A 54,752-nucleotide genomic window follows, 5' to 3' on the forward strand; every position below is an offset into this window, starting at 1 on the left:
CTGTTTCATTTTTCCAATACCACCCATGCGTTCCGTTAAAGGGAGCCGTCAATGTGCCTTTGGCTGTATTGGCTGTGCTGGCGGTATAAGTCTGGAAATATCCTGTCGTGTCACCTTCGGGTTCACCATGAAAATCGTAATAAAGATTTACGTCATTGCTCATCCATTCATAGATGATGGCATCGCCTTTTTTAACATCCAATTTGTATTCAATGCCAGAGTTAGCCGGGACAATTACCTCGACCATAGCTTCTTGATATTCACGGGTACTTTCAGGTGTGGCTGCATTCGCTTTTTTCATGGGTGAAACAGGTTCATCAGCCAATTTTGTAAGACCGAGGTTTGCACCAATGCCTGTTGGGTCGATGTCATATTCGGCTGGCAGGATGACCGTAACTAACAACACAGCCGCAAGTGCCGTCGCCGCAAGAGAGGCTTTTACCAATGTTGCTGTCGATTGGACAACATGCAGCATTTCATGCTGGGATTTACCTGTATATTCGACTTTTTCCATTTTATTGTCCTACGATATAGCCTGTTAATTGATACCCGGTAAGCATGACCCCACCACTCATTAACAATGTATTTGTTACGGTAGAAAACCGCAGATAACTTTCGTGTCGTCGCCAGAAACCCAAAAGGATCAATACGAAGATCAAGGCAAGGAACTGACCAATTTCCACACCAACGTTGAATGATATAAGGTTCTCAAATAATCCATCTTTCGGGATTTGAAATTCTTGAATTTTGGTCGCCAAACCGAAACCATGAAACAGACCGAAGGTTAAAACCGCAATTTTTGTATTAGGCTGGAAACCAATGAGTTTCTTGAAGCCTCCAAGATTATCAAAGCCTTTATAAATGATGGAGAAGCCGATGATCGCATCAATCAAATACGGATTGACGGCGATCTCGTTTAAGACGCCTGTCATTAAAGTGAGGCTGTGACCAATCGTAAACAGGGTCACATAGACCAAAACATCTTTGGATCGGTACAAGAAGAAGATGACACCGACAAGGAACAGCAGATGGTCATATCCCGTTATCATGTGTTTTGCCCCGATGTACATATAGGGGATGATCGATACCCCCTCATTTGACAGCAGGAACTGTTTGGTACTGTCATCAACACCATGTGCCAGTGTGGCCATCGGCATCATAACGATGGTAAAAAATAACAGGGTCGATAGGGAAAACAAACGGGTCATTGAGAAAAACCTTATTGGATATCGTCAAATTCACCAGAGAAATTCACGCCTGCCAACTTGCCATTGCGGTTCAGGAATATGAAAATGTTCTTACCTATTTCTGGGTGCTTGATGGAAACAACAAAGTAACGGACATTCTTCTTATAGATATCCTTTTCTGTGGCTTTATTCCAAGACGCATCCAACACCTGACCATCAACTTTTTTACCATTGTCAATCATATCGCTCAGGTCAGTTGTTGCTTTCGCAATGACTTGCCCTTTGCTGACTTGCTGAGGACCATGGCCGCTGCTATGTGCCAAAACGGGAGAAATACTGATAACGCTGAGAGCCAGAACCAAGGCGAGTGATTTGAGGAACTTCATGGAACACCTATTGAAAGAGTTGATACGTTCGTTCTTTCTGATAGGTATAATTCAACAAAAACCGATAGGCAATCGGTTTTTACAAAATCAATGAAATTACATTACGGAATTGATTGAAACAGGCGTTCCAAAAAATTGTGATATGGCACGGCTGTTAAGACCGCAAACATCAGCACAAAAGCAAGAAAAGTCGTGATAGATTGTTTACTCAACTGCTGCTGAGTGTCGTCCCCTAACAAAGTTTCTACTCTTTGTTCAACAGCATTACCGAGAAACGAGACGACAAGATTTAAATCGTTGTTTGTGAAAGTTCTGGATGCCTTATGAACGTCCAGAATAGTTTGAGCGACATCAACATTCGATCTGTTTTTATCTTGTGTTTCCTGATCCGCTCGAAGCTCAAAACAAAGGCTGTGATGTTCGAGTAAAGCCTTGCGGGACCATGGCATATGTAAACACGCCACTACTCGACTGATCTGTTTCATCAGATTGTCTTTATGTCGGGTATGGGCTTGTTCATGTGCCAGAACAATATCGATCTGCTTTGCATTCAAAGTCTTCAACAAGCCCCGAGTGACTACCGTGATCGGTTTGAAATATCCAACCGAGAAGGCAAAAACATCTGATGTTTCGATGATCTGTGCCTTGTGGTTTGCACAAGGAGTGCTGTTGGCAAGGATGCTTCTGACCAACGCATCTGAACGACGTTTATGGAAAACTGTTTTGGTCAATGGCATGATAAAACAGGAAACGAGAACAAACAGCACCATCAATTCCACAGAAGTTGGGAAATGGTTTTGCTCCCCCCCGAAACAGCCAAACTCATTGTGGCAATGATCTATAGGCAAACCCGTGTCATGGAAAACAGAAGGAACGGTCGCCATCGCCGCCAATAAAACGCCACCGACAAGCGGCATGAAAATATAGCCACGTATGAAGATTAATCTTGAGGCTGGCGTGAATTTCTCTGTTAAGTGAAGAAAGGGATTATAGAAGAGGAACCCTATAATCGAAAAGATCAATGACCCAATCGCAATCAGGAATGCCAGATGAATAAACCAAGTGCTGTCAAACACCATTACTGACCACCTTGCAGGCTCTTCTTCTTGGACGTGATCAGTTTTTCCAAACGTTCCAAGTTTTCTTCGTCCAGTTCACTGGATACATCGACAAAGGCTTCAAGAACGGTATCGTTATTGTCCTTGGCAAATTCTGCCGTAATGTTGGAAATAAGGTTGCCCAGCAAAGTTTTACGATTTAGGGCTGGTGAGTAAACAAAAGCATGACCTTGCTTCTCTCGTTCCAGAAGCCCCTTCTTGAACAGTCGGTCCAAAGTGGACTGGATCGTATTCAAAGACCCTCCACGTTCTTTGGAAAAATGCTGATGGACCTGTTTGGCATTCGCTTCTCGCTCATCAAACAGATAATTCAACACCAGTGTTTCAAGTTCGCCTAACTGCATCTTCAAGCCTTTAGAAATGATTTATGTATCCATATCAGGTTTTACTAATCACAACAAGAAACTGTCACGCTTCACTCGTATCAATACCGATATAGTATTAATTGAAAACACAATGTCCGGTAAGTTTCCTCTCTTAATTTTGTGACAAGCGATGTCTAAAAAGATTTGGTAATCACTTGCTATAAATGAATAGAGCCACACACTAAACCGACAAACGTCCTTTACATATTTTAATAACAAACGGTAGAGCCATAATGCATCCGAGTACAAGTACTGAAATGACTATACGTTCTGCATTAAATGATGAGAATTCTTCTCCGAAATGAGCCAATAGAAAACTTGCTGGAATGATCCCAGCTAAAGTCGCAATGGCAAAGCGCCATGCTGAGATAGACGATAAACCAGCTGCGTAGCTTACAAGATCAAATGACACAAACGGAAGAAGCCTTGAGATAAAGACAATTCCCATAATAACATTTTGAGATCCCAAAAAACGTCTTGAGATAACCTCAGTATCTATCCATTTATTTAGGAACTTGTGTCCAAAATAACGAGCTAGACCGAACGCAATTATTGCACCCAACTCAGCACCAATAAGAATATAAATAGTTCCCCAAAGATGCCCATAAAGTGCACCTGCGATCAAAGCAATGGGTGCACTGGGCAAGGGAGCAAGCACAATAGCTGTTGTCATTAAAATAATAATCGCTATTGGCCCTAAAACCCCCAATTCTTGAACAGCATTTTTAAGCTCTTTTGTATCAAAGAAGGTTTCCAGAAGTCCAGTTGAGTCAAAATAAATATACAGTCCAAATAGTATCAATATACTGATTAAGAACAGTATGTTTTTCATTTTAAGTGTCCCTAGTAACGCGTTTCAAGAAAACGCTTACAGACTGGCTTAATTGATCACTTCTGCCCTGCAATTTCTCAGCAACACCTTGGACATGACCTGCTGCATCACCTGTCGATTTTGCTGATGACGCAACCTGTTCAATATTCTCTGAAACTTCACTTGATGTTTCAGAAGCTTGATTTGAATTTGAAGCGATACTAGCTGTCGCCTGTCCTTGGTCTTCAACATGGCCTTGAACTTCTGAGGCCAAAGTATAGATATTCTGTATCGTGTCCGATATCTGGTTGATCGCAGATACAGCACCTGCTGCTTCACCTTGAATACCGGAAATCTGAGTGACAATTTCTTCAGTTGCTCGTGCTGTTTGATTTGCCAAGTTTTTGACTTCGCTTGCAACAACAGCAAATCCTTTCCCAGCATTTCCAGCACGTGCTGCTTCAATCGTTGCATTCAGTGCTAATAAATTGGTTTGGGCTGCAATATCATTGATCAAGTTTACGACTGTTCCAATTTCATCAGCAGCAGCTTCCAATTGAGCAATTTTATTTGTAGCATTTTTGGCATCAGATACAGCTTGTTGGGAAATTGATGACGTATTGCCAATTTGCGTGCCTATTCCGCTGATTGTATCGACTAGGACTTCAGAATTTTCGGAAATTTCTTTCACATTGGCTTCCGCTTGAAGAGCTGCAGATGCGACAGAACTACTTAACCGGTTTGTTTCTTCTGCTGCTCCTGACATTGTCGAAGAGGATGTTTCCAATACATTGACGAGTTGAACAATATCTTTTGAAATCTCAGAAATATCATTTTCAAAGGTTTGAATAGCTTTTTCCATCTCCACACGTTCTTCTTCTTGTGCCCGTTGATGTTGTTCTTTTTCTTTTTGCAGAACGTTACGCTCTTTTAGTGTTCCCTTTAATTTATCAAGAGCAAATGCAATTGAGGCAAACTCATCATTACGATTTAATCCAGGCGTAATGAAGTCCGTTTCATTGTTTGTGAGTTTGGTTAAGGCGTCAGAAATGCTGAGCACGGGAGATGTTAAGCGTTTTGTAAAGTAATAGGTCGAAATCACAACCAAGCTCAAAATAACCACGCCAAAAATAATGGACAGAGTCATATTCTCAGACTGGATGGTTGCAGCACTCGATTTATCTAAGATGACACTGACAAATCCAATCGTCTTTCCATCTTTATCTTTTAATGGTGTACTCAGGCTTTCTGAGGGCTTTCCATTAACAGAAAGATTCAACCTGTTCTGTCCTGTTTTTGCTGAAACAATTAATGCTTCCCTCAATGACTTCTGGTCCGCTTCATCAATGGTCGCTGCAACTATCGAGCTGCTTGGAATATCGGTCCCTAACATCAACACGACATCGGCATCATATGCCTCTTTAAAGTGTTCAAGCATAGAGAAATTGATTGGTGCCGTTAATGTAACGCTGCCAATGGCACGACCTTCAATACTCACATTTCCACTGGCTTCTGATTGCAACTGCTCATTTTGAATTGAAAGACCATGCCCAGAAGCTGCGTTCTTGTGGGAAGACCCGTGATCTTCCTCTTTATCATTGGCTACGATAGCCTTGGAAAGATTAACAGCGTCAATATGATAAAATTGACTTAATTCCCCTGTTAGCTGATTTGATTTTTCAGCTAAGTCATTCTCTGCGCCACTTTCAAAAACCCGTTGGATATCAATACGTTCATTTAAGAGAGAGGCGACTGTTTTCAGTCCTTTCGCTTCATTCTCAAGAGATGTTTGAAAGCTTTTGCTTAAGGCATGCAGTTCATGTTCAGAAAGCATATTACTTAATTGGTCACTTCGATAATGATTGAAAACCATCAAGGAAAGCAAAACCAATAATGCCGGTAAAAAAACGTTCAGGGAAATCTTAGTTACAATTTTCATTTTGGCCCACATTGATTGTCGTTACATGCGAGCTATTTAACATCAGCATTGTTGCTTCAATATGTCTATTCCCTCCTATTTGGTGACAAACTTTTTCAATACCGGGACTGGTAAAAGATTGTCACAAGTTTGATGTGATTTCAGACAGGAGTGACAAACTTCTGAATACTTTTGCCTGTTTAATCGACCCACTGAAACACGCATTTTCATAAAGTTAAGGAGAAGAAACATGGTTGATAAAATTGGTGCTTCAGCCGCAACTGTGATCCAAACAGGAATGGTCGGCTCAGATACAAACAATGGACCTGGTTTTGCTGAAGAACTTGCAAAGCAACTTGATGAAGAACAACAGAATAGCTGTTGTGGTGGTAACAAAGAGGATGAAGAGGCTGTACCAAGCCTTACCCCAGCTACATCATCATGAAAAACTAAATCCCGGACATGCCATACTCGTACTGTCCGGGTTCAACATCCTGAAAATTAAGAACAACATTTTCCTTCTTGAATGGGTGGGCAAGGGATGTTTGCATAAGAACAATAAACACAACAGTCTCCCTGATGTGGTTTCAATACTGTTCCACAGCCTTTACAGTCATAGAAATACTGGCATGAATCTGTAGGCATTGTTTCTTTCTCTTGATGTCCGCATTTCGGGCAGGTAATTGTTGTTTCAAGAATTGTCATTTGCATGTCCTCCTTCTATTAAGTCTTAGCAGGGCGATGATTGTAATGAGAACAAAACCTCCTAAAGAGGGAAGAAGAACCCAATCAATCCATCCTAACCAAGCAGAAAGACCAATACCGCCTAGAACAATGACAAGAAAAGGTGTGAAACAGCATATAGCCATTGCAATGCTGCCTACGACACCTGTTTTTAACCAAGATTTATCATTCATTGTGCTCTCGTATTTGTGATTTTGATATCGATAAAATCCATCATACAATCTGTAATGATTACAGGTTCAAGCATTTTTTTAGGTTTAATAATGGGTATTGGTGAACTGGCGAAAATTGGCAATTGCAGCGTCGAAATTATTCGCCATTATGAAAAATTAAAGCTGTTAACGGCTCCACCGCGTACCAATGGTGGTCATAGGCAATATGGAGCACTTCATGTCCAACAACTGTCTTTTATTCGCAATAGCCGAAGCTTGGGATTTAGCCTAGATGAAATCGCTGAGCTTTTAGCAATGATTTCCACTCAGAACGTCTCGTGTAAAAAAGTAAAAAACATAGCTGAAAAACAGTTAACCAGGATCCGAGAACGTATCTTGGAATTCCAACAAATGGAAGCTTCTCTCCTTTATGCTGTCAAGGAATGCCATGGTGAACATCAACCAGATTGTGCCTTTGTGGACCATGTTTTCCCTTATCAATCCATTAAAGACTGATAAGGGAAAACATGAGTTAAACATCGCATGGAAGGTAGAAAAACGAGGAGGAAACGGAGTTTAGATAAAGGGGGGTTTCCTCCCCGCTCCAATGGGCTTAGCGTTGGTATCCCATGCCTGGGCCCATCATATAAGATGTGTTGTTCATCATACCACCTTGCCAGCCATTGGCATCACAAGGCATGCCTGCAAAGGTTTGGGTACTTTTCAGAGTTTTAGTTTGTTCAGGTGTCAGAACTTCAAACAGCTTGCTTTGTGCAGCTTGTAGAGCTTTTGAATCTTCATTTCGGGATTCCCACACACTCTGCATAAAGACGCGGCGGTCTTCAATTGTCATTTTGTGCATCGCTTGCGGATCCATACTTTCGTGAAAAGCTGTAAAGTTTTCTTCAACGTCTTTGACGGTGTTTACATATGCTTCCCAAGCGGGTTTTTGCTTATCAGTTAGCTCAAGGTTTTTCTCAAGCTCATCCAGGGTTGCGGGTTTGACTTGTGTGTATTGGCCCATATGACCATTTCCACCCATCATTCCCATCATACCACCGCCCATCATTTGACCATTACTTGGGCCATGAGCCAACGCGGTGAAAGAAGCAACGGCAACGATAGCGACTGCGGCTGCTGAGGTAATTAAAAATGTGCGTTTCATCGTACTTCCCCTATTTCAAAGTGATGAGCTATTGAGCTCCTGTATGTTTAATATTATAGGAGCCTCATGTAACGCGCGTATGTCTGAAAACAGGGAAATTGTGACAAAGTTTGTCAGTTATCACATCGCTGTTCACTATGGCATTAGATTAGGAGAATTAAATATCAAAATGATGAGGTTCTTTTTGAGTGTCAACATTATGGGCGGGTAAATGAACAGTAAAACAAGTACCTTCACCTTCGGTACTCGCTACACGGATCTCACCATTCATTATTTCAATGTTGTTTTTAACAATAGATAAGCCAATGCCCGTGCCTTCAATTCGGGATGCAACATTTGGAACCCTGTAAAAGGGCTCGAAGATATGTTCTAAGTCTTCTTTCGGAATCCCTATGCCGTTATCCTCAATGTATAGTTCAATTTTATCAGCGCCAAGACCTCGACAACCAAACTTCACAAATCCATTTCGTTCGTTGTATTTAACGGCATTGCCTATCAAATTCAGTAAAATCTGTTTTAACTTATTTCTATCAACGTGCAGTAACCGGTCAGTTTCAGGAACACCTGAGATTTTAATATTTTTATCTTTTGCCAGAGGGTTGATGATATCGTAGCACTCTTTAAAAACTTCTCTGGGCAGGAACGTTTCAGGTGTGTTTTTGATATCAGCATTTTCAATGCGTGAGAATTCAAGTAAGTCATTAATGTTTAATAATAACATTGATCCTGAATCCAATATTTGTTCGACCCAGCTTAATTGTGTTTTGTTGAGATTTTTTTGTTTATTGCTATGAAGCATTTGTGAAAAACCCATGATGCTATTTAAGGGCGTTTTCAGTTCATGCGTTACAGTTGACAGAAAGGTGCTCTTTTTTCTGTTTGCACTTTCTGCCAGCTCTTTTTGTTGATTAATTTCCTTTATTTGTTCCTTGATTTCGTTCTCAAGGTTTTGGTTAACTTGCAAGAGCTCAGCATTTTTAGATTGAAGCTCTTCATTAAGGTGATGAGATAAATTCGATCTCATTAGCGCCAAACGCGCAAGGAATACCAAAAGAAGAAGTATTAATGATAATGGGATTAATACATGAGCAGAATTTTTCCAGAATGAATTTTCTTGTGTAAAGTAAATTGATGGCTTTTGCGCTCCCTCTACAATATGCACACCAATAGCATTCTTTTTAGAATTATCAGAATAGGTCAGGCCTGATATTTCAAATCCATTTGAAATATCATTTAAGTTTTTTTCAGTGACTTCTTTTAATAGAACCAGAACTGCTTTTTCGTTATTAGTTCGCTCCCCCAGTCGTTCTTCATACGTTAAGGCGCTAATTGCAACCAGAAATATTCTATCTTCAATTTCATGGAAAAAACCTGACGCAGCAGGGCTGGTACGTAGTTGTCGAACAGTTTCTTTCAAGGCATTGTGATATTTTGAACTGCTTTGAACTTTTTTCAATCGACTCTCGTGTCTGTTCCCAAATGAAAAAACAGTCACATTTTCATGATCAATCAAATATGAATTCGCGAGACCAAAGGCATTCAGTATGTAATTCCCAATGTTATTATTGGCCCAACTTGCATCTTTATTCAGCAGAGCAAGCTCAATAGTGTCATCCCAATAAGAATAATCAACTGTAAGCTTTTCTAACGTACGCAAGCGTTCCTCAAAAAGACTTTTAAGGATCGTTCTATTTCGTTCCGTTTTATAGTCTACCGTTTCCGTATAACTGGTCCATGCAAATACAGAAGACACAGCGATGATTGCAACGGTTAGAAAAAAAACGGCTAAGAAGTCTTTGCGTATGCAAATTATGCTCATTAACTCCGCCCGTAAAATATGCCTAATCATACACTAGCTGAAATATAACTAGCTTATAAAACATTTGCCTTATACGCATTACATAAGATCATTGAATTATTCTAAAGATAAAACTTATATAATACGTATTGCATATTTAATGACGCGCAAAAGCACCCATACCTTCGTCACCATATATGATTACGGTATATCGATCTTTTTGATTGCCCTGCTCCATTCCCGGAGACCCCATCGGCATACCAGGAACTGACAAGCCTTTTGCTTTTGGGCGTTCTGTCAATAATTTCTTCACATCGTCAGCGGGTACGTGACCTTCAACAACATAACCATCGATCATAGCTGTATGGCAGGACTCCAGCTGTTCCGGGACACCAAGATCTCTCTTGATTGTGTCCATATCTTCACGTTTGATCTCTGTAACCTTAAAGCCGTTCTCACGCATATGTTCGCTCCACGCGGTACAACAACCACACCAGGGAGATTTATAAACGGTTATTTCCTGTTGTGCGGCAGAAGCATGACCTAATCCGGCCAGAAAAAATGCAGAGGCAATAGCGATGGATTTTAAGTACGACATGATCTGTTCCTTTCCCATGTTCGCCAAACATAAAACAAAATCATTGTGTTGATAATGTGACTATTACATTCATTGTTTACTGTTCGTTTTCTCGCTCTGTCATCATCTGTTGGCGATTGAGCTGTTGCTCCGTCCAGGATGTTTTTATAAAGGCTAGAACTGCCCAGATTTCCTCGTCTGTTAACGCGTCTGCAAATGGCATCATGCCACTTTGAAAATCAGGGCCGGCAATCGCTTGGCCACCTTCTTTTGTATATTGGAACAGTAAAGCATCCCCGTGATGCCATGTATGCCCCGTATCATCATGGGGAGGGGCATATAACGTGCCGTTTTCTTTTGTGGATTTCCAATCTTCTGTTTCGCCTTCCAAATTCACACCATGACATGATGCACAATTATCGGCATATATTGTCTTACCCAAGGCAACCTGTTTCGGGTCATTAGGATCTGCGACACCTGAATTTTCAGTGTTGTGAAGGAATGCTGCTGTTGCGGCCCCAATTGTAAAAACAACTGCAACTGAAAGTGCTATTGCGTTCTTATTCATGCTGATTGCCTTGTTTCCATTTCTATACTTGGTTGATTGTTCTCTTTAATAAGGGAAATAAATTCTTGAAGAAGGTATGGGTCCCATTGACCACTATCTTTTTCATTTTCCATGATTGATATTGCCTTTTCTTGCGACATGCCTTTTCGGTATATGCGGTCTCCTGTCATTGCATCCCATGTATCCGCAATACATACAATTCTAGCTAAAATGGGAATTTCTTCGCCCTGTAAGCCATCAGGGTATCCTTTGCCATCCCACCTTTCATGGTGCCAGGCAGCAATTTGGGCAAATTCCTTGAACCGAGACAACGGCTTCATGATTTTGGCTGTTGTGACAGGATGAGATTTCATTTGTAAAAACTCTGCATCATCCAAAGCACTTGGTTTGTTCAAAACATTATCAGGTACACCAATTTTCCCAAGGTCGTGCATAAGTGCTCCTTTTTCTAACAGCTTTAGTTCTTTTGGTGGCAGACCAACCTGTTTGCCCAGTAATACAGAAAACTTGGCCACTCTTGCGGAATGCTGGGCCGTATAGGGGTCTTTAGCTTCCAAAGCTTTCATTAATGATTTCAAAGATTGAAGGTATGCCGTTTCTTGCTCTGAAATGAGCTGTTCGATATTTTCAGCCATACGATCAACCGAAGTACCAAGATGTTGTAATTCGGGACAGCAAAGGTCTCCAATTCGTGCTGAAAAATTTCCATGCGATATATCAGATGTAACAATAGATATTTTTCTGATGGGATTAACCAGACCTTTGCGAATTGCAAAATCAATAACACCGTACAGCACCAAAAATCCAATTGCGAAAGACCCAAATAAAGTCTGCTCAAACACGCGGTCTGTTTGCTCAATCGCCGCCATCGTTTTCTTCAAGTCAAGATTAGCTGACAGAATATAATCTGTATTTTTAACTGGGATACTAACAGTCATGGTTGTAATTTTTTGACCTGTTTTATCATCATGAAAATACTGAACCTCTCCCCCTGCAAATGGGCTGTTTTCTTTTTGAAGGAGTTGGACGTGATGACCCGCCATACTATCGAAGTCTGCCCCTTGGGTTTGCCCCATGACCATCTGATGTTCTTTACTTTGACTGGTTTTTGTTACTACACCTCCTTCAGCATTCAATAAAGATAGGCTAAAGAGACTAAATTCCAGCTCACCATTTCTATGGGTTGCAGCCTTTTGAAGTATTTGATTGAGAACCTTTGGATCATTAGCTTCCGTCTCAATTAAGTCTCGTTCAATGCCATACAAAAAAGTAACAGCCTGCATTTTATTTTGCTGCAAAACGGATTTGTGGTGCTCATTTTCAAGCATGATCGCAATCGTAATGCCGACAAACAAAATACCAAAAAAGATAATAGTCATCACACGTTGGGTCAGAGACAAATTTGCAAATATTTTTCCCATACTGAAACGACTTTTAAAATGAACCATATCTTGTAATGCAGGCATATTTACTCCTTACCCAATAGCGATGAGTTCATCTGATTTGAATGTATATGGTGGAATGTCCAAGTTTCGTGGGGCGGGTCCTTTGCGAATACGTCCAGATCCATCATAATGAGACCCATGGCATGGGCAGAACCATCCACCATACTCACCAAGCGGGTCACCCGGCTTTTGTCCCAAAGGAATGCAGCCAAGGTGCGTGCATATGCCAATGGCAACTAACCATTCTGCTTTTTGAACCCGATCTTCATCAGCTTCAGGTACGCGAACGAGATCAAGGCTTTCATCGCGAATACGTCTGATTTCCTCTTCACTGCGGAGAACAATGAAAACTGGCTTGCCTCGCCAGACAACCGTAATGCGTTGGCCTATTTCAATAGGGGCAATATCGACTTCCGTTGTCGCTAGAGCCTTCACATCTGCTGCAGGGTTCATGGAATCAATAAAGGGCCACAGAGCCATGGCACTTCCAGTTACACCAACTGCTGCAGTCCCAATAAGTAAAAAATCTCGTCTAGGGGGTGATTGAGGAAATGTGCTCATCACGATACCTCCTTCTGATTTGAAGTGCCTTTATAAAAAATGGCACTTCCGATTAACAAAGCCCCAATGATAATCATTGGAATAGACAACCATTGGCCCATGGTTGTTCCCCCTGTTAAAAAACCGATATGGCTATCAGGTTGTCTGAACAGCTCAACAATTGTTCGGGCCAGACCATATCCAATCAGAAAAACTCCTGTTAACAGCCCCCGGCGAGTTCTGATCATAGAAAAACGAACTAACATGTTTAGAAAGATAAATAGAATAATTCCTTCTAGTGCCGCTTCATAAAGTTGACTTGGGTGACGCGGAAACTCACCTCCGTTTGGGAAAATAACACCCCAGGGCGCATCGGTTACCCGCCCGTATAATTCACCATTAATAAAATTAGCAACTCGTCCAAAGAACAAACCAATTGGTGCAGCTATCGCAACAAGATCGGCTAAGAGCATCACTTCAATTTTATGTTTGCGGGCAAAGAGGTATGTCGCCATAACCACGCCAATGAAGCCACCATGAAAAGACATTCCGCCCTTCCACACCTGCAAGGCCGCCAGTGGATTATTTATGTAGAAATCTAAATTATAGAAAAGCACATACCCAAAGCGACCACCGAGTACAACCCCGAGAACCACCCAGAACAAATAGTCATCCAAATTATCACGTGTAATCGGGTGTTTGAAACGCTCACACATACATTTGATATAAGCCCATCCCAACATCAGGCCAGCAATATATGCCAACGCATACCATCTAATTGCAAAGGGTCCGATTTGAATAAGAATTGGATCTATATCTGGGAATGGCATCAGTCTCTTCCTTTACAGATCTACAATCAATTTTCCGCGCAGCATCCCCATCTGGCAGGCAAATTCAAATTCACCAATTTTCGTAGGTGTAAATTCAACTGAAACATCTTCACCCTCTGGCAGTTTCAGACTTTTTTCAAAATCTGGAAGCTGTACCATTTCAGAACAAGATGAATTTTCTTCACGGCGAAATGTTAGCTGTACTGGCACATCACGTTTCACAATAATGGTGTCCGGTGTATAGCCACCTTTTACGATAATCAGTTGCTTTTGAATGCCATCAATAAGCGGGGTAAGTGGTAAGGCTTTCTTCCCTTTCATCCAGAAAAACTTAATGATCATACAGATCAGGAAAAAGCCTGTCAGAGTGACAATAATTTGATCTAAAGTCATGACTGCACTCCTTTCGGTTTATAAAAACGAAGCCTGTTGGCATTACTGACTACTGTGACAGAACTCAGGGCCATAGCTGCACCAGCAAGGATTGGTGAAAGTAAAATACCAAAGAAGGGATAGAGCAGCCCCATTGCAACAGGAATACCAAGCACGTTGTAGCCAAAGGCACCTACAAGGTTTTGTTTTACATTACGCATGGTCGCACGACTGATATTCATCGCAGTGACAACACCTTTTAGGCTGCCTTTGATCAGTGTGATGTCTGCTGCTTCAATAGCGACATCCGTGCCGCTGCCAATTGCCAATCCAATATCGGCTGCTGCCAGTGCCGGAGCATCATTGATACCATCTCCGACCATGGCAACAACTTTACCTTGGGATTGCAACTTCTGAACTTCATGAGCTTTTTGTTCGGGTAGAACTTCTGCTAAGACATGGTCAACACCAACTTCTTTCGCAATGGCATTGGCGGTAACAGTGTTGTCACCGGTGATCATATAAACTTCCAAGCCCATGCGATGAAGCTGCTCAATAGCTTCCTTGGAATCTTCTTTTACGGTGTCTGCAACAGCAAAGACACCCGCTGGTTTCCCATCTATAGCAATCATGATCGGTGTCTTGCCCTGAGGGGTATAAATATCGGCAATGTCTTCAAGGCCATCTGTTACAACATCATTATCTCTCAGGTATTTGCCTGTTCCGATCAGAATATGGCGTTTATCCAAAGTGCCAGTAATACCGTGGCCTGTCACTGCACTGACATTTTTTGCTTCAGGAATATTCAGACCCGCATTTTGCGCACCTTCAACAATGGCTTCAGCCAGTGGATGCTCGGACATACGTTCTAAAGCTGCGGCTGATTTTAAAACATCACCATCCTGAAAATTCGGCATGACCGTTAAGTCTGTGAGAACCGGTTTGCCTTCCGTAATGGTACCGGTTTTATCAAGTACAATTGCATTGATCTTTTCTGCTGTTTGCAAGGCATCACCTGATCGGATCAGTATGCCGTTTTCAGCACCTTTACCAATTCCGACCGTTAGAGAGGTCGGTGTTGCGAGCCCTAGGGCACAGGGGCACGCGATAATTAGGGTGGTCACCAACGCAATAATGGAAAAGATAAAACGAGGCTCAGGACCAAAATTATACCAGGCCATGAAGGACAGGATTGCCAAGATCATTACTGTTGGCACAAAATATCCTGAAACTTGGTCAACGATACGCTGGATGGGGGCTTTTGACCCTTGTGCCTGTTGAACAAGTCGAATGATATTAGCCAACGCGGTATCTTTTCCAACCTTTGTTGCACGAAAATAAAAGGTCCCGTTCTTATTGATCGTTGCGCCAATTACTTCTTCACCTACGGTTTTTTCTGCCGGAATAGGTTCACCAGTGATCATTGACTCATCTACACTGCTGGCTCCTTCAGTAACAATCCCATCGACTGGGATTTTTTCACCAGGGCGCACAAGAACGATGTCATCGACTAAAACTTCTTCAACAGGAATTTCTTTCTGAACACCATTTCGAATAACGCGAGCTGTCTTAGCCTGAATTCCAATCAGTTTTTTAATGGCTTCAGACGTTTTCCCTTTTGCTTTGCTTTCCATAGCCAGTCCCAGAACAACTAGGGCTATGACAACAGTGGTAACATCCCAGAACGGTTCAGCTGCAGCTTCTTTAGGGAAGACTGAAGGTAAAGCTGTTGCAACAATTGAATATCCATAAGCAGCACTGACCCCTACAGAAATCAGGGTGTGCATATTGGCTGAACGATGTTTGAGGGCCGCCCACATACCAGTAAAAAACTGAGAGCCAGACCAAAACAAAACAAACGTTGTCAAAAGTCCCTGCACAGCCCATACGGCTGTTCTGGTAAGACTTTCTGGAGGCATCAAGGCTGTCAGCCCCGGTATCACATCAGGATACATCAGCAGAACATTTGGGATAGAGACTACGGCTGCTAACCAAAATTTCTTCATCAAGGTATCATATTCGGCTTTCTTCTCTGCTTCTTCTTTTTTAATGGCTTTATCGCTGTCATCTCTGGGTTCAACAGCAGAATACCCAACATCCGAAATTACCTGTCGAATTACGGGGGGAGAAATTTTCTCAGGGTCGAAACTAATTTCAGCAATAGAAGCTGCAAAATTAACTTCAGCTTTAACAATACCAGCTTGCTCCATTAGAGCATTTTCAATCGTGGCTACACACGATGCACATCCCATACCTTTTACGCCTAAGCGAATATCTGTACTGTGTGAAGTGCTTTGATGAGCGTTTAGCATGGGAACTCCTTTATTCACTCAGCTTTGAAAGGCCATTGTTTTCAGCCCAATACTGAATGAAATCATGATCAAATTCCGCTGTATGACGTGAAATCCACTTTTTGATTTCATCAACAACAATCGCATTGTCATATTCATTACATTTGAATTTCTTTTGGATACGTTTGAGAGCTTTTGTCAGAACTTCATGGTCTTTTTTATGTTCATCAAAAGCTTTGTAACCAGATGCTCTGATTAAAAATTCTTCACGCTCAAAGTTTCGTTCGATAAAGCGTAACGTATCTTCAATCCTTGGGCAGGAACTGTTCTGATCATGACAAGCGACAGCAGGATCAAAATAATGTCTTGTCAGAAATTCCAAACATTCTTTGTTTGCGTCAATAAAGCGAACCGTGTTTTTTTCAAGCTCATTTGCCATCATCATACCTTCAAGTCCTTTTTCTTCTGAAGATATTCATCTCGTGACAAGTCACCCTTGGCATATTTCTCACCAAGAACCGTTAGAGCCGGGTCATGGCCCACTATTTTTGTGCCTTGTCGAAAAAGGGAAATAACCAAGACAACAGCGAGAACAGCCAAAATCAGCATAAATATTCCGTGCATTCCCATGAAACCGAACCAGCTACCATCGCCGTACATAGCATGGTGCGTCCAACCAGAATCCCACATGACAACCTCCAACGTTCTTTTAAAGATCAACAGACCATCTGCTGCTTCAAATACAATTTAACGCCATCAATGTTGCTGGAGTATGTCTGGAGAAAGGTGGAATGGTGACAAAACTTGACGGGGATGAGGTTTGACAAACTTTGTCACATTGTTTTGAGAGTATAACCCAGAATTTAAGGCATCTGTCGGAGTACCTAAACACCTAAGAAGCAATTCTTAAAGCAGAGCTGTTTCCAGCGTATTTGCTTATCATTGGAAAACCATTGGAATTCTAGTGGAAGCTTAGATTTGGGTTGGTAAAGTTGTTACTCTTGTCCTTAATATTCTGGTTTGAAAATTGTCTTCGTCATTCGTTGGCTGTTACTTTTACCGCTCCGCATAACCGTATTAGTGGGAAGCGGGATATGTTTGGGGCTGCTTTGTTTGGTTGGGTTTGGGCAAGCTTATATCGCGGTGATCTTCAAAAATATTCTGTCTAATTTCTTCGCAAGCTGGCAATTGAGGTTAGACAAAGAACGGCTGAAGCATACCCATATTCTAGCCTCGACAGGAGGTGGGAAAAGTTCTGCAATCACCTTCTTAATTGACGAGAATGTACGTAAAAATAAGGGGTTTCTGTTGATTGAACCGCACGGGGAAATGGTTCAACGGATTTTGAGTAATAAGCGTTTCAGTTTAGCACACCCCTCAAAGGCATATAAGCAGTTGGTCTATCTTAATTTCGATGAAGATCCCCCGCAGCTGAATGTTTTTAAATTACCATTGCCGAAGAATCCTAATATCAGGCAAGCGTTCATTGATGGACTGGCAAGTGAATTGACCGATGCTTTAGGCCATAACATGCAGCCTGTTTTGACAGAGGCGCAGTATGTCATGTTACGAAACATTTTCATTGCGGGGTTCTATCTGCCACAGGCGACCTTTCAGGGGATAGTGAAGCTTTTATCGACGGAAGGAAACTTGTTGCTACCGCAGCTCATTTCACAATTACCAACACCCCCTCTACAAGATTATTTCACAAATGATTTTCTGTCTGGAAATGCAAGACGAACACGAGATGCCTTACGGCTTCGTTTGAATAATTTCCTGATCCCGAGACAAATTTATCAAAGTTTTTGTGCGTCTGAATGTGAAGTAGATTTTGCAGCGATACTGGCTGAGAACAAGTTTGTAGTTGTGAGAGCAACGACTTCTCTTCTGGGGAATTATGAAGCCAAGACTATTGGCAATATCATTCATAATCTACTCAGCAAATATGCCTTTGAGCGGTTATTGTCCGGAAAACCTTGTAACCCTTTTTTTGCATATTTCGATGAGGCCCAGCATTATTTGAACGGTTCTGTTCATCGGGGGTTAACGGGGGCAAGAAAGACAGGGTTGAATTATACCTTGGCTCATCATGAATTGAATCAGGAAGGTATTTCACCTCAGCAGCAACGTTCTATTGTGAATAACTGTAATGTGAAGATATATGGGAATTTAAAGTGGAAGGATCAAAAAGAAGCTGCAGCCATCCTTAGACTAGAAAAGCCTGAGATGATTGAAAGGCTTCGCCCTGGAGAATTCTTTATTAAAGCTGGCAAGAACCGAGTTGGCCTCAAACGCTTTCCCTTCAAGTTTGCCATCAAGAAAGAAGCTTTCGGTCGGGGCTGGTTATTTAATGCTTTTGCAAGATGGGAAGAGACCAAGAAGCTTTTGGATTATCTGAAACGTCAACGCCAAAAGCGCCTGTTTGAACTTGATAGCTTTGTTCCAACAAAACCAGAATTACACTTTAAGAAATTCAGCCTGGATGGCCGCAAACCCTAAAATCACAGGCACAAGACCAAGAGATATTTCGATCCTCTATCACCTTTGGGATAAAGTTTCTTTGACGACAACTCATATTCATAAACTATGTTTTCAGGAGCTTGGTCGTGACAGTGTTTATAAAACGGTCTCAGCCTTGAAACAGCGTGGCTTTGTTCAAGCTGCTACCTATGATTTTGGACGAAAGGGAAAACTAGAGGATTTGCATTTTTTAACGCGCAAGGGATTTCAACGACTTCAACAAAGTGGTATTTTCGAGTTGGAAGAAGCGAAATTTTTGACCAAAAATGCACCGCAATTGGTTGTAGACTATGCCCATCGCGTAGGAATTATCGATTATTGGATTAGCTTAGAGCTAGATATCCAACGCCAAGACCGTTTTGAGTTGGCTCTATTTGTGCCAGAGTATAAGAAGCTAGATAACGGTAACAATATCACGCTGAAATGCGTCCTAGCAAATGGGAAGCCTCTTTCTGTGAGGAATGACAGCCTGTTCATTATCCGTGATTGTCAAACTGAATTAGAATATCTCTTTCTGCTCGAAATAGACCGGGGAACCATGCCTGTGACAATGAGTGAAAGTTTAAGGGAAGCCTTACAGAACAATATCGCTATTAGGGCTAATCTCGAAAGCAAAGTTATCAAAATCCAAAGCATATTTTCTTATTGGCATGAAGCTATCAAAGGGCTTGGAAAGCGCTTCCAACATTTTGATGGGGCGCGAATTGTAATAGTGACTTCATCTTCTCAGCGAGTTTTGAATATTGCTAGAAGCAGTCCTCCAAAACCTGCAGCTTTTCTCATTTCTTATTTTACAGAGCTTTCAGCAGGAGCATTCTATGGACGATATGCTGAAGGCGGTAGCTTGAGATCAACAACTCTGCAGCAACATTTATTTTTAGAATAAAGCTTCAGTCAGAGTTTTACTGCCTTTCCTCTTTTAAGAATATAGCCTTCTCCTCGAATAGATTGCAGCCATATTGCAAATTTATTTGGAAGATTTTGTCGAAGGCTACCGATACGTTCATGGATGTTTCGTGGCCTGAGTGCCGTATCAAAATCGCCCCATACCTCTCGCTGTAAAATATCGTGAGATATGACAGTTTCAGGTTTCTCAAGAAATAGGAGAAGAAGTCGTTTTAACCCTTTGGTCAAAGGAAGCACTCGTCTATCTGCGTAAAACTCGTTACTCTTAAAAATATATTTCAACCCATGATAGTCCAAAAAGGCTTTTGAGTTCTTTTGGCTTTTCATCAATTCCCACCAATAAAAAACCTTAATTCGGACCTCACTTGGTAAGAGTGGTTTTTTGATGAAATCATTTGTGCCTGCTGCAAAAGCTTCTTCCATTACTTGGGCAGAAGGAAAACCGCTTACAAAGATAATGATGCAATCTGGATTTTGTTTTCGTATCCACCTACAAACATCAATGCCATTGAAATTGTCTTGTAGGTCATAATCTATAAGGACTATATGGAAATGAAGCCGATTACATTGATTGACCGCTTCTGTGAAACTTTTAGCACCTGCGACTTTGTGAACAACAGGGTGTTTTTTAAACAGTGATGAAAGTTGGCTGACCATTCTTGGACAATCGTCAACGATAAGAATATTCATGATTGAATGCGTTAAAGAATGCACTTTGAACATTACTGCCATTCATGTTCAGTGTGAGAAAATATACAAAAATTCTTAGAGAAATTTTATAGGAAGTTTTTAAACAGATCATTTTCCATGAGGATATGCGACGAACCTTCCCTAAAAGGAAAGTTTAAAACTGTTTGAATTATTCGTATTTGCTGAGTATCACGCTTTTAGAATTCATTCTGCCTTTTTCCGCTGCGGACAAATTTTACTTTTTTAACTTTACATCTATGAACACGCTTGCGCGTCATAAAAGGCCATTGTCTTTGAATGAGGCCCTCTTTTTTGGCTTTCTGGTGCATCGCTTCTATTTAGCCCAACAGCAAAAAGAACTTCTGAAGAATAGCTATTTTCCCGTGCCACTGAATGCTTGTTATGAAGAAACGCCCATGGGGCTTGATCAACAGGTAGCTGCACTGGATGGACTAAAAAGCCGGGGTTACATCAAGACAAAACTTCATCGGCGAACAGGGATTACTTTCTATAAAATCTTTGTAGACCGTTTTCTGCACAATGTGCGGTGTCGATGAAATTGATTTTAACCCTTTAACTTTCCTCATTATGGAAAAACACGAAAAAATCGCAAAACTTAACGATACCCTTCGCAAAGAAGGTCAGGGCGGTATGATCGTTGAGACCCAAGGTATTCAGGCCTTAAGTGGTGATATCCGCCAACAGGTTTATGCCGCCGTTCGAAACTTTGATAGTTTCTCACCAGACAATGATCCACACAAAGAACATGACTTTGCCGCCTTGAGCGTGGCAGGAAAACGGGTCAATTGGAAAGTGGATTATTATGACAAGACAATGACGTATCTTTCGGAAGATCCAACGGACCCCAGTATCACCAAACGGGTTATGACCATCATGCTGGCGGAAGAATATTAATTTGATCGTATGCTTCGAGAGATCTTCGATACTTTTTTGCGGCAATCAAAACATGAGCGAGGGCTGTCTACACGTACCCTTGAGGGATATGATGACAGCCTCCATTTGTTTTTAAAGTTCCTGAATAAAAAAGATTGTACGCTGGCTGAACTCAATACCGAATTGGTGCGAAATTTCTTATTCCATGGTCGTGAAGAACGCAATTGGGCAGCGCGAACCTATCGCATTCATCATTCTAACCTGAATGTCTTTTGCAAATGGTTGGTTGTGAATAGTTATAGCAAAGACAATCCACTTGAACGTATCCAAAAGCCTAAACTCAGTAGGCCAATTGTCAAAGCGTTGGAACTGAAAGAGGTGCATAAAATCCTATATGCTGCTTTGCTGAAATCTTCTCGAAACCCCTTTCTCCGCCTGCGCAATCATGCCTTGATAATGTTACCACTTCATACGGGATTGCGTTTGAGTGAGGTCATCAACTTGCATATTGCCGATTTAAATCTTAGTGAAAAACTCCTCCACGTCCGCAATGGAAAAGGCGCTAAGGATCGCATGGTCGTTATGACTGATGAATTAATTTCTATCATCCACATGTATTTGTTGGAACATGAGAAAAACTACCAGATGGGAAACTTAATTGTTTTCCCCAGTAAATCTGGCAAGAAACTAACACCGCGAGAATTTCGGCGCATAACGGATCATATCGGGAAACTTGCAAGCGTAAAGTTTGCCTCCCATGATTTGAGGCGAACATATGCGACTAGCCTTTCTCGAAACAACGTTTCGCCTTTCATTATGCAGCAACAACTTGGACATTCTGATATTCGTGTGACCATGCGCTATGTTTGCCATAATCAGACAGAGGCAGGAGATATGATTTCTGGAGTGACGCTTTACTAATTTGAAATCGCATTTACCTATTGTTTTTCATTCGCTAAACTTCACTTGCCATATCTATTACCGACGAAAAGCACCTTGCGGGGTGCTTCACAGCAACGTTTTCGTTGGTGGATATGGCAATTTCCAGTGAAGTATCCCGTAACTTGCTTGCTTATGTTAAATCGACAAATCCGAAAGGATTTAAAACAAGGCATAGAAAACCTTCGATCCGATGCTGAATTATTGAAGTGCTTACTGTCTACTGCGAAGCTATGGAAGGCCAACAGAACGCCAATAGCCGCAATTGATATGATGATTGAGGCTATAGAAATATCAATTGAAGACGCCTGCGATCAAAGCTGAAATTCAGCCGCCAGTTTCAATGCATTTCGCTTATCCACATTAAGATAGGCGGATGTTGATGACAGCCTTTGATGCCCTAGAAGATGCCGGACGGCTTCTACATTTTTTGATTTCTCGAAAACCAACACAGCCTTGGTTCTTCTTAGACTGTGGGAGCTATAATCAACTGCATCCAAGCCAATGGCACTGACCCAGGATTTAACCAATTTGCGATATTGATCTGTGGAGATCGGTAGATGCTCAAACCCTCTTCTACGAATGAAAAGAAAATCTGTTGCATGCAAGGCAGCATGGTTAATCCATCGCCCAAGGGTGTGCCGGGTAAAGGGAGATAGTCCGACTAGGACTTCCCTTCGTGTTTTGTGTTGGCGGATGAAAATTTCATCTCGAACGATGCCATTTGCAGATTGCACGTCTTTAACATGGATGCTGAGTAAGTCATTCCCTCTCAGCATGGTATCAAAGGCTGTCGAGAAGAGGGCAAGGTCGCGCAATTTCCCCTCAGTTTCTAGATAGGTTTTGATCTGATCTGCTTCTGCCAGCGTCAGAGGTTTTTTCTGACCGACGGATTTGCCTTTGTTCCATGGCACGGATTTCTTTTTGAAAAGCATATTGTCTCATTAAGGGCTATTTGAGTCACACCCACTGCTCCGGCTTTTGAGAAAAGCAGGAGCTAACCTCTTGGATTGCGGTAGTGGAGAAGGCGAAATGCATAGGTTGTGTGTGACGTAATAAATTTACCTCTATTGCCGTGTTGAAAACAACATGATCTCAATAGGGGAAATAAAGTGAAGAAATTGTCTATCCTTGCTGTGTCTATTACAGCCTTTGCCTTAGCGGCTTGCCAAACAACCACTCAAGAAAAACCAGCCTCAAATGTGAACTTAGCTCCGGCGGAGCGTGTTCTTATGAAAGCTGGCGAGGTCCGTAAAATTAAAAGCTTACGCGATGGCAGTGAACGCATTTCGACCATTACTATGGTTGATGATAAAACTGTTAAATGGGAAGTCTCAGACGGTTGTTGGGGAACAGCGACGACGGATGATCGTTTTGCGCCAACGCTGTCTTGGAATAAATGTGGAACGAACCCTGAATGGAATACTGGCACGTCTTCTATCATCAAGAAAGAAGGCAATATCTGGCCTTTGATGCTTGGAAGCAAGGTGAAGTATACATTCTCAGCAACGAGTTCACGAGGTCGGGTTTCTCCGAATTATCGTGAATGCGAAGTAACAGGCGTTGTGCAAGCTGAGGCGGCTGGAAAAACCTATGATGCCTTTAAAGTATCTTGTGATGAAAAATACCGTAAACGCACTTACTACTATGCACCTTCAGAAGAGCGTGTTGTGCTGGAGAAAAACTATCACAAACGCCGTAATACCAACGAAGTTACAGAATTTGTGGCTGAAATGAAGTAATCATACAGGATAAGTTCTAGTATATTTCTAGGGCACTACCTATTTGAGAAGGGGGAGAGCAAATGCTTTCCCTCTTTTTTCGTTGCCCTTGCTCCTGCTTTTCTCAAAAGCAAGAGTAAAATATAGATTGAGTTTATGGGCCATTTGAACTCACCTTGATTTATAGAATCTTTCCTGTAGCATTTAGGGGCCTCAGGAGGTCATTGAAATCACATCAAGTTTTTCAGTGGCTCAGTCCCTAGAGGTCAGAAAGAAGCTAAAAACTCTCAGTTAGAGTGATAAAAAGTAATGTCACTCTGGTTTACACCCAGGAGGTCACAGGTTCGAATCCTGTACTGCCCACCATTAAGGCATTTTAGAGATTTTTTCAGCTTCCAATGACCTCATGGCGACGCCAGGAGGTCATTATTCTTTAATTATCTCGACAATGTCTTACTTTCAAAACATGACTTTGAACGAACTGCATGATCGGTTTTGTTCAGAAGCAGCTCACATCAATAATCTGACTAAAGATACCGTTCGTTGGTATCGCGATGGCTTTAGCATTCTTCAAACGTTCAAACCTCTTCGTCACCTCCATGAAATCGATGAGTTGATTTTGACTGATTTCCTTTTATGGGGACGAGAACATCGAAACTGGAAACCCAAAACGATGTTGGACTATTACGGTTCGCTTTCTTCTTTTTTCAACTGGTGTGAAAACAAGCGATTAATCCCTAAAAATCCGTTGAAGCATATTCCTCGCCCCAAAATACCAAGAACAATCCCTAAAGCCTTATCTGAAACCGAGGCCCGGCAAGTCTTGGAAAGTGTACAATATCTGCCTGTGCCTAAAACTTATCGGCATCCTACTTTTCATAAAAAGCGTGATATTGCTATTTTTGCGACATTTCTATTTACGGGACTTCGTCGCCAAGAATTATTGAATTTAAAGCTCCATGATGTAAATTTTGAAGAAGCCATTGTCGTTGTGAGATCAGGAAAGGGGCAAAAAGATCGCATCATTCCGCTGTCGTTTGAACTCAAGCGCCTGCTTCAGGCCTATCTTGAAGAACGAAGCAAGCTTGGTATTGATACGGAATACATTTTTACCAGTTTGCAGAAGCAAAAGAAATTAGGTGTGCGGACTTTAACTCGCATGTTTCAAAGGGTGAAAGAGGCCTCTAGGGTCAACTTTACAACTCATCAACTGCGCCATACCTTTGCAACGCTCATGGCTGAAAGTCAGTGTGATGCCTTTGCTTTGTGCGATATGATGGGCCATAGCGATATCAAAACGACGATGGTCTATGTGAAAACCCGTTCTGAGCACAAAAGAAAGCAAATCAATAACCATCCCCTGAATTATCTATAGGCAGTATGTTTACTCAGATTGCTCTTTTGTGAGCTCTTGCCTATACTCTGATTACTAACTAACCCTTTGAACTGTGACTGAGAAAGCTCCTGAACGCATGACGGCTTCTGTTGAACAACAAGAAAAATATTACCAGTTAGAGGTAAGCCCCATCTTGGCTTCCATGCTTCAGCATGCTGAAGTGCAACGAGACGAAATCAATTCATTAAAACAGAAAAATCCTAGTCTCTGGGAAACGGTTCGAGAGAAGCTGCGTATCACTTGGACATACGACAGTAATGCGATTGAAGGAAGCACACTGAGTTATGGTGATACCCTCTTTTTCTTACGCGAAGGTCTTACTGTTGAGGGGAAGCCGTTTAAAGACTTTGTAGATGCCAAGAACCATGCAGAGGCAATCGACTTTTTGTATGATGTTGTATCTCATAACAGAGGTGTATCCGAAAGCTTTATCAAAGAGTTGAATGCCTTGTTACTCAAAGGTGTGGATTATATACCTGCTATTAATGAACAGGGACAAAAGATCAATAAACCTGCAACACCGGGGCAATATAAAAAACAGGCCAATCGTGTGTTGCAGACAGATGGCTCTGTTCATCATTTTGTCGAACCTATTCATGTTTCTTCTGAAATGGCAAAACTTTGTGACTGGATTGAAAGTCAAAAAGGTGATTTGCATCCTATCGCAGTAGGTGCCGTTGCCCATTATAATTTGGTTCGTATTCATCCGTTTGATGATGGTAACGGACGTGGAGCCAGAATTTTAATGAATCTTATTTTAATGAAAGCTGGCTATCCCCCTGCGATTGTGAAAAATGAGAAACGTAGAAAATATTTAGAGGTTCTCCAAGAGGCTAATACTGGAAACCTGGAACCGTTTGTAGAGTTTATTGTCTCATCTTTGGCAATCACTCAGGAAATGATTTTAGAAGATATGGCTTATAATCCATAAAAAACCTGTTTTTGCCGATCCCATAAGAACCAAGCTAAATCACGAAACGTTGCTTCTTGTTCAAGTTTACAGGCAAATAAGAAGTGTTTTTTCAGTGAGAGATGAAGTCTCTGGTCTTTTTGCATATGCTGCATGACGGATTTCATACAGCTTTCATGTTCAAAGAGACAGGCAACGAAATGACCGTGGGGAATATTAAAGGTTTTACTGGGGCTTCCGTCTTCTAGGGCTTTAATGTGGATGTAGAGTTGCTCAATGACCCGTTTGGCATCTTTTCCCATGGAGACTTCGAGTAAAAAACAGAAGTTGCGCTCTCCTGTTTTGTAGAGTGTAACGGCATCTGGAATGAGGGTTCCTTCGTTGCTCATCGTTATTTCCGTTTTAGATCGAAGGCCGTCTACTGGGTCGAAGTAGCGTTCAAACATGGGGCATTCATAGCCGTTTTGTTTAATCCATTGCTTAAAACTGATTTCGAAATCGAGGCAGACCAGACGGTGGAAATAGTCTCGGTGGAATAAAGTAATGTTTGATTTGGGGAACTTGATTGGCTTTTGAAAGTTCCGGCTTTCCAATAACCGAGCCCCTTTGTGGGTTAAGAAGTGAATGGTTTTGAACTTACCTAGTTTTGGATGAACGCCAAAATGTGCTTGGCCTATCAGACGATCTCGTTCACATAGTTGTTTTAACAAATTGCTCATAGAGCGCACAGTTGTTCGCGAGCCTCCCAATCGAACCAATTGATCAGCGGTTAGAAAACGATATTCGGCTATATGTTCTAAAGCGACCAAAGCACTAATTGACAGTATACGCATGGCTATAACCCAAATTTAGCTTGGCGTTGTTCGTTCTCATCTCGGGGCTTTTTGGTTTTTACCTGTGCTGTGAGGGGGCTGTAATAAAGTGAGATTTGTTCTTTTGTGAAATCGTGCCATTGCTCGGCGTTCATAACCCGTTCGGTTGGTTTTGAGATATTTACAGTTACGGGCTGGGCGGTATCGATTTTGAAGGAAAAGGTACCGAGCTTTAAGTTTTGTAAATCCTCAAGTTTTGCCCCCGTTTCACGCGCCATGACATTTAAGGTTTGAACGGCATTCTTTCCAGTGATTTTTACGTTTGTCACACTGAGGAAGGCTGCTTGTACTTTCGGGTCCATGTCTGAGATGAATTGGGTTGAAGCGATGAGGTGAAGGCCGTACTTACGATTTTCGCGCAGTATTTCAATAGTTGAGGGCGAAACGTAGTTCTGTACCTCATCCACAATTAGAAAAACCGGGTGTGGCTCTCCCTCTTTCAAGCATCTTTTTTGAATGTGCCCTTTGATGGAAGCGATTAAGAAACGCCCCAAGGCTTCAGAGGTTTCCGCGCCAATGGCCCCTTTGGCAAGATTGACCACGAGAATTTTGTCCTCACTCATGATACTTTCAAGCGCAATAGTCGATTTTGGCCTTGCGGTCATTTGAGCAAATACAGGGGAATTGAGCAAGCTTTGCAGCTTGGTATAAAGCGACAGTTTTGTGGTCTCGAACTTCTTTTCCAGAAATGCCTTTTCAAAGAACTTGGCGACGGCTTGATTGGGGGAACCGCAACCAGCAGCTATGAGTTCTTCATCATTTTGCAAAAAACGTTGTAGGTCGAAAAAGGTCTGTCCGCCAAGGCGCAAGAGAGTGGAGACGCAAGGATACAGCAGGGCGTGCATATTGTTGGTGAGCTCATTACCGCCAGAACCACGCAAAGTTTCTTGAAAGGTTGCGACAATTTCTTCACAGGCAAGATGGATGGAGGTGTCGCTTGTATCTGTGAGATCAAGGGGATTGAAAACTGGCAACGTATCCCCCTTTAACATGGGATCAATGTAGACCAGACGATCTGTGGGGATGTCTTTGTTCTTTGCTATTTCTCTTGCCATATTGCCTGCTGGGTCAATGACAATCACACTGCTTTCACCGTTGTTGGCGCAAGAGTTGACCAACTCTTTTAGGAAGGTCGATTTACCTGCGCCACTATTCCCTGTCAGCAAAACATGACGTTTGAGTTCATCTTCGGGCAGGTGGAAGGCGAGCGGTGATGTGAAAAAGCGACAGATTGGTAAACTCGTGGACTGCAAAAGCGAGAGGTAGCTGTTTACATCAACTTTATCCATATGCTGATAATGTTGACGAAGGCAGTTTTTAAAATCCTCTGAGAGGTGCTTTAGGTCGCTGAAGGGGTCACGCTGTTGCGCGAGATCATGTTTGAACTGACGGCTCTCTTCACGAATTAAATTTTCAGCAGATCGAGTGTCGCGTTGGTAGCTGCGATAAGCCTGAAAGATTTTGAGATAGAGATTGAAGTGAATGAAATTATGATCTTGGGCGACCTGTTGTGTTTCTGGAAATGAGGTGCTGCTTTCAAGTAAGTTTTCAATGAGGTCAAGGTAGCGTTCCATCACATCAATAACGGCCTTTGGCCCTAATTGGATTGGCTTGAAATGTCCCACATTTAGAAAGCCAAAATGGTGAGCACCCAGGTTACCTGGATATGGAAGACCAAGGTGGTTATAGATGATTTCTTCTTTCTTCATTTTTCATTCCATTCGCGTGATTAAGAAGTGACTATGAGGTGATAACGGGGTGACCAAAGTCACTGAAAAGGTTGTTGAAGTGGCAATGTTTGCAAATGGTTAGCAAGGCATTGCCGGTTCAACTCCTATCGGTTTTCATACCTCTTCAGTCTCTTCCTCATATAGCTTCGTCCTCACCTTCATCCTTTCTCAAACCGACCCGTCTCTCATCCAGCAAATCTCAAAAATCCTTCAGGGCCTGTAAGGCCTCGGTCCGGCGCGCGTCGCGTGCGCGCTCAAACCTATTTTCTTCTTCTTGCTTGCGGAGGAGGCGAGTGGTCTCTCTTTCTGCTTCTTCAGTCTGGTATTTGCGATGGGCAACGGCATCTCGTTTATCTTGCCTGCATTCATCCACGTAAGATTTGGCAGACCAAAGACGGCGCAGAAAAAATACGCACAAGGTCCATGGTGAAATGGTGAGGGCAATGACTTTCCAGAAAGTACCCTTGAGAAGAAAAAACAAAAATAACAGACCGAACCAACGCCGCCAACTTGGCTTGTTCTGCCACCTTTTCTCCTTTTGCTCATCCTTCTTCTGTTGTCTTTTTCGACAAAGAACATAAGCAGAACGAGATTTTTGACCTCTAATAAAAGCCCCGGTGATAGAGAGCAAATATCTCAACAAGGCAAAGGGAGCATAAAGCGGGCATATAATTATTTTGCTGATCTTTATACAAAGCCGAAACGACCAACGGGTCCATTTGAGGGTCCGACCTAGCCAAACCGAGTGACGGATATTGTCAGCTATTGCCAAACACCGATTGATCCCCCGCTCAAATTTTACTTTGGCATTGCGTGCTTTCTGTATATGGGGTTTCCATTTATCGAACATGGATCACCTTTATGCCGTTGTACGTATTGGAAACGGCTTTCAACATGCGTTCCAACACTTTTGATCCATCTTTCAAATCTGGGAAAAATGCGTTTGAGATTGGTTTGAGGATGGTGTCTGCTTTTTTGGTGCCGACCCAATAAGAATAAATGGGAAAGGTTTTGCGAGACAGGATGCTCGCTGATTTACCATCACCTGTTTCCATACCGTCTGATAAAACCAGAAGGGCTTTGAAATCCACATTTTGCGTTTCTAAATCGGTTATTTCTTCATGGATAGCGGATACCAAATTGGTGGAGGGGCCGTTGCCTTTGATCTCAGAGATGGCTTTGGCGGTTTCTTTGCAGGTTTGATAGCCCTTGGTCAGGACCGTTCTAGTCTCATCAAAACGGCTGAGTTGACAGGTAACACGATCCCCCATGCTGGATACAAAAGCCGTGGCTTGCTTTCTGACTTTATCAATCACATCGGCCATACTGCCGGAGTTATCAACCAGAACAGAAAAGCCAAGGCTGATGGCTCCTTTGTTGCCATCTTGCAGCAGGAATTGTTTGAGGCGACCGTTGTTCAATCCGGCGACACGAACGCTACCCGGTGTCAGGTTGACCAGTGGATTACCGTCTTTGTCTCGAACAATGAAAGCCGTTCCACCATTTTTTAAGATTTTCAGAACATCGACTTTTCCATCAGCCGAGGCATAAGCGATCCCGTTAGTGCTTGCCCAATTGTTACGTGGGATTTTCTGACCATTAGGTGCGGTTGGATAAAGGCGGGATAAGTCGTCTAAGGCATCTTGGCTGGTTTGGTCATTGGCTGGAATAAACACCTGTGGGCCAACTTTTTTGAGTTCTGCCTCAACGTTGACACGCGGGGTGCCTGAACCAACAATCTTAACTGTTAGGGCGTGAGCCTGTGGCAGCGTTAAAGCGGCTGTCACAAGTAAGGTGGTGATGAAACCTTTCATTTTAATCCACCTCCACACCCAAGTGGGAAACGCTTTCAATCACACCGAAGATGCGGGCATTCACGCCTTTTTGTGTCATATATTGGTCCCAAATTTTCTTTTGGGTGTTTTGTGCCCAGTAAACGTTTAACGGGATATGACGTTTAGCGATGTAGACCAGATTGAGTTCTGAAGGAATGGCTTGCGGCACATTGGCAACGTAGTCATCACAATCATTCGGTGTTGTGATGAGCGAGCTGAAAAGATGAATTTGTGATCCCTTGACCTCATCGGCGGGAAGTTTACGCAAAACATTGACGGCAGCATGCAGGGCTTCGACCAGATTGCTACAAACAGGCTGAGCCTTCATGAAGGGAAGTACCGCAGAGATGGTGGCAGGCACTTGGCTTGCGGGTTTTTGATATTCAACAGTGGCAGAGTTACTCAAAATGATGGCGATTTCATCATCTCCAAAGAAACCGGAAGCATCAACCGATAGCTTTTGCAGCAATGCTTTTTTGGCAAGGAAGGTGCCTTGGTCTGTTTGTTGAAGTGTACCGCCATTATCCATAATGACGATTTGGACGGCGGCTTGTGCAGAGGCGTTGAATAGAAAAAAGGCTAACAGAAAAACTAAAAAAGTGCGGGACATGATTAATCCTCCGAAGGAATACGAGAAAAGGGAACGACGTTGTCACGCGTAGTGACATCAACATAATCGCCATCAATGACAGGACCGGAGGTTCGACCAAAAGAAGCTTTACGACGGGCATTGGCTTGACGGTGCAATTCGTTTTCAATAGAGATCTCATCGGCTTTTAAGCTGATACGTTCAGCTTCAGCACTTGCCAATGCTGCTTTAGCTGCACTCTGGGCGGCCTCAGATGTGCGACGATCACCCTTGATCTGACTGACATGTTCAACTTGAGACCGACCATCATTCCATTTGGTGCGTTGGTTCTTGAAAAAGATGCGGCATTTGTCTTTGAGCAAACTGAGAAATTCTTGGCGGTGCTCATAAGCATGCTGTCCATCCATGAGATCAAGCTGGATGGCTTCATCATGCAATCCAGCCCGATAATAAGCTGCTGCCATCGCGACAGATATGGCTAAATTGACAACAAGAAGTACCCCAGATACGGCATAATTGAACAAGGGAGATGTAGTGACAGAGGTGGAGATTAAGCCGTTAACGCTTAAGGCCTCCATGCGTTCATAAACAAAGAAAACGTCGCTGACAGAAACTAAGGTGGCAAGGATGGAATAAATCCAGCCCAAACCACCGGGACCGTCAATACGGTCCGGATGAAGCCAAGATTTGGCGGCGGCATAGGTGAGAAATACGATACCGAAACTTAAGGCAGCGGAAACACTAACACTCGCCCATTTATCGGCTTGAAGGGCTGGCTGAACTTTAAGAGACCCGTATAGCCAGAAAACAAAGACCCAAAACATTACGAACTTAAGAGCGGCGTAGTTTTTATAGGCCTGTCGGGCTGGTGGATGTAAGAAACTGTATGACATAGCAGAACACTCCAGAATTTAGTGGAGCGTCCTTCATGTCAGATATGAGTTCTTATAGGTATTGGCAAAATATCAGTTGACAACGCCAAATCGATTTGAGGTCGTTCTGATGTAACTCTCTTTTGGTTGGCATTTTAACCGAGATGCAATCAGATTTAAGCGATTGGTTAATGTTGAATTACTCATCTCTAATAAATGCTCAATCTCTTTGCGAGCTAGGCCGTCCGCGAGCAACCAGAGGATTTCAATATGCTCATCTGTTAAACCTGCAAACTCTGCAATCAGGCCTTTCATTATTTGGCGATGAAGGTGGTTTACGATTTTCATTATACGTTTTTCGTGAAGTAAAAGAGTGTTTGACCAATCTTCATCATTCATAAATGTGGCTGAGAGACCTATCGCGGCAAGGCCTGTTGGATTTCCAGGGGGTAAATAATATGTTATGCCGTTGAAAATACCAAAATCTTGGTGGCATTTTTTTTCATATTCTTTTTGCTTTGGGGTAAGGGCCTCTAGTCGGTCTTCGTTCCCCCAACGTATTGAGCCTGTCTTTCCTCTAAATAGTTTGAAACCGTCTTTCAATAGGTAGTCATCTTCGAATGGCTCGTCTTCGATATACCATGCATTAAATTTATTTGTGTGACTGTTTCTCTGGAAAACGTGCTCTCGAAAATTCCCTTTCACGTCAGTAGCAGCCGCTCCATACAGAAAATTTTCAATGCCGAAAATTTTTAGGGCTTCTTTCGATAAGTCCCATTTTTCAGCTGCATTTTTTTGTTTTTTGGCCAAATAAAAGTAATCATTTACGATTTCTTCCGCTCTATCAATTGACAAAATACGTACCATGCTTGCCTCATCGTCGTTTACTTCCGAGAGGTTAAATATATCATGATTTTATAATTTTTTTTGGAATTATGTTTTTGGGTTTATTTTCAAAGAAAAGGGATGATCAAGTGTGCACCTTGATCATCCCATGACCTCCTTCAAGAGGAGGCACTGTTGTCATCCGCTGTATCGCGTGAATTGAGCCGCTGTTGGATCCACTCATTCACCTCTGACAGAACCCACGCCACTCGATTTGGGCCTAAATTTACCCTCCGAGGGAAATTACCAGCCGCTTCGAGCCGTGCGATATGCTGAGGCGTATAAGGAATGCCGCAAAGGCTCCTCAATTCTTTCTTAGATACAAGCCTGTTTTCAAACTGTGACATCGGATTTCTCCCAATAGGGAGGCATCGCGATGCCTCAGGTCTACGACAAAGCCGCACCGGATAGGCTATTATGAGGTAGGTATCTCTTATCTTTTTGTCTAGGGCGTTGTTTCATTTTGAAGGGTTGAGCTTGTCTTCGGATCTGTTTTTGGACGAGTAGTATCGAAAAAATCTTTTTTAATGCTCTGGATTGATGTGGCTAAGACAACAAGTCCACTAATTAACACATATAGCTCAATTTGTTGAACTAGGCCCTTCAATTGGTCAGAAAAAAAGGCACCAACTAATACAAGGCCACCAATAACTCCTGTTGAGCTTAATATGGCTGTGACAATTTTTGACATATCAAATTCAGTTTTTGTCAGATAACAACGATAAGTGTAGATACAAATCAATAGAACGCCAAGGATTGCAGAAGGATAGATGATTAGGTTATCCATGCTTCCCTCCTTTTTTTGATTTATTGACCGAATCTCCTAATATGGCACCAACCGCTCCACCGATAAGTGCGCCAAAGGGGCCTCCTAATGATGCGCCTAAGATTGCACCTCCAGCGGCAGCACCTATAAGTCTATCTTTGTCTTCAGGGGGAGAATTTTCAACATGGTTGAAGTGAAAATTTGATTGAGTTATTTGAGCTCCTGATGATGAATAGTCATCATGATTGAAAGCTTCAGCCGGGTATTCCCAGACATTAAATTTTAATTCGATGTCATTATTGCAATTGTCACATTCAAGGTGATGGTGTGATTCATATTCTGTTTCTTGCCCCATTTGACGTTCTTCGTGATTTATTGCTTCGAAGTCAAAATCGTTATCTTGTAATGAATGGGGCTTGCCACATTTACTACATGAAAATTCAGCTTTTCCAAAAATTTTAAAACTCAAAATGATTTCCTTCAAACTTATTGTTGTTGCTATCTGTCTTTGGGGTGTAGGTTTTCTTAGTTCTCAAGGGGTGTTTAAAAGGTTAATCCCGTTCGGGTAATTCATTTTTGGTTCTGAGTGCAAATGAATGCAGTGAATCAAAGCTTAAGTTGAGTTCTTTCTCTCGGTTTAGGATTTCTTCAGCTTCACCAAAAACAAAACAGCATACTGATTTTTCTTGCTCCATGCAAAGCTCTAGTTGTGTTTGAAGGAATTTGCCACCTCTAAATTGTTCTAGCTGTTCAACAGTTATGAATGCGCTTACCTTGGCGTTTGGAAAATTGCTGTCTTTGGTTTTAGTTTTAAAGTTGAAATAGTACCGTTTGTTTTCCCACAAGCTTATTGAAGCAAAGCCATAAAAAATTCGTTTAATACCATCAGGTTTAGAATAGCGAATTGGTTTGAAGTGTTGACGATAAGTACGTTTGCCAACACCTGGAATTGTTAAATGATAATTATGTAAATCATCTTCGCTCATGGATAAAAAGCAAGAAACTACTTCTTCTAATTTTGTTGTTTTATGAGGACTGTTTTTTAAAGCCTCTTTCCAAGCGTTAATACGGGATCTTTTATTCGTTATGGTTTTAATATGTGTAGACCATTCCAAATAATCATCAGTCTTGCTCTCGTCTTTATTTGCGACCTCTTTTTGAGGTTTGAAAATATCGACTAAATCATGCTCTTTGAAGTTTCTTGGCTGACCATCATTCTCTTGTTCAAGTTCTTCAACAGCTTCTCTATACTCTACCCAAGGGCAATCTTGCGAATGAGGTGAATCGGAATTAGCTCTAAAGTGAGGGCGGTTTTTAATAGGGTCAACTCCAGGCATTTTCCTGTAATTTACGCCTGTTATATGTGGAGAATATGTGTCTCGACAGTTTTTGTCAGGGCACAAAAAAGTAAAAGGTTCTCTTGGTTCAGCTTGTGCGAAATATTCTTCTCTTGCTTCATAAATATCAACTTCTTTATCAAGCTCGACACAAAATGCACTAGTGATAGCCATTAATAATCTCCATTATTTAACTCAAATCATTGTGTTAGCAGGCATTTGCAAGTTTTTGGCGTGCGCTACGTGGGAGGCTGGTGCAATTAGCGGCTCTTTTTGGGCCAACAAGATCCACAATCCATTGAGCGTGGTCATTCATTACCCGCATTCTACTTTTGGAAAGAGCCAAATATACAGCATCCCCTAATTGTCTATCGGTTACCGTTCCGCTGCGTTGGGCTAACATGAATAGTTCGCTAGAACATATAGGGGAAAGCGAGGGAAATTTTTCTTTGCAAATTCGGTTAGCTTTCTTTTCATCAATCACAGGAATTGATTTATGTGTAACGCAATAAGCCAATGTTGCGGCTTCACCATCATCCAGTGTTGATGCAGCATTTCCTGAAACTAAGCTTTCAAAATGGTTCCAGCAATTGTCTGTCATCGATACTGGTTTTACAGTTTTATCAGATATTAAGGTCCTTAATACGCTTGCATCAGTATGACCATTTTTGTTTCCACGGTCTAATTCACTGAGAATAATTTCATCAACGACGCACGCCAAATTTGGAAATGAAGCAAAAATTTCTTTTGGAATTCCACTGGCGATTAAATTAATTATCACACTAGCATCAACGATGAGTGAAACATTCGGATTAATCGAAGAGAGATGGTGCGTCATCGGCGTCACTCCCATCAAGATCATGGTTGTCCAAAATGTCTCTTAATTCGTGGTGGTCTATATCAAGAAGTTTTACGAGTTGACCTTCACTAAGAAGCTCTTGTTGCCATGCTTGGCATATTAGTGAATTGAGACGATATGTTGTAGGCTTCTCCGATACACCTTGGTCACGGTTGTTAATGGCAAGTTCACCGAGTACTTCAAGGGCTTGTTCATTAGAGATCCCACCATTCATAGTGAACCAATCCCAAGTCCCTTTTTTTATGACTTGCAAATCTTCCAGTTGACGAACGGTAGCTTCTCTAGAGACACAAAAGGTATGAGACAAGATTATAACGTGCCTGCGTGTAAATTGAGTGGCACCAGAAGTAATTTCTTTGAACTTATTGATGAGTGCCCGTGAAGGCATCAAAAATGCTTTAGCAAATGCATTTGCGTATTTTTCTTCTTTAGAAGTTTGAGGGTCATCATCAAATAGAACCTCAGGGACACGTCGAGTAGATACCAAATGTCCTAACTCATGCGCAGCAGTTAGGTTCCTTCTATCTCTTGGATGGTTCCCGTTTAATAATATGCAAGCACCCAATGCATCTTCATATGCAAATAAACCTGAAATACTGCTATCCATTTTTTTAATATAAAGGCGAACTCCAAGGTCAAATTCTAGAATGCTGACAATGTCATGAATTGGAGATTGAGAAAGACCAAGCCATTGTCTCAACTCCAATGCATCTTGCTCTGCTTGTCGTTCCACATTTCCAGGAAGAAGAGGGCGCTCAGGTGGATAGTTTTTAACTCGTTGGACACCTAGCAAATTTTCAAGCTCCACTTCTGCTTTGGCCAGTTGTGTCATGGTGCTGGCAGCTTTTTCTCCAGCATTTGCATGCGAGCTCATTTGCTTACGAAAACGTGGCACGAGATCAACATGAATAGCTTCTTCACGTAATAAACTGTTCACAGAGCAATTATATAAATCAGCTAGCTTTTTTAATTCGGATATTTTGAGTTTACGTTGGCCTTTTTCAATGGCGACAAGGGTTGTTCTCGCTGCATTAATGGCTTCAGAAGCAACAGCTTGAGTTATCTGTTTGCTTTCTCGGGCTACTCTTAATCTATCACCCAAAGTAATAGGGTCTATTTGGTTAAGCTGCATCGGTCATATTCCGGTTTGCCCATTTCCGCAGAAAAGAGTTTTTATCTAGTGATCCTAAAAAGGAATTCCATTCTGCAGTATGTTTTTCAAGTAATTGGGTTTGGTTCTTCATGACTTCGGCTTTGTCCATTTCTAGTGATCGAGCCAATTTACTGGCGTGCATTTTTAGATTTATTAGCTCATCATTATTGTTTAGTAGTTCAGCCATATCTCTTAAATGCGACATGGCAGCAACTGCATACTTTTGATGAGCCTTAAAGTCATGCATTTTTTCAGTTGGTTTAGCTGATCCCAACTCGAATTCTTGGGCATTGAGGTTATTCCATAGGTATTCTTCTTGGTCTTCAAGTTGACCTGCAGCATGAACACTCATTCTTCTTAATAAGCATGCTGCACAGATACCACATTGCCGTATTTTTTTGTTATCAAACGAAGTCTGACTATTTCGTCTCCAGCAGGAGGTGGTTTCTCTCCATTTTTCATTATCGCCAGAAACCTGAATGTATTGAAAAAGTGTTTCACCTTTAGTGTTCCATATTCTTGGTATTTGAAAAGAGAATTTGTGTTGGAACAATGCAGATAAAAATTTCCTCATGTAACTCAAGAAATAAGGATGATTCCTGTAATCAATATAGGCATGAGCCACGGGGACTAATGCAGGCCCTAGAGCTCCTTGACCACTTTCTGGTAGGATAATTAATGATGAATTTGATAAGTATGCTGCTGCGCTTGTTAAAATTGAAAATTTTAGACCTCTAGAACGACCACTATAGTCTTTCTTCTGAGTTGAGTATGAAACAGAATAAGGGACAGAGATGAAAGGTTTTTTTTGTTTTTTTTCTTCTTTTTTTGCGCTGCCTAAGCGTACTCGAACAAGCTTATCACCAAGTTCTGCTTCCGTTAAGCCAGCGACAGAAAGAGAGTCCATTCCGTCGCTATAAGCGAGAATAGCTTGTGGGTTCTTTTTTAGATCTAATTTTGATTGGAAAGGCCATTCAGGTGCAAAAATACGTTGGCGAAAATTAATATTCCAAGTGTCGCCTGTCAATATCCGCAATGCTTGACACAATGCATCTGAAACTTCTGGAGATTGCCAAAGCTCAGGATTGTTTACAGGAAGGGAAATGTTAAATTTTCGAGCCCAAGTTTTTTGTGAGCGGCTTTGTGAAAAATCACAATATTCTACTGTTGCTGCTAATGAGAAGACATCAAAAAGTAAATCATCTTGATTTTTATAAAAATAGCTTGCGAGGTTTTCAGTCGAGAATTTAAGGTTTTCTCCGACAACGCATCCTTCCCATCCATCGGGTGTTCTTTCGTCTGGGCTTTGGACAAAAATATGATGGCAAGGCATTGGAAGTGCATCTAGGTGCTTATAAAGTTTCAAAATGATACTCCTTGGTCAATATCATTTTTCTTAATACTTTTTTGTTTCCAGCTTGAGTTGCCTGAGTTGCTGAGTTCAGAAGTAATTTCATGAAAGGAAGACTGTCTTATTGCTTGGTCTAACCTTGATCGTAAAAAAGTTGAACGAGCCCTGCTATCTTCTCTTAAGTAATGTTCTTCTATAGAACGAACATATCGCATAGAACGTTCTGCTAAAGCATTTTCTACTCCAATTGTAACTGCCATTTCACCACGATTACCGTCTAGAAGAGCTTCCTGAATATGATCAATAAAACGTTCTGACAATTCGTGACCAGAAAATTGTAGTCGATTTTGTTCTAGCTGTTCTACTGGATTATTGGACAACAAATCACCTTGAGGATTTGATAAAATGTCTTTTATTTTATCAATGCTCTCTGATCCATTCTCATATTTGAAATCTGCGGCTAATGCATCTGCTAATGCATCTTTGACTTCAGAAATGGAACAAGCATGTGTATCGCCTTTTTCAGCAACACGTTTCCATGCTTTACGCATATTCAAACTATAGTGTGGGCCATCACTCATTCAAATCTCCTTTGTCAGAATACTATCCATTAAAAGCTGACATTGTCAATAATCTATTTTTAATTGCTGATAAAAGCATCTTATGAGGGTGTTTTTGCCCAGCATGTATTACTTTCAAGGCTTTTTATGCTCTGAATGTTAAAGATATGGAGTTTGTAGAGGGTGTTTTTTGTATTGATACTGATATAAGAATCAGTTTTTGTAACAAGGTGTCAGGATTCTATTAAAACGCTTGCTGACAGAAAGTTTCGTCAGTTGCTAATGCTTGATACATGACCTTTTTCCAGTGATTTGGAAATAAGGTGTTGGAAACTCCAACAGACAGTAAGTAATTTTTGAAATCAGCATGAGGCCAATCGGCCATATAGTTCTGGCGTTGGTCTATTAGTATACTGAGTTCTTCTGCTGCTTCAATACTGTAACGTTTGGACAGAGAGAACTCGTCAAAATGTGTACAGACACGTTCCGCATCGGTTTCTGACCAATGGGCGGGGGGGGGCTGTGAAATACTCAATCACTATTGGAGAACTATGGATGACTTGTGCAGAAATCCATTTTTCAACGAAGAATTTATTATCATCAAAATAGGGGTGAATGACTTGCTCTTCAGCATTTTGTGCTCTGATATGCCCTTTTCCTGTATTACAATCACGACAAGCTGGGACCAGATTTGCAGGTAAAACAGAGAATTGAGGATAGTTTGATTTTGCTAAGTAGTGATCTAATGTTTCTGGATGCCCGATGCCACCACAAAAGGGACATTTCCCATGTGCTGCAACCATGATCTCATCATAAATTGATTTAGCAGGTTGTTTTTGCAGCATACGGTATGTGTATAATTTTGTTAGATCGCTTTTCTTTAAAGAGCCCAAAATTAAAGGATCAGTCCCGCGAGGATGATTGGTATGAGGAAGAGTATAAAGTTGCCCTACATTAGCCTGAGCAATGTATTGAGTTCCTTGATTGTCTATTTCAGAAAGGCAAGTTTTATACTGCGCGTTAAGTGATTCATCTGCGACGCTTTCAATACATGCCATGAAAGATTCCGTCGCGGATTTTTCTGGCAAGTCTAGTTTTTTCATTGTTCAAAGTTGCTCTGATCGCGCTGGAAAATCATCGATTTTAAAATGGCTTGCCCTTCAAAGCCAAGTTGGTTTCCATAATTGTAAATAATTGTTTCATAGGTATCACCTGTTGCAACAGCATCTGCAAGTAATTGATGAAAACCGGATTTTGCAACTTCTAACCCGAATACCTCTCTCGTTAAGACACCAACATTCTCTCCAAAAGTTTCAATTTCTGGCCGACTCGTTGAAACGGATAGTCCCGATCTTGTGATTTTCCATACGCATGATTTTGGAATTTCTTGCAATACAACGGGCGAATGTGTTGCAATAAGAGCCACTCCATTTCGGTCATGCAAAAGTTCACTTAAGGCGCGCGTAAATGCCGATAGCAATGGTGGATGTAAATGGCTTTCTGCTTCATCAATCAGAACAAGCGTTTTTTCTTCAACTGTAGCAACGAGTTTGGTCATGGTTATTAAAACAATTGCATGACCTGAACTCATGCGTTTAATAATTTTTCTTGCAATGACTTTAACTTCTTTTGAAGGCAAATCGGCAAAGCTTCTCAAATTCATGGCTGCAAAATTTTCATCAGACTCAAGGGACGTAATTGCTTTTAACCAGCGTTTTTTCTTATCTTTTTGGCTTAAGCATTGCGCAAGATTTTTGATGAAATCTTTGTGAAGTACGGGCAGGGACTTTAGGGCATCACTGAATTCATCGGATGGATCTTTAAGACCGATATAATAATAGCAGGTGCCTAATGTCGGGTCAGGTTGATCAGCTGGTGGGTCAAAGGGGTCAAATGCACTGAACGAGACAGATACTAGGCTACTGAAATATTCATTATCAATTGGTTCAGGTTGCCAATTCTCATCATCATAAAATGCGCCAGATGCATCATCTCCTTGTGTGAGACCTTCTATCATACCGTTTAATAAAGTCGTTTTTCCAACCCCATTTCGACCAATAATCGCATGGATATTTGTACTAGGTGTTGAAGTTGCTTTTACACGGAATTCAAGAGAAACACCGCCTAGTTTTTCTTCATCAGGTCGTTCGTATGTGAATTTAAAATCAGTTAATGGTGCGCCGCCTGTTAAAATTCTTCTGAATTGCCCTTTAATTGCTGCCATACTTACATCACGCAAAAGCGATGTGCTGAAAACTTCCTCATTAATTGCGACATCAAGGTATTTGTCATTATAGGCAATATCATTGAGTGCAGTAAAAATTGACACTGCTGAGGTATCTGATAATTCAGTACTAATTGTATGATAATATTCAGCACCAAGGCCCAATGAAAAATAGGTTTCTGGTAGTGTTTGAAAAGGGCTAGAAATTGTTGTGTGAGTTGACTGTGTAGTTGTTTGGCCTTTGAAACCAATCTTTACATTACCAATTTCATGACATTTCCCATATTCATCATACAGTGTCAGATAAAACATTGTGACAAAGGAATAGTCATTCCAGTTGTCTCTTTTAAGATACGCAACATTATGCCCAGAGGAAGGAACATATTGCTTGTCTCCAAGAATGAAGAAATTCATTTCAGTCTTCTCCATTTCTGTGGTTTTAATAGAGTTGCCCTATGAACGGCAATTAAAACCAACTGTGCAAAGTTGAGCAATATAATTATGAGAAAAAATTAAAAAAAATCCCCCTAGGTAACCATTCCCAAATTTTGTTACCTAAGATGTTACCTATGGGTAAAAATAGAAAAGACGCTTCAAGGAGCGTCTTGGGTAACTATCTGATTTCTTTGGAGGAAAATGGTGCCCGATCCCGGACTTGAACCAGGGACACGCGGATTTTCAATCCGCTGCTCTACCGACTGAGCTAATCGGGCTTAACCATATTCGACACAGGCTCGGTACGCGCTGTGTGGGAGGGTTTATAGAGAAGGCTTGCGGGTCTGTCTAGACTCTTTTTTAAAAAAATGTCTTATTTTTTCAGATCATAAAACCAGGGCTGATTATGTTCAGCCCGGGTCGTATTCATCCATATCGCTTTCTTCCTCAGAAGCAATTTTATAGCCTTCATTCAGCCATTGCCCAAGGTCCAGATCTGCGCAGCGTTTTGAGCAAAATGGGCGGTGTTTCAGGCTGGCCGGTTTCTGGCAGGTGGGGCATTTCTGCCCTTTTGAAAGGGGGATGGATTCAATCTTTTTATCGGTGCTCATGATTTTCTTTAATCTTGGATTTCATATTCTAAAGGGGGCAGGCTGTTTTTAACGTTGGCTTGGAGTGTATAGCCCAATCTGTTTTTAAGCCACTGGCGCGCAGCAAGGGTACTCGTTTGTGTCCATAGGTCATAGAGCTTTGGGCCGAGGTTAAGGCGTTTTTGTGTGCAGCCTTGGGCCAATGTGCGAATCATTATATAAAAAAACGTCTCAGGGCTGGCTGTAATATCATCCAGACTTTCCCCAAGTCTTTGGCGCGAAACCTCTAAAAGGCCCAGCTTGGTAAACCCATGCACGGTTGTGCGTTCCTCTTTGAGGATTTCCATGCAAGCAGTGCGTAATTTCGTTCGATGGCCCTTGTTTTTAAGGGTGATGAAATCCACAAAAAACTGGCCTGAAAGATTGCGCAATTGAATTTGCTGGGCAAGCTCTTTAAGGGCGGTGAGGTTTACGCGCAGTTTGTTATCTTCTGCCTGCTTGCCATCAAGGCGCTCAGCCATATTCACATCAACGGCAATGAGGGCGGTTGTGGGTTCAATCACGATGTTGCCACCGCCTTTTAAGGCGATGGTTTTTTGTGTGCTTTGTTCAATAAACTCTTCAATCCCTTCCCCCTCAAACAGGGCAGGGGAATTGCTATAATGGGTTGCTGCTGGGTAGTGCTCTTTTAGCTGTTGAAAGGCCTCTATGCCTTCAATGGTGATTTCATCAAAGCTCTCAGGACCTAAGCGTTTAATCAGGCGCGGCCAAGGTGCATCTTCGCCTAAAATGAGGCTCGGGAGTTTTTCTGTTGGTGTTTGAATGGTGTCCCAAAGGGCGCTTAAGTGCTCAACCTGTTCGCGCAGGGCCGCTTCAGTCTTATCTTGTGCATTGGTGCGCACGATGAGCCCATGTTCACTGTCTTCAAATGTATCAGCGAGCATGTTTTTCAGGCTCGTGCGTTTGTCTTCATCGGCAATTTTTCGTGAAATGTTAAGCCCCGCGCGATAGGCAGTGAAAACGCAATCTTCACTTTTAAGGTCAATCTTGCAGGTTAGCAGCGGGCCTTTGCCCCCTTGCCCTTTTTTGCGCAGTTGCACGGTAATGGCTTGGCCCTCATGCAGGGCTTTTGAAATATCATCTGCAAATGTGGCATTAACGGGTAGGAAACCGTTTTCTCCTGTCCCAATATCAACGAAAGCAGCCTGAAGGGTGGGCACAATATTAACCACGCGCCCGCGATAGACATATCCCTCTTCACAGGGGAGCTCATGGTCTTGATGATCTTGTAAAATATGAAGGGCGCAAAGCTCATCGTCTTGCAGGATGGCTGCACGAGTCTCACCGGGGATATGGTCAATCAGCAACCGGCGCATGATCCCTTATCCTTTATGCCCAAGCCCGACGAGAAGGTTCTTTGTCTCACATAAGGAAAGTCCAACTACATTGGAATAAGACCCAACGATCTTTTCAACAAACGCGCCACCAAGCCCTTGGATCGCATAGGCACCAGCCTTACCTTCCCATTCGCGCGAGGCAATGTAGTTTTCAATTTCTTGGTGTGAGAGGCGTTTAAATTTTACAGCCGTATCAATCAGGCGGTTATGGGCTTTGCCGTCTTTATCAACAATGCATAGGCCACCATAAACATGATGGCGGCGCCCTGAAAGCATTTCAAGATATTGGCGCGCCTCTGTTTCATCTGCTGGTTTGGGCAGGCAGCGTCGCCCCACACCCACAACCGTATCTGCCCCAAGGGTCAGGCTGTTGGGATGGTCTTTTGCAACGGCCATGGCCTTGGATTGGGCCAAGCGCGCAGCGAGTTTGCGCGGGAGTTCGTTTTTTAGGGGTGTCTCATCAATATGGGCAGGCGCAATCTCATCGGGGGTGATCCCAATTTGTGCCAGCAGGTCAACCCTGCGCGGAGAAGCGGATGCCAAGATGAGAGTCAATGTTCGAACTCTCTTCTCATGCTTATTTGAAGCGGAAGGTAATGCGACCTTTAGTCAGGTCATAAGGCGTCATCTCAACAGTGACTTTATCGCCTGCGAGAACGCGGATACGGTTCTTGCGCATTTTACCGGAAGTATGAGCGAGAATCTCGTGATCATTTTCCAGCTTTACACGAAACATTGCGTTTGGGAGAAGTTCTGTAACAACGCCCGAAAATTCAATCATGTCCTCTTTGGCCACGGATATATCCTTTATATTTAAGTCAAGCTTGATTGGTGGGGAAAATGCTCGTGAATCCCTTTTAGGTCAAGTGTTTTTTCTATCTTTTTAAGCCATGAGAAACTGCGTGATGGCAGAAAAAACATAAAGCCCATAAAAAAGATGTTGACTTGCTAAATGAGAATGATTATCAATATCGATAACAGCTTATTCAAACGGAGCATTCAAATGTCTAGAACTCACAAGCCAAAACCATCTGTTGTAAATATGGGTACACTTGCCATGGGCGGCGGTTGCGTCCTAGCCAGTACAGTTGCCCCTGTTGCCTGTGTTATCCCTGTTGCCATGTGGGCTGCGACCATGTTGGATCGCCCTTCAAAAAAGGGAAAAGGTAATTTCTCTATGCCTGCAAAACGTCGCAAGAAACTTCTCTAAACCCCTTACCCCATAGAGATTTTTGCGATAGGCATATAAAAGGCACGTTCCTTTTTTCGACATTTGATTTGCCCTCTATTGTCGAAACGGAACGTGTCTTTTTTTATCTGTAGAGTAAAAAGGGGAAAGTCTTTTAAACGTCAGCCATACCATGGCGGGGAAAGACCTGCTTGATCTTCATCATCAATTGATCGCGCACCATGCGATAGGCATCAAGGCGTTGATCGCGGCTACCGGAAGTCAGGCTCGGATCAAACGTATTCCATAAAGTCACATCACAATCCATATAAGACGCCATGTCCAGTGCATGGTGATGGGCCTCTGGGGAAAGGGTGATGATCTGGTCGTAAAAGCTGTCTTCAAGTTGGTCAAAGCTTTTGGGATGGTGGGTGGTCATATCAATGCCGATTTCATCCATAACTTCAATGACGAATCCATCGGTTTCTTGGCCCAAGCGTACACCACAAGAATCCACATATATCCTGCGCCCATGAATGAGCTTCATGATGCCTTCAGCCATCGGCGAGCGAATGGCATTCATGGTGCAGCAAAAAAGAATGGCAGAGGGGAGTTCGCTCACCTGTTATCCTCACTGGCGGATGTGAAGAACGCATACAAGCGTAAAGAGGCGGCGCGCGGTGTCATGGTCCACACGGACTTTTTCTTCAAGACGTTCGCGCAAAATGACAGAACCTTCGTTATGCAGGCCACGTCGACCCATATCAATGGCTTCAATCTGGGCAGGTGAAGAGGTTTTGATCGCTTTAAAATAGCTATCGCAAATGAGGAAATAATCTTTAACGATTTTACGCACAGGCATTAAAGGGACTTTGATCTGGGTGAAATGATCGTTTTCGCCTTCTTTTGCCACATCCAGCACAAGGCGTTTGCCATCTTCAATGGAAAGGTCCACATCGTAAGGGCCTGTTTCATCGCCCACAGGCGCAAAATAGTTTTCTTCCAAAAGGTCGAAAATGGCGACTTTACGTTCATGTTCAACTTCAGGCTTGAGGCGGATGCCATCCAGTTCCTCAATATTGATTTTGGCTATTTTTTGTAAATGATGCACGGTTCTGCATCCCCCTTAAAGACGAGCGCTATTGATTAGCTGCATAAAAGCATAAAGGGGGAATTCTGGGAAGATAGAAAAAACAAATACCCATTGTAAATGTCATTCTAAGCCTGAAAAACGCGCCCCTCGCTTTCACGAGGGGAGGCTATTGTGTGCTTTAGCTCTCTACATTCAAGCGAATGGCAACGGATAGACCGTGGGCATCAAGCCCTTCTTCTTTTGCCAAGGTAACGGCAGCCGGACCAATGGTATTCAGGCTAGGCGCATCACATTGAATGAGGCTGTTGCGCTTCATAAAGTTTAAAACACCCAGACCGGAGGAAAAACGTGCTGAGCGTGCGGTTGGTAAAACATGGTTGGGACCAGCCACATAATCACCAATGGCCTCAGGGGTATAGCGCCCCATAAAGACCGCACCCGCATTGCGGATTTTGCGCTCCAGCTCATCAGGATTATCAAGGGCAAGCTCAAGATGTTCCGGTGCGATGCGATCACACAAAGCCACAGCCTCATCCCAGTCTTTGACCACTACCAAAGCGCCATGTTCTTCCCAGCTTTCTGAGGCGATATCAGCGCGTGGTAGAGTTTCAAGGTGGGTTTCAATTGCATCTTCTACAGCGCGCGCATAATCAGCATCATCTGTAATGAGGATGGATTGTGCGGCGGTGTCATGTTCAGCTTGGGAAAGCAGGTCTGCTGCGATCCAGCTTGGATCATTTTTATTATCGGCAATAACGAGAATTTCACTGGGGCCTGCAATCATATCAATGCCGACTGTGCCAAAAACCTGGCGTTTAGCAGCTGCGACAAAAGCATTGCCCGGGCCCACAATGATATCAACTGGCTTGATGGTTTCTGTACCATAAGCAAGCGCACCAACAGCTTGCGCGCCACCCATGCGGTAAATCTCATCCACACCGGAAAGACGAGCCGCGGCCATCACAAGGGGATTAATGATCCCATCAGGGGTTGGCACCACCATGACAAGGCGATCCACACCCGCCACTTTTGCCGGAATGGCATTCATCAAGACAGATGATGGATAAGCCGCTGTCCCACCGGGAACGTAAAGCCCTGCTGCCTGAACCGCTTTCCAGCGATAGCCCAAGCGCACACCGGCTTCATCGGTATAATCAAGGTCTTCGGGGATTTGTTTGGCATGAAAGGCCTTGATGCGATCTGAGGCGACCTTAAGCGCGTCCATGGCTTCATCAGAAACCTTGGCAATCTCGATATCCATTTCTTCAGCACTGATGGCTAAACCATCAAGGGCAATGTCCATACGGTCGAATTTATTGGTATATTCAACGACCGCTTCATCACCGCGTTTTTTTACATCAACAAGGATGTCTTCAACGATTTTATTAACGTCGGGTGCATCTTCGCGTTTGGCAGAAAGAAGGGCGTTAAACTGGGCTTCAAAATCAGCTTGTGTGGTTTCAAGACGAAACGTCATTGACGGCCTCGCGGAATTTTTCAATCAGGTCTTTAATCTCTTCAGATCGAGTCTTAAGGGCGGTGCGGTTCACAGCCAGTCGTGAGGTGATTTCACAAATCTGTTCCACCTCAACCAAGCCATTGGCTTTAAGGGTAGAACCTGTTGAAACCAAATCAACAATGCGCGAACATAGGCCCATGTTTGGTGCCAGTTCCATGGCTCCATTAAGTTTGATACATTCCGCCTGTACACCACGTTTGGCAAAATATTTGCTGGTGATGTTGGGGTATTTAGTTGCCACACGTACATGAGACCAGCGGCTTGGATCATCATCTTTTGAGAGGTCTTTGGGTTCTGCCACACAGATGCGGCAATAGCCAATCCCAAGGTCGAGCGGGGCGTAAATCTCTGGATAATCAAATTCCAGCAGAACATCACCGCCACACACACCAATTTGCGCAGCGCCAAAGGCAACAAAGGTGGCAACGTCGAAACTGCGGACCCGCACAATCTCAACATGATCATGGTTGGTGGCAAATTTTAACGCCCGTGATTTGGAATCAAAAAAGGCGGCCTCGGGCTCAATCCCGCAGGCTTTTACCAAGGGCATCACTTCTTCAAGGATGCGGCCCTTTGGCAGGGCAATGACCAGTTTTTCTTGTTCAGACATCTGTCTTAATCCACTTATTCTGCCGGAGCGCCTTTTTCACGCTCAATAATCGCACCGCAGGCTGAGAGTTTTTGTTCCAAAGCTTCATAGCCGCGATCCAAATGATAGACGCGGTTTACTATGGTTTCGCCCTCTGCTGCAAGCCCTGCAAGCACCAAAGACATGCTTGCGCGCAAATCAGTTGCCATAACAGGCGCTCCTGAAAGCTGATCAACCCCGCGCACAATGGCTGAGCGACCATGCACATTGACGTCTGCGCCCATGCGTGAAAGTTCAGGCACATGCATGAAGCGGTTTTCAAAGATCGATTCTGTGATCATGGAGGCACCATTGGCAACCGTCATCAACACCATCATCTGGGCCTGCATATCTGTTGGGAAGGCTGGATAAGGCTCGGTCATGATATCAACCCCTTTAAGCGGGCCATCACACCAAACACGAATGCCGTCTTCAACTTCTTCAATATTCACACCGCATTTCGCCATAACTTCAGCAACGGACTCAATGAGGTCAAGGCGTGTACCTGTAAGCGTGATATCCCCACCTGTAATAGCTGCTGCCACGGCGTAAGATCCGGTCTCGATACGATCGGGAAGGACGGAATATTCGGCGGCGTGGAGTTTTTCAACACCTTGGATGCGCAATGTATCACTGCCGATCCCCTCAATCTTGGCGCCCATGGCAACAAGACAGTTGGCAAGATCGGTAATTTCTGGCTCTCGTGCAGAGTTGGAAAGGATGGTTTCACCCTCAGCCAAGGTTGCCGCCATCAAGAGGTTTTCAGTTGCTCCAACCGAGACCATAGGGAAGGTGATATGCGCCCCTTTAAGCCCGTCAGGGGCTTGGGCCATAATATAGCCTTCTTGGAGTTCAATCTCAGCGCCCATTTGTTCAAGGGCAGATAGGTGAATATCAACCGGGCGTGTGCCAATGGCGCAGCCACCGGGCAGGGAAACCTTGCCTTTACCATAGCGTGCCAGCAGCGGGCCAAGCACCAAAACAGAGGCACGCATACGGCGCACCACTTCATAAGGGGCAACGGTTTTGCCCACATCATGGGCGGTCAGTTCAAACACCCGACCCATATGGCCATCATTGGGGTTATGCCCGTTCATGCCCACTTCCACACCTAGCTCAGCCAGCAGGTGGGTCATGGTAGTGATATCCACCAGATGGGGCAGGTTAGACAGCGTCAAGGTCTCTTCAGACAGAAGAGAGGCCGCCATCAAGGGAAGGGCTGCGTTTTTCGCGCCGCCGATGCGAATGGACCCTCGCAGGCGTTGTCCGCCGCGAATGTGAATTCTGTCCATGGGGTATCCTTATAGTTTGGGCAATGTAACGCCGCGTTGACCCTGGTACTTCCCTTTGCGATCGGCATAGGAAGTTTCACAAATCTCGTCGGCTTTTAAAAAGATGAACTGGCATGCGCCTTCATTGGCGTAAATTTTGGCAGGCAGCGGCGTGGTGTTGGAAAATTCCAACGTCACATGACCTTCCCATTCTGGCTCAAGCGGGGTGACATTCACAATGATGCCACAGCGCGCATAGGTCGATTTCCCAAGGCAGATGACCAAGGTGTCGCGCGGAATGCGAAAATATTCCACCGTATGGGCAAGGGCAAAGCTGTTGGGCGGGATGATGACACAATCTTGATCACGCGTGACAAAACACTCGTCATCAAAGTTTTTCGGGTCCACAACCGCAGAATCTACATTAGAGAAGATTTTAAAGTCACTGGCCACGCGGGCATCATAACCGTAGGAAGACAGACCATAAGAAATCACGCCGTCACGGTTAAGACCGTCAACGAACGGTTCAATCATACCGTCTTTGAGCGCACGTTCGCGGATCCACTTATCGGGAAGAACAGCCATGCTGGGATTTCCTGCATTGATGAGTTTGAAATTTCACAGGACTTTTTAAAGCAAACGCGCCGGACTCACAAGGGAAGAAATGTGGGTAAAAACCAGCTCTCTTGCTTGGGGAGGCTATTTATCTGTCTGTGGCTCGTCAGACTCGCTTTTGCGCACCCTTGATTGGGATTTACGCTTGCGCAAATTGGCCCGTAAAGCTTCAGCAAGACGGTCTTTTTTCACCTGCTGTTCAACTTCGCGACCTTTGGTCAATGTGGGTTTACTTTTTTCCATGGCCCTTTAGGTACCCGATTGTGCAAAAACGCTCAAGCAAAACTATGCCCAGATGAAAAAAGAACTTGAACCCAACACCTGCCTATGCGATAAGCCCGCCCACACAAATGTCACATATGCTGATGTAGCTCAGTGGTAGAGCACTCCCTTGGTAAGGGAGAGGTCGGAAGTTCAATCCTTCTCATCAGCACCATTATCAAAGCCTCAAGGTTAACGCCTTGGGGCTTTGTTTTTGATTCATGGGATAAAACAGGCTAAGGTTGGGCTCTGTTTTGTTTAGGGTGAGTTTGATGCGTTTTCTTTTGCTGGTTATCTCTTTGTTTTTAACAGGGGCTTTGGTTCAGGTTCAAGCTTCAACCCTTGATGACATTCGTGAGCGCGGGCATGTGACATGTGGGGTTGATGAGCAGCATTTTGGCTTTGCTTATCTGAATGAAATGGGAAAATGGCAAGGTTTTGAGGTGGATTATTGTCGGGCCTTGGCGGTCGCGGTTTTTAATGATCCTTTAAAAGCGCAATTTATCCCTTTAAATGCCCAGACCCGTTTTACAGCCCTTCAACAAAAGCAAATTGATGTTTTGTTGCGCTCCACCACCTGGACTTTTACGCGCGATAGCTCCCTTGGGCTTGATTATCCCGGTGTGACTTTTTACGATCAATTGGGCATGCTTGTGCATAAATCAATTGGGGTGGACAGGCTTGATGCGGTGAAAAAAGGGACTGTCTGTGTGGCTGCGGGCACAACTACCTTGGAAACCGTGCGTGAATATGTGGAAAAGACCAAAAAAGACGTTAAGATTAAGATGTTTAATTCGCGCGAAGGGTTGAATAACTTTTTCTTTTCCGGTCAGTGCGACCTTTATGCGGCAGATCAATCAGCGCTGACTGCAATTGTGTCCATCAGTGCACCTAATCCACAAGATTATAAGTTTTTAAAAACCACCTTGTCTAAAGAACCGCTTGGCCCTGTGGTGCGCGATGATGATGGGGAATGGTATGATATTGTGAAATGGCTGGTCTATGGGCTGATTGAGGCAGAAGAGCGCGGCATTACACAAGCCAATGTGGATGACATGAAGCAGACCAATAGCCGTGTGGTGCGCTTTATGTTGGGGCAGAATAGCGGGCTTGGCAAACCCTTGCGCCTTGAGGAAGAATGGCTTGCCAATGTGATCCGTGTATTGGGGAATTATGGTGAGTTTTTTGAGCGCAACCTTGGTCAGGCCAGCGCGTTAAAGATGGAACGTGGCTTAAATGCCCTGTGGCATGAGGGCGGGCTGATGTATGCCATGCCAATCAGGTAAGCGTTATTTAAACGCGTGCCACATATAACGGATGATCTTTTTGGCCTCGGCCTCACCAATGGTGTCGCGCTCTTCAAAAGAGGGCATGTCGGTATGGACATTGCGCCCGCCTTCACGGATCGTCCACATGAGATATTCATCTGAGACAATACGCTTTTGCATGGCGTCTAAAAGGTTGGCAGGCGGTGGCATAAGGTCTTGGCCCGCCTCACCATTGCCATCCCCATCAACGCCATGACAGGTCGCACAATGTTGTTCAAACAGTTCTTCACCTTCTTCAATATGACCATGCGCTTCACTTGGTGAGGAAGCGCACATCATAAGGCCACAAATGAGGGCAAAGCGGCTTAGCTTAACCATGGCAGTGTTTGAACTTTTTACCTGACCCGCAAGGACAAGGTGCGTTGCGTGAGACCTTGCCCCATGTATCTTGGTCGTTCGGGTCAATATGGTCTGCTGGTTTGTTAGAACGCACCGTCGCAGCGCCATATTCTGGGCTGTCACCTTGATCGGCGGCTAAGGCCGGGTCTTGGCGGCTTTCAGTCATTTCTTGGTCTGCATGCTGGTTAAAGGCTTCCAGCTCTTCATCAGCAGACCCGACTTGCAGTTCAACATGGGCCAAAAGCGTGATGACACGATCGCGCAGGATGGAGATCATCTCTTCAAACAGGTTGAAGGCTTCGGCCTTATATTCGTTAAGAGGATCGCGCTGGGCATAAGCACGCAGGCCAATGCCTTGACGCAAATGGTCAAGGGCAAGTAGGTGTTCTTTCCAGATGGTATCCAGCAGTTGCAACAAAACGGATTTTTCAACAGAACGCCAGACGTCTTCGCCGTAATTGGCAACCTTAGCCGCCATTTTACGGTCTGTTTCATCCAAAATGCGTTCGCGAATTTCTTCGTTGGCAACGCCTTCTTCTTTTGCCCAGTCTTTAAGCGGTAGGTCCATGTTAAAGACGCGCAAAATTTCTTCATGCAGGCTGTCCGTATCCCATTGTTCAGCATAAGCTTTTTCAGGGATACATTTATCGACAATATCATCGATCACTTCATGGCGCATGTCTTGGATATGTTCAGAAACATCATCGGTGGACATCATTTCACGACGCTGTTCAAAGATCACTTTACGCTGATCATTCATCACATCGTCAAACTTCAACAATTGCTTACGCATGTCGAAGTTGCGCCCCTCAACTTTCTGCTGGGCTTTTTCAAGGGCTTTGTTGATCCAAGGGTGAACAATGGCTTCGCCATCTTCAAGGCCCAGTTTGGTCAACATGCTGTCCATACGCTCTGAACCAAAGATGCGCATCAAGTCATCTTCTAGTGAGAGGAAGAATTTAGAGGCACCCACATCACCTTGACGACCAGAACGGCCGCGCAGTTGGTTATCAATACGGCGACTTTCATGGCGCTCAGTACCAAGCATGAAGAGACCACCTGCATCCAGTGCAACCTTTTTGTCTTTGGCAATTTCTTCTTGGATTTTTACGATCTTATCTTCAGATGGGTTTTCGCCCAATTCTGTTTTAATGCGCATGTCCAAGTTACCGCCAAGCTGGATATCGGTACCACGACCCGCCATGTTGGTGGCGATTGTTACCGCACCGGGCACACCGGCTTGGGCCACGATATAGGCTTCACGCTCATGCTGTTTGGCGTTGAGGACTTCGTGTTTAACTTTCTTTTTCTTTAGTGCAGCTGAAATTTCTTCTGATTGCTCAATAGAAACTGTCCCGACAAGGATCGGCTGCTTGCGCTCATGACATTCGATGATCTGCTCAAGGATGGCGTTAATTTTTTCACCACGGCTGCGATACACTTCATCGTCATAATCTTTACGGGCCAAAATGCGGTTGGTCGGCATGTCGACAACTTCAAGCTTATAAATTTCTGCAAATTCGCCCGCTTCGGTCATGGCTGTACCCGTCATGCCCGATAGTTTTGGATAGAGGCGGAAGTAGTTCTGGAAAGTAACCGAGGCTAACGTCTGGTTTTCTTGTTGAACGGCGACCTTTTCCTTGGCTTCAAGGGCTTGATGCAGACCGTCTGAATAACGACGTCCTTCCATCACACGACCTGTGAATTCATCAACGATCATGACCTTGCCGTCTTTCACCAGATAATCCACCCCATTGGTGAAAATATGGTGGGCGCGCAGGGCTGAGTTTACATGGTGAAGCAAAGAAACGTTGGAAAGGTCGTAAAGACCACCGGATTCTAACAAGCCCGCATCGCGCAGCAAGACTTCTGCTGTTTCCATACCTTTTTCAGAAAGGGCAACGGATTTAACTTTCTCGTCTCTCTCATAATCATCTTCTGACAGATGCGGGATGATGCTGTCCACAACACCATAAAGCTCTGAGCTATCATCAGAGGGGCCGGAAATAATCAATGGTGTACGGGCTTCATCGATTAGGATGGAATCGACCTCATCGACCACGGCGAAGTTGAAGGGGCGTTGCACCATGGTTTCAAGGCTGAATTTCATGTTATCGCGCAGATAATCAAACCCAAGCTCGTTGTTGGTCGCATATGTAATGTCACAGGCATAAGCTTCTTGGCGCTGGACATCATCCATTTCATTTAAGATGCAGGAAGTCGTCATGCCAAGGAAGGTAAAGACCTTGCCCATCCAGTCACTATCGCGTTTTGCCAGATAGTCGTTGACGGTCACCACATGCACACCCTTACCATCAAGGGCATTGAGGTAGGCAGCGAGTGTGGCAACAAGGGTTTTACCTTCACCTGTTGCCATTTCGGCAATTTGTCCGCGGTGCAGAACAATCCCACCAAGAAGCTGCACATCGTAATGGCGCTGTCCTAAAGATCGTTTTGCGGCTTCGCGCACGGTTGCAAAAGCATCCACCAGCACATCATCAAGGGTTTCACCATCAGCAATACGTTTGCGCAACCAATCTGTGCGCGCGCGTAATTCATCGTCGCTTAAAGGCTCGACGTCTGCTTCTAAAGCATTGATGGCATCAACGTCTTTTTGTAGACCTTTAATATAGCGTTCGTTAGCAGTGCCGAAAAGCTTGCGGGCAATAGCGCCAAACATGGAAATCCCCTGAGTAAAAATAGTATATCTGATCGTAAATAATTTACGAACCGGACAGAGATAGAATGGTTCGCCCCATCTGTCAATTGTACATAGCTGTTACAGTGCTGTTACCTTTAATTTCTGGACGACTTTAAATAGATGTGCATTAT

Annotated in this window: 64 protein-coding genes and 2 tRNA genes (1 of these 66 cut by a window edge); 13 read left to right on the top strand and 53 right to left on the bottom strand. The window is 43.2% G+C overall.

The features are described 5' to 3' along the window. The 7 genes from MTBPR1_RS09500 to MTBPR1_RS09530 form a co-directional block, all read right to left on the bottom strand. A protein-coding gene (locus MTBPR1_RS09500; RefSeq protein WP_205631231.1) for a hypothetical protein crosses the window boundary here: on the bottom strand, positions 1–514 show its 5' portion. 62 nt of this gene lie to the left of the window's left edge; 514 of the gene's 576 nt are visible here — the first part of the coding sequence; the start codon lies at positions 512–514; its stop codon lies off the left edge, out of view. Between the two features lies 1 nt (position 515). Next, positions 516–1,208 (bottom strand): HupE/UreJ family protein, encoded by a 693-nt coding sequence (locus tag MTBPR1_RS09505; RefSeq protein WP_069188782.1) that lies wholly within the window; start codon positions 1,206–1,208, stop codon positions 516–518. Positions 1,209–1,219: 11 nt separating this feature from the next. Beyond that, positions 1,220–1,573 (bottom strand): DUF6488 family protein, encoded by a 354-nt coding sequence (locus tag MTBPR1_RS09510; protein ID WP_069188783.1) that lies wholly within the window; start codon positions 1,571–1,573, stop codon positions 1,220–1,222. Positions 1,574–1,674: 101 nt separating this feature from the next. Continuing rightward, on the bottom strand, positions 1,675–2,652 hold the full coding sequence (locus MTBPR1_RS09515) for a M56 family metallopeptidase (protein WP_069188784.1): 978 nt from the start codon (positions 2,650–2,652) through the stop codon (positions 1,675–1,677). Continuing rightward, positions 2,652–3,035, bottom strand: coding sequence for a BlaI/MecI/CopY family transcriptional regulator (locus MTBPR1_RS09520; protein WP_069188785.1), 384 nt, complete (start codon positions 3,033–3,035; stop codon positions 2,652–2,654). Before MTBPR1_RS09520 ends, MTBPR1_RS09515 begins: the two co-directional genes overlap by 1 nt. A gap of 202 nt (positions 3,036–3,237) precedes the next feature. Continuing rightward, positions 3,238–3,888 carry a TVP38/TMEM64 family protein gene (locus MTBPR1_RS09525; RefSeq protein WP_069188786.1) on the bottom strand — a complete coding sequence of 217 codons (651 nt, stop codon included), beginning with the start codon at positions 3,886–3,888 and terminating at the stop codon, positions 3,238–3,240. Between the two features lies 1 nt (position 3,889). Then, positions 3,890–5,806 (bottom strand): methyl-accepting chemotaxis protein, encoded by a 1,917-nt coding sequence (locus MTBPR1_RS09530; protein ID WP_165602650.1) that lies wholly within the window; start codon positions 5,804–5,806, stop codon positions 3,890–3,892. A 229-nt stretch (positions 5,807–6,035) separates the two neighbouring features. Between MTBPR1_RS09530 and MTBPR1_RS09535 the strand changes: the two genes are divergently transcribed. Further along, positions 6,036–6,230, top strand: a complete 195-nt coding sequence (locus MTBPR1_RS09535) for a hypothetical protein (RefSeq protein ID WP_069188788.1) — start codon at positions 6,036–6,038, stop codon at positions 6,228–6,230. 56 nt (positions 6,231–6,286) lie between these two features. On the opposite strand, the gene MTBPR1_RS18385 is transcribed toward MTBPR1_RS09535, so the two are convergent. Further along, the gene (locus MTBPR1_RS18385) at positions 6,287–6,496 is read right to left on the bottom strand and encodes a GDCCVxC domain-containing (seleno)protein (protein ID WP_083223009.1); all 210 of its coding nucleotides are present in this window, start codon (positions 6,494–6,496) and stop codon (positions 6,287–6,289) included. Next, entirely contained in the window at positions 6,487–6,702 is a 216-nt protein-coding gene (merF, locus tag MTBPR1_RS17850) for a mercury resistance system transport protein MerF (protein ID WP_083223010.1), read from the bottom strand. The genes MTBPR1_RS18385 and merF overlap by 10 nt, the downstream gene beginning before the upstream one ends. A gap of 90 nt (positions 6,703–6,792) precedes the next feature. On the opposite strand from merF, the gene MTBPR1_RS09540 reads away from it, so the two are divergent. Then, complete coding sequence (locus MTBPR1_RS09540) at positions 6,793–7,197, top strand: MerR family transcriptional regulator (RefSeq protein WP_165602651.1); 405 nt, start codon at positions 6,793–6,795, stop codon at positions 7,195–7,197. 97 nt (positions 7,198–7,294) lie between these two features. Here MTBPR1_RS09540 and MTBPR1_RS09545 read toward each other — a convergent pair whose 3' ends face one another. From MTBPR1_RS09545 to MTBPR1_RS09595, 11 genes are all read right to left on the bottom strand, one after another. Further along, positions 7,295–7,846 (bottom strand): Spy/CpxP family protein refolding chaperone, encoded by a 552-nt coding sequence (locus MTBPR1_RS09545; protein WP_069188790.1) that lies wholly within the window; start codon positions 7,844–7,846, stop codon positions 7,295–7,297. A 157-nt stretch (positions 7,847–8,003) separates the two neighbouring features. Next, positions 8,004–9,665 carry a sensor histidine kinase gene (locus MTBPR1_RS09550; RefSeq protein ID WP_069188791.1) on the bottom strand — a complete coding sequence of 554 codons (1,662 nt, stop codon included), beginning with the start codon at positions 9,663–9,665 and terminating at the stop codon, positions 8,004–8,006. A 136-nt stretch (positions 9,666–9,801) separates the two neighbouring features. Continuing rightward, positions 9,802–10,242 carry a DUF411 domain-containing protein gene (locus MTBPR1_RS09555; RefSeq protein WP_069188792.1) on the bottom strand — a complete coding sequence of 147 codons (441 nt, stop codon included), beginning with the start codon at positions 10,240–10,242 and terminating at the stop codon, positions 9,802–9,804. A gap of 76 nt (positions 10,243–10,318) precedes the next feature. Beyond that, positions 10,319–10,789 (bottom strand): c-type cytochrome, encoded by a 471-nt coding sequence (locus tag MTBPR1_RS09560; protein WP_069188793.1) that lies wholly within the window; start codon positions 10,787–10,789, stop codon positions 10,319–10,321. Next, positions 10,786–12,255, bottom strand: coding sequence for an HD domain-containing phosphohydrolase (locus tag MTBPR1_RS09565; RefSeq protein ID WP_069188794.1), 1,470 nt, complete (start codon positions 12,253–12,255; stop codon positions 10,786–10,788). Before MTBPR1_RS09565 ends, MTBPR1_RS09560 begins: the two co-directional genes overlap by 4 nt. A gap of 9 nt (positions 12,256–12,264) precedes the next feature. Continuing rightward, on the bottom strand, positions 12,265–12,795 hold the full coding sequence (gene petA, locus MTBPR1_RS09570) for a ubiquinol-cytochrome c reductase iron-sulfur subunit (RefSeq protein ID WP_069188795.1): 531 nt from the start codon (positions 12,793–12,795) through the stop codon (positions 12,265–12,267). Continuing rightward, complete coding sequence (gene lgt, locus MTBPR1_RS09575) at positions 12,795–13,604, bottom strand: prolipoprotein diacylglyceryl transferase (RefSeq protein WP_069188796.1); 810 nt, start codon at positions 13,602–13,604, stop codon at positions 12,795–12,797. Before lgt ends, petA begins: the two co-directional genes overlap by 1 nt. Before the next feature lie 12 nt (positions 13,605–13,616). Next, entirely contained in the window at positions 13,617–13,997 is a 381-nt protein-coding gene (locus MTBPR1_RS09580; protein WP_069188797.1) for a cupredoxin domain-containing protein, read from the bottom strand. Beyond that, complete coding sequence (locus MTBPR1_RS09585; RefSeq protein WP_069188798.1) at positions 13,994–16,288, bottom strand: heavy metal translocating P-type ATPase; 2,295 nt, start codon at positions 16,286–16,288, stop codon at positions 13,994–13,996. Before MTBPR1_RS09585 ends, MTBPR1_RS09580 begins: the two co-directional genes overlap by 4 nt. A gap of 10 nt (positions 16,289–16,298) precedes the next feature. After that, positions 16,299–16,712 (bottom strand): hemerythrin domain-containing protein, encoded by a 414-nt coding sequence (locus MTBPR1_RS09590; RefSeq protein ID WP_069188799.1) that lies wholly within the window; start codon positions 16,710–16,712, stop codon positions 16,299–16,301. Further along, positions 16,709–16,957: an SHOCT domain-containing protein gene (locus tag MTBPR1_RS09595; protein ID WP_083223012.1), complete on the bottom strand. Its 249-nt coding sequence runs from the start codon at positions 16,955–16,957 to the stop codon at positions 16,709–16,711. The genes MTBPR1_RS09590 and MTBPR1_RS09595 overlap by 4 nt, the downstream gene beginning before the upstream one ends. Positions 16,958–17,380: 423 nt before the next feature. On the opposite strand from MTBPR1_RS09595, the gene MTBPR1_RS09600 reads away from it, so the two are divergent. Then, positions 17,381–18,766 (top strand): helicase HerA domain-containing protein, encoded by a 1,386-nt coding sequence (locus MTBPR1_RS09600; protein WP_069188800.1) that lies wholly within the window; start codon positions 17,381–17,383, stop codon positions 18,764–18,766. Then, complete coding sequence (locus MTBPR1_RS09605; protein WP_069188801.1) at positions 18,750–19,673, top strand: replication-relaxation family protein; 924 nt, start codon at positions 18,750–18,752, stop codon at positions 19,671–19,673. The genes MTBPR1_RS09600 and MTBPR1_RS09605 overlap by 17 nt, the downstream gene beginning before the upstream one ends. 8 nt (positions 19,674–19,681) lie before the next feature. On the opposite strand, the gene MTBPR1_RS09610 is transcribed toward MTBPR1_RS09605, so the two are convergent. Continuing rightward, the gene (locus MTBPR1_RS09610) at positions 19,682–20,383 is read right to left on the bottom strand and encodes a response regulator transcription factor (protein WP_165602652.1); all 702 of its coding nucleotides are present in this window, start codon (positions 20,381–20,383) and stop codon (positions 19,682–19,684) included. Between the two features lie 293 nt (positions 20,384–20,676). Between MTBPR1_RS09610 and MTBPR1_RS09615 the strand changes: the two genes are divergently transcribed. From MTBPR1_RS09615 to MTBPR1_RS09625, 3 genes are read left to right on the top strand one after another with little or no spacing between them, the layout of a single operon-like run. Then, positions 20,677–20,940: a hypothetical protein gene (locus tag MTBPR1_RS09615; RefSeq protein WP_126465149.1), complete on the top strand. Its 264-nt coding sequence runs from the start codon at positions 20,677–20,679 to the stop codon at positions 20,938–20,940. After that, entirely contained in the window at positions 20,924–21,298 is a 375-nt protein-coding gene (locus MTBPR1_RS09620) for a DUF3768 domain-containing protein (protein ID WP_240492878.1), read from the top strand. Before MTBPR1_RS09615 ends, MTBPR1_RS09620 begins: the two co-directional genes overlap by 17 nt. A 9-nt stretch (positions 21,299–21,307) precedes the next feature. Further along, positions 21,308–22,198 (top strand): tyrosine-type recombinase/integrase, encoded by an 891-nt coding sequence (locus MTBPR1_RS09625; RefSeq protein ID WP_069188804.1) that lies wholly within the window; start codon positions 21,308–21,310, stop codon positions 22,196–22,198. Between the two features lie 332 nt (positions 22,199–22,530). Here the strand turns inward: MTBPR1_RS09625 and MTBPR1_RS09635 are convergent, their stop codons facing one another. Further along, positions 22,531–23,151 (bottom strand): tyrosine-type recombinase/integrase, encoded by a 621-nt coding sequence (locus MTBPR1_RS09635; RefSeq protein WP_069188806.1) that lies wholly within the window; start codon positions 23,149–23,151, stop codon positions 22,531–22,533. A gap of 177 nt (positions 23,152–23,328) precedes the next feature. On the opposite strand from MTBPR1_RS09635, the gene MTBPR1_RS09640 reads away from it, so the two are divergent. From MTBPR1_RS09640 to MTBPR1_RS09655, 3 genes are all read left to right on the top strand, one after another. Further along, complete coding sequence (locus MTBPR1_RS09640; RefSeq protein WP_069188807.1) at positions 23,329–23,958, top strand: hypothetical protein; 630 nt, start codon at positions 23,329–23,331, stop codon at positions 23,956–23,958. Between the two features lie 385 nt (positions 23,959–24,343). Next, positions 24,344–25,312, top strand: coding sequence for a tyrosine-type recombinase/integrase (locus MTBPR1_RS09650; RefSeq protein WP_069188808.1), 969 nt, complete (start codon positions 24,344–24,346; stop codon positions 25,310–25,312). A gap of 97 nt (positions 25,313–25,409) precedes the next feature. Then, positions 25,410–26,264 carry a Fic family protein gene (locus MTBPR1_RS09655; protein WP_069188809.1) on the top strand — a complete coding sequence of 285 codons (855 nt, stop codon included), beginning with the start codon at positions 25,410–25,412 and terminating at the stop codon, positions 26,262–26,264. Here the strand turns inward: MTBPR1_RS09655 and MTBPR1_RS09660 are convergent. The 22 genes from MTBPR1_RS09660 to infA all read right to left on the bottom strand — a co-directional run bounded on the left by MTBPR1_RS09660 (position 26,252) and on the right by infA (position 44,494). Continuing rightward, positions 26,252–27,076: a replication-relaxation family protein gene (locus MTBPR1_RS09660; protein WP_069188810.1), complete on the bottom strand. Its 825-nt coding sequence runs from the start codon at positions 27,074–27,076 to the stop codon at positions 26,252–26,254. The genes MTBPR1_RS09655 and MTBPR1_RS09660 overlap by 13 nt on opposite strands. A gap of 2 nt (positions 27,077–27,078) precedes the next feature. Then, positions 27,079–28,824, bottom strand: a complete 1,746-nt coding sequence (locus MTBPR1_RS09665) for a type IV secretory system conjugative DNA transfer family protein (protein ID WP_069188811.1) — start codon at positions 28,822–28,824, stop codon at positions 27,079–27,081. Between the two features lie 220 nt (positions 28,825–29,044). Next, positions 29,045–29,695, bottom strand: coding sequence for a hypothetical protein (locus MTBPR1_RS09670; protein WP_069188812.1), 651 nt, complete (start codon positions 29,693–29,695; stop codon positions 29,045–29,047). After that, entirely contained in the window at positions 29,685–30,659 is a 975-nt protein-coding gene (locus tag MTBPR1_RS09675) for a VWA domain-containing protein (RefSeq protein ID WP_069188813.1), read from the bottom strand. Before MTBPR1_RS09675 ends, MTBPR1_RS09670 begins: the two co-directional genes overlap by 11 nt. Position 30,660: 1 nt before the next feature. Further along, entirely contained in the window at positions 30,661–31,290 is a 630-nt protein-coding gene (locus MTBPR1_RS09680) for a hypothetical protein (RefSeq protein ID WP_069188814.1), read from the bottom strand. Positions 31,291–31,292: 2 nt separating this feature from the next. Then, positions 31,293–32,162 (bottom strand): hypothetical protein, encoded by an 870-nt coding sequence (locus tag MTBPR1_RS09685; protein ID WP_126465151.1) that lies wholly within the window; start codon positions 32,160–32,162, stop codon positions 31,293–31,295. A 72-nt stretch (positions 32,163–32,234) separates the two neighbouring features. Continuing rightward, entirely contained in the window at positions 32,235–33,008 is a 774-nt protein-coding gene (locus MTBPR1_RS09690) for a helix-turn-helix transcriptional regulator (RefSeq protein ID WP_069188816.1), read from the bottom strand. 137 nt (positions 33,009–33,145) lie between these two features. Continuing rightward, positions 33,146–33,373 (bottom strand): helix-turn-helix transcriptional regulator, encoded by a 228-nt coding sequence (locus MTBPR1_RS18390; RefSeq protein WP_083223015.1) that lies wholly within the window; start codon positions 33,371–33,373, stop codon positions 33,146–33,148. A gap of 98 nt (positions 33,374–33,471) precedes the next feature. Then, on the bottom strand, positions 33,472–33,813 hold the full coding sequence (locus tag MTBPR1_RS09695) for a hypothetical protein (protein WP_069188818.1): 342 nt from the start codon (positions 33,811–33,813) through the stop codon (positions 33,472–33,474). Then, on the bottom strand, positions 33,806–34,261 hold the full coding sequence (locus MTBPR1_RS09700; protein WP_069188819.1) for a hypothetical protein: 456 nt from the start codon (positions 34,259–34,261) through the stop codon (positions 33,806–33,808). Before MTBPR1_RS09700 ends, MTBPR1_RS09695 begins: the two co-directional genes overlap by 8 nt. A gap of 82 nt (positions 34,262–34,343) precedes the next feature. Next, complete coding sequence (locus tag MTBPR1_RS09705) at positions 34,344–35,303, bottom strand: hypothetical protein (RefSeq protein WP_069188820.1); 960 nt, start codon at positions 35,301–35,303, stop codon at positions 34,344–34,346. 34 nt (positions 35,304–35,337) lie between these two features. Continuing rightward, positions 35,338–35,967 carry a PIN domain-containing protein gene (locus tag MTBPR1_RS09710; protein WP_069188821.1) on the bottom strand — a complete coding sequence of 210 codons (630 nt, stop codon included), beginning with the start codon at positions 35,965–35,967 and terminating at the stop codon, positions 35,338–35,340. Continuing rightward, positions 35,942–37,120, bottom strand: a complete 1,179-nt coding sequence (locus MTBPR1_RS09715; protein WP_069188822.1) for an XRE family transcriptional regulator — start codon at positions 37,118–37,120, stop codon at positions 35,942–35,944. Before MTBPR1_RS09715 ends, MTBPR1_RS09710 begins: the two co-directional genes overlap by 26 nt. Next, a complete protein-coding gene (locus tag MTBPR1_RS09720; RefSeq protein ID WP_083223016.1) occupies positions 37,110–38,507 on the bottom strand; it encodes a 7-cyano-7-deazaguanine synthase in 1,398 nt (465 codons plus the stop codon). The genes MTBPR1_RS09715 and MTBPR1_RS09720 overlap by 11 nt, the downstream gene beginning before the upstream one ends. Then, a complete protein-coding gene (locus tag MTBPR1_RS09725) occupies positions 38,504–39,073 on the bottom strand; it encodes a hypothetical protein (protein WP_069188823.1) in 570 nt (189 codons plus the stop codon). The genes MTBPR1_RS09720 and MTBPR1_RS09725 overlap by 4 nt, the downstream gene beginning before the upstream one ends. A 443-nt stretch (positions 39,074–39,516) precedes the next feature. Further along, positions 39,517–40,155: an HNH endonuclease gene (locus MTBPR1_RS09730; protein ID WP_083223017.1), complete on the bottom strand. Its 639-nt coding sequence runs from the start codon at positions 40,153–40,155 to the stop codon at positions 39,517–39,519. After that, positions 40,152–41,690, bottom strand: a complete 1,539-nt coding sequence (locus tag MTBPR1_RS09735; RefSeq protein WP_069189029.1) for an AAA family ATPase — start codon at positions 41,688–41,690, stop codon at positions 40,152–40,154. Before MTBPR1_RS09735 ends, MTBPR1_RS09730 begins: the two co-directional genes overlap by 4 nt. A 223-nt stretch (positions 41,691–41,913) precedes the next feature. Continuing rightward, positions 41,914–41,989 (bottom strand) — tRNA-Phe (locus tag MTBPR1_RS09740). 132 nt (positions 41,990–42,121) lie between these two features. Then, positions 42,122–42,322 (bottom strand): DNA gyrase inhibitor YacG, encoded by a 201-nt coding sequence (locus tag MTBPR1_RS09745; RefSeq protein ID WP_069188824.1) that lies wholly within the window; start codon positions 42,320–42,322, stop codon positions 42,122–42,124. Positions 42,323–42,330: 8 nt separating this feature from the next. Next, entirely contained in the window at positions 42,331–43,677 is a 1,347-nt protein-coding gene (locus MTBPR1_RS09750; RefSeq protein WP_069188825.1) for a ribonuclease E/G, read from the bottom strand. A gap of 6 nt (positions 43,678–43,683) precedes the next feature. Next, positions 43,684–44,241, bottom strand: a complete 558-nt coding sequence (locus tag MTBPR1_RS09755; RefSeq protein WP_240492879.1) for a Maf family protein — start codon at positions 44,239–44,241, stop codon at positions 43,684–43,686. A gap of 34 nt (positions 44,242–44,275) precedes the next feature. Beyond that, positions 44,276–44,494, bottom strand: a complete 219-nt coding sequence (gene infA, locus MTBPR1_RS09760) for a translation initiation factor IF-1 (RefSeq protein WP_028879425.1) — start codon at positions 44,492–44,494, stop codon at positions 44,276–44,278. A 207-nt stretch (positions 44,495–44,701) separates the two neighbouring features. Between infA and MTBPR1_RS09765 the strand changes: the two genes are divergently transcribed. Continuing rightward, positions 44,702–44,908, top strand: a complete 207-nt coding sequence (locus MTBPR1_RS09765; RefSeq protein WP_126465153.1) for a hypothetical protein — start codon at positions 44,702–44,704, stop codon at positions 44,906–44,908. Positions 44,909–45,041: 133 nt separating this feature from the next. On the opposite strand, the gene MTBPR1_RS09770 is transcribed toward MTBPR1_RS09765, so the two are convergent. The 7 genes from MTBPR1_RS09770 to MTBPR1_RS18130 form a co-directional block, all read right to left on the bottom strand. Beyond that, positions 45,042–45,488 (bottom strand): arsenate-mycothiol transferase ArsC, encoded by a 447-nt coding sequence (locus MTBPR1_RS09770; RefSeq protein WP_069188828.1) that lies wholly within the window; start codon positions 45,486–45,488, stop codon positions 45,042–45,044. Positions 45,489–45,497: 9 nt separating this feature from the next. Next, positions 45,498–45,977 (bottom strand): UPF0262 family protein, encoded by a 480-nt coding sequence (locus tag MTBPR1_RS09775; RefSeq protein ID WP_069188829.1) that lies wholly within the window; start codon positions 45,975–45,977, stop codon positions 45,498–45,500. A gap of 160 nt (positions 45,978–46,137) precedes the next feature. Next, positions 46,138–47,436, bottom strand: coding sequence for a histidinol dehydrogenase (hisD, locus tag MTBPR1_RS09780; RefSeq protein WP_069188830.1), 1,299 nt, complete (start codon positions 47,434–47,436; stop codon positions 46,138–46,140). Further along, the gene (gene hisG, locus MTBPR1_RS09785) at positions 47,420–48,088 is read right to left on the bottom strand and encodes an ATP phosphoribosyltransferase (RefSeq protein WP_069188831.1); all 669 of its coding nucleotides are present in this window, start codon (positions 48,086–48,088) and stop codon (positions 47,420–47,422) included. Before hisG ends, hisD begins: the two co-directional genes overlap by 17 nt. Before the next feature lie 14 nt (positions 48,089–48,102). Beyond that, the gene (murA, locus tag MTBPR1_RS09790) at positions 48,103–49,398 is read right to left on the bottom strand and encodes a UDP-N-acetylglucosamine 1-carboxyvinyltransferase (protein WP_069188832.1); all 1,296 of its coding nucleotides are present in this window, start codon (positions 49,396–49,398) and stop codon (positions 48,103–48,105) included. A gap of 9 nt (positions 49,399–49,407) precedes the next feature. Further along, positions 49,408–49,962: a dCTP deaminase gene (gene dcd, locus MTBPR1_RS09795; RefSeq protein WP_069188833.1), complete on the bottom strand. Its 555-nt coding sequence runs from the start codon at positions 49,960–49,962 to the stop codon at positions 49,408–49,410. 114 nt (positions 49,963–50,076) lie between these two features. After that, positions 50,077–50,235, bottom strand: a complete 159-nt coding sequence (locus MTBPR1_RS18130; RefSeq protein ID WP_165602653.1) for a hypothetical protein — start codon at positions 50,233–50,235, stop codon at positions 50,077–50,079. 118 nt (positions 50,236–50,353) lie between these two features. On the opposite strand from MTBPR1_RS18130, the gene MTBPR1_RS09800 reads away from it, so the two are divergent. Continuing rightward, positions 50,354–50,428, top strand: a tRNA-Thr gene (locus MTBPR1_RS09800). 97 nt (positions 50,429–50,525) lie between these two features. Next, the gene (locus MTBPR1_RS09805) at positions 50,526–51,539 is read left to right on the top strand and encodes an amino acid ABC transporter substrate-binding protein (protein WP_069188834.1); all 1,014 of its coding nucleotides are present in this window, start codon (positions 50,526–50,528) and stop codon (positions 51,537–51,539) included. A 3-nt stretch (positions 51,540–51,542) separates the two neighbouring features. On the opposite strand, the gene MTBPR1_RS09810 is transcribed toward MTBPR1_RS09805, so the two are convergent. Together MTBPR1_RS09810 and secA are read right to left on the bottom strand one after the other, a co-directional pair. Further along, positions 51,543–51,899, bottom strand: a complete 357-nt coding sequence (locus tag MTBPR1_RS09810; protein ID WP_069188835.1) for a c-type cytochrome — start codon at positions 51,897–51,899, stop codon at positions 51,543–51,545. Next, entirely contained in the window at positions 51,892–54,600 is a 2,709-nt protein-coding gene (gene secA, locus MTBPR1_RS09815; protein WP_069188836.1) for a preprotein translocase subunit SecA, read from the bottom strand. The genes MTBPR1_RS09810 and secA overlap by 8 nt, the downstream gene beginning before the upstream one ends. Positions 54,601–54,752: the final 152 nt, after the last annotated feature.

The organism is Candidatus Terasakiella magnetica, from assembly GCF_900093605.1.
Classification (GTDB): domain Bacteria; phylum Pseudomonadota; class Alphaproteobacteria; order Rhodospirillales; family Terasakiellaceae; genus Terasakiella; species Terasakiella magnetica.

What these genes read in the sequence shown, in the direction of transcription:
- MTBPR1_RS09505 (WP_069188782.1), bottom strand. Translation starts at nt 1,208, where the DNA reads ATGACCCGTTTGTTTTCCCTATCGACCCTGTTATTTTTTACCATCGTT.
- MTBPR1_RS09510 (WP_069188783.1), bottom strand. Translation starts at nt 1,573, where the DNA reads ATGAAGTTCCTCAAATCACTCGCCTTGGTTCTGGCTCTCAGCGTTATC.
- MTBPR1_RS09515 (WP_069188784.1), bottom strand. Translation starts at nt 2,652, where the DNA reads ATGGTGTTTGACAGCACTTGGTTTATTCATCTGGCATTCCTGATTGCG.
- MTBPR1_RS09520 (WP_069188785.1), bottom strand. Translation starts at nt 3,035, where the DNA reads ATGCAGTTAGGCGAACTTGAAACACTGGTGTTGAATTATCTGTTTGAT.
- MTBPR1_RS09525 (WP_069188786.1), bottom strand. Translation starts at nt 3,888, where the DNA reads ATGAAAAACATACTGTTCTTAATCAGTATATTGATACTATTTGGACTG.
- MTBPR1_RS09530 (WP_165602650.1), bottom strand. Translation starts at nt 5,806, where the DNA reads ATGAAAATTGTAACTAAGATTTCCCTGAACGTTTTTTTACCGGCATTA.
- MTBPR1_RS09535 (WP_069188788.1), top strand. Translation starts at nt 6,036, where the DNA reads ATGGTTGATAAAATTGGTGCTTCAGCCGCAACTGTGATCCAAACAGGA.
- MTBPR1_RS18385 (WP_083223009.1), bottom strand. Translation starts at nt 6,496, where the DNA reads ATGCAAATGACAATTCTTGAAACAACAATTACCTGCCCGAAATGCGGA.
- merF (WP_083223010.1), bottom strand. Translation starts at nt 6,702, where the DNA reads ATGAATGATAAATCTTGGTTAAAAACAGGTGTCGTAGGCAGCATTGCA.
- MTBPR1_RS09540 (WP_165602651.1), top strand. Translation starts at nt 6,793, where the DNA reads ATGGGTATTGGTGAACTGGCGAAAATTGGCAATTGCAGCGTCGAAATT.
- MTBPR1_RS09545 (WP_069188790.1), bottom strand. Translation starts at nt 7,846, where the DNA reads ATGAAACGCACATTTTTAATTACCTCAGCAGCCGCAGTCGCTATCGTT.
- MTBPR1_RS09550 (WP_069188791.1), bottom strand. Translation starts at nt 9,665, where the DNA reads ATGAGCATAATTTGCATACGCAAAGACTTCTTAGCCGTTTTTTTTCTA.
- MTBPR1_RS09555 (WP_069188792.1), bottom strand. Translation starts at nt 10,242, where the DNA reads ATGTCGTACTTAAAATCCATCGCTATTGCCTCTGCATTTTTTCTGGCC.
- MTBPR1_RS09560 (WP_069188793.1), bottom strand. Translation starts at nt 10,789, where the DNA reads ATGAATAAGAACGCAATAGCACTTTCAGTTGCAGTTGTTTTTACAATT.
- MTBPR1_RS09565 (WP_069188794.1), bottom strand. Translation starts at nt 12,255, where the DNA reads ATGCCTGCATTACAAGATATGGTTCATTTTAAAAGTCGTTTCAGTATG.
- petA (WP_069188795.1), bottom strand. Translation starts at nt 12,795, where the DNA reads ATGAGCACATTTCCTCAATCACCCCCTAGACGAGATTTTTTACTTATT.
- lgt (WP_069188796.1), bottom strand. Translation starts at nt 13,604, where the DNA reads ATGCCATTCCCAGATATAGATCCAATTCTTATTCAAATCGGACCCTTT.
- MTBPR1_RS09580 (WP_069188797.1), bottom strand. Translation starts at nt 13,997, where the DNA reads ATGACTTTAGATCAAATTATTGTCACTCTGACAGGCTTTTTCCTGATC.
- MTBPR1_RS09585 (WP_069188798.1), bottom strand. Translation starts at nt 16,288, where the DNA reads ATGCTAAACGCTCATCAAAGCACTTCACACAGTACAGATATTCGCTTA.
- MTBPR1_RS09590 (WP_069188799.1), bottom strand. Translation starts at nt 16,712, where the DNA reads ATGATGATGGCAAATGAGCTTGAAAAAAACACGGTTCGCTTTATTGAC.
- MTBPR1_RS09595 (WP_083223012.1), bottom strand. Translation starts at nt 16,957, where the DNA reads ATGTGGGATTCTGGTTGGACGCACCATGCTATGTACGGCGATGGTAGC.
- MTBPR1_RS09605 (WP_069188801.1), top strand. Translation starts at nt 18,750, where the DNA reads ATGGCCGCAAACCCTAAAATCACAGGCACAAGACCAAGAGATATTTCG.
- MTBPR1_RS09610 (WP_165602652.1), bottom strand. Translation starts at nt 20,383, where the DNA reads ATGAATATTCTTATCGTTGACGATTGTCCAAGAATGGTCAGCCAACTT.
- MTBPR1_RS09620 (WP_240492878.1), top strand. Translation starts at nt 20,924, where the DNA reads ATGTGCGGTGTCGATGAAATTGATTTTAACCCTTTAACTTTCCTCATT.
- MTBPR1_RS09625 (WP_069188804.1), top strand. Translation starts at nt 21,308, where the DNA reads ATGCTTCGAGAGATCTTCGATACTTTTTTGCGGCAATCAAAACATGAG.
- MTBPR1_RS09635 (WP_069188806.1), bottom strand. Translation starts at nt 23,151, where the DNA reads ATGCTTTTCAAAAAGAAATCCGTGCCATGGAACAAAGGCAAATCCGTC.
- MTBPR1_RS09650 (WP_069188808.1), top strand. Translation starts at nt 24,344, where the DNA reads ATGGCGACGCCAGGAGGTCATTATTCTTTAATTATCTCGACAATGTCT.
- MTBPR1_RS09655 (WP_069188809.1), top strand. Translation starts at nt 25,410, where the DNA reads ATGACGGCTTCTGTTGAACAACAAGAAAAATATTACCAGTTAGAGGTA.
- MTBPR1_RS09660 (WP_069188810.1), bottom strand. Translation starts at nt 27,076, where the DNA reads ATGCGTATACTGTCAATTAGTGCTTTGGTCGCTTTAGAACATATAGCC.
- MTBPR1_RS09665 (WP_069188811.1), bottom strand. Translation starts at nt 28,824, where the DNA reads ATGAAGAAAGAAGAAATCATCTATAACCACCTTGGTCTTCCATATCCA.
- MTBPR1_RS09670 (WP_069188812.1), bottom strand. Translation starts at nt 29,695, where the DNA reads ATGTTCGATAAATGGAAACCCCATATACAGAAAGCACGCAATGCCAAA.
- MTBPR1_RS09675 (WP_069188813.1), bottom strand. Translation starts at nt 30,659, where the DNA reads ATGAAAGGTTTCATCACCACCTTACTTGTGACAGCCGCTTTAACGCTG.
- MTBPR1_RS09680 (WP_069188814.1), bottom strand. Translation starts at nt 31,290, where the DNA reads ATGTCCCGCACTTTTTTAGTTTTTCTGTTAGCCTTTTTTCTATTCAAC.
- MTBPR1_RS09685 (WP_126465151.1), bottom strand. Translation starts at nt 32,162, where the DNA reads ATGTCATACAGTTTCTTACATCCACCAGCCCGACAGGCCTATAAAAAC.
- MTBPR1_RS09690 (WP_069188816.1), bottom strand. Translation starts at nt 33,008, where the DNA reads ATGGTACGTATTTTGTCAATTGATAGAGCGGAAGAAATCGTAAATGAT.
- MTBPR1_RS18390 (WP_083223015.1), bottom strand. Translation starts at nt 33,373, where the DNA reads ATGTCACAGTTTGAAAACAGGCTTGTATCTAAGAAAGAATTGAGGAGC.
- MTBPR1_RS09695 (WP_069188818.1), bottom strand. Translation starts at nt 33,813, where the DNA reads ATGGATAACCTAATCATCTATCCTTCTGCAATCCTTGGCGTTCTATTG.
- MTBPR1_RS09705 (WP_069188820.1), bottom strand. Translation starts at nt 35,303, where the DNA reads ATGGCTATCACTAGTGCATTTTGTGTCGAGCTTGATAAAGAAGTTGAT.
- MTBPR1_RS09710 (WP_069188821.1), bottom strand. Translation starts at nt 35,967, where the DNA reads ATGACGCACCATCTCTCTTCGATTAATCCGAATGTTTCACTCATCGTT.
- MTBPR1_RS09715 (WP_069188822.1), bottom strand. Translation starts at nt 37,120, where the DNA reads ATGCAGCTTAACCAAATAGACCCTATTACTTTGGGTGATAGATTAAGA.
- MTBPR1_RS09725 (WP_069188823.1), bottom strand. Translation starts at nt 39,073, where the DNA reads ATGAGTGATGGCCCACACTATAGTTTGAATATGCGTAAAGCATGGAAA.
- MTBPR1_RS09730 (WP_083223017.1), bottom strand. Translation starts at nt 40,155, where the DNA reads ATGAAAAAACTAGACTTGCCAGAAAAATCCGCGACGGAATCTTTCATG.
- MTBPR1_RS09735 (WP_069189029.1), bottom strand. Translation starts at nt 41,690, where the DNA reads ATGAATTTCTTCATTCTTGGAGACAAGCAATATGTTCCTTCCTCTGGG.
- MTBPR1_RS09745 (WP_069188824.1), bottom strand. Translation starts at nt 42,322, where the DNA reads ATGAGCACCGATAAAAAGATTGAATCCATCCCCCTTTCAAAAGGGCAG.
- MTBPR1_RS09750 (WP_069188825.1), bottom strand. Translation starts at nt 43,677, where the DNA reads ATGCGCCGGTTGCTGATTGACCATATCCCCGGTGAGACTCGTGCAGCC.
- MTBPR1_RS09765 (WP_126465153.1), top strand. Translation starts at nt 44,702, where the DNA reads ATGTCTAGAACTCACAAGCCAAAACCATCTGTTGTAAATATGGGTACA.
- hisD (WP_069188830.1), bottom strand. Translation starts at nt 47,436, where the DNA reads ATGACGTTTCGTCTTGAAACCACACAAGCTGATTTTGAAGCCCAGTTT.
- hisG (WP_069188831.1), bottom strand. Translation starts at nt 48,088, where the DNA reads ATGTCTGAACAAGAAAAACTGGTCATTGCCCTGCCAAAGGGCCGCATC.
- murA (WP_069188832.1), bottom strand. Translation starts at nt 49,398, where the DNA reads ATGGACAGAATTCACATTCGCGGCGGACAACGCCTGCGAGGGTCCATT.
- dcd (WP_069188833.1), bottom strand. Translation starts at nt 49,962, where the DNA reads ATGGCTGTTCTTCCCGATAAGTGGATCCGCGAACGTGCGCTCAAAGAC.
- MTBPR1_RS18130 (WP_165602653.1), bottom strand. Translation starts at nt 50,235, where the DNA reads ATGGAAAAAAGTAAACCCACATTGACCAAAGGTCGCGAAGTTGAACAG.
- MTBPR1_RS09805 (WP_069188834.1), top strand. Translation starts at nt 50,526, where the DNA reads ATGCGTTTTCTTTTGCTGGTTATCTCTTTGTTTTTAACAGGGGCTTTG.
- MTBPR1_RS09810 (WP_069188835.1), bottom strand. Translation starts at nt 51,899, where the DNA reads ATGGTTAAGCTAAGCCGCTTTGCCCTCATTTGTGGCCTTATGATGTGC.
- secA (WP_069188836.1), bottom strand. Translation starts at nt 54,600, where the DNA reads ATGTTTGGCGCTATTGCCCGCAAGCTTTTCGGCACTGCTAACGAACGC.